The organism is Allobosea sp., assembly GCF_030695125.1.
In the GTDB taxonomy this organism is placed as follows: Bacteria; Pseudomonadota; Alphaproteobacteria; order Rhizobiales; family Beijerinckiaceae; genus Allobosea.
In genome coordinates, this window is sequence record NZ_JAUYTP010000018.1 from 55,491 (window position 1) to 110,455 (window position 54,965).

Genomic DNA, 54,965 nt, shown 5'->3' on the forward strand with positions numbered 1-54,965 from the left:
CCAACACCACCGGCACCACGAGCAATGCCGCCGCCTCATCGGCGAGCAGCAGCACCACCGCCACCGGCGGCGCCGCGATCGCGCAGAACTTCGACCAGTTCCTGAGCCTGCTGACCACGCAGCTCAAGAACCAGTCGCCGCTCGATCCGCTCGACACCAACCAGTTCACGGCGCAGCTCGTCCAGTTCGCCGGAGTCGAGCAGCAGCTCAAGACAAACGAGACGCTGACGTCGCTGCTCAGCCTCAATTCGGCGGGAACGGCGACGAGCGCGGTCGGCTTCATCGGCTCGACCATCACCGCCGACGGCGCCACGACTCGTCTGGAAAAGGGCAAGGCCGAGTGGCAGGTCAACGTGCCGCGCGGCGGCGCCGCGACGATCACGATCAAGGATTCGAAGGGCAGCGTCGTGCAGACGCTGACCAAGACCCTCGTCGCGGGCGACCAGTCCTATAAATGGGACGGCAAGACCTCGACCGCCCAGACGGCGGCCGACGGCGAGTACACGATCACGATCGACGCCAAGGACAACGCCGGGGCCGCGATGACGGCGACGACGAAGATCGCCGGCGTCGTCGACGGCGTCGATTTCACCGGTTCGATCCCGACCCTGAAGATCGGCGCGATCAGCGTTCCGATCGACAAGGTCAAGAGCGTCGTCCGGACGAATTGAGGCGAATCAGCGATGCCGACAGCCAGTTGCTTTGCCTTAGGCAATTCTTAAAGCGGCGGGCCTATGCTCAGCACAAGTAGCTCTGTTGAGTTGTGTGAGTGTACCATGAGCGAGCCTTTGCGACCGCGGGTGAAATACGTGATCGGGCCGGACGGCAGTCCGCTGACGATCGCTGATCTCCCGCCCATGAATACCCGCCGCTGGGTGATCCGGCGCAAGGCAGAGGTCGTCGCCGCCGTGCGCGGGGGCCTTCTGAGTCTTGAAGAGGCCTGCCAGCGCTACACGCTGACAGTCGATGAATTCCTGAGCTGGCAGATGTCGATCGACCAGCATGGCCTCGCCGGCCTGCGAACCACGCGCATCCAGCACTATCGCCAGTAGTCCCGCCTGCACGCTTTTGCAGCCGTTCGAGGCGCCGGTCCCCAGGGTCCGGCGCCTTTTTCGTTGGTAGTTGCGCCCGTCCGAGGGCCCAGAGCGGCGCCCTGGCGAAGGCCGGGGCGGACAATCTTTCGCGGCCGCTCGGCAAAAATTAACCAGACGCTAACCACGCACCGGGAAAAACTTGCCTAGTGACCCGCATCCCGGCGCGGGCGAGGCGACTTTGTGAAACGGATAGCGGTGTGAGCGGCATCGTCCAACAGTTCTCGCGTTTCGGAGCACCGCGCCTTGCGGCGATGCTCGCGGTGACGCTCGCGCTCGTCGGCTTCTTCGGCTTCGTCATGATGCGCATGTCCCAGCCGGCGATGAGCGTGCTGTTTTCTGATCTTTCGCAGCAGGATGTCAGCGCGATCCTCAAGGATCTCGACACGCGCGGCGTCAAATACGAGTTGCGCGCCGACGGCCAGACCATCCTGGTGGACAAGACCGTGGTGCCGCGGCTGCGGCTGGACCTCGCCAGCAAGGGCATCCCGGCCGGCGGCGGCGTCGGCTATGAGATCTTCGACAAGGGCGACGCCTTCTCGTCGACCAGTTTCGTCCAGAACATCAATCATTTGCGTGCGCTCGAGGGCGAGCTTTCGCGCACCATCCGGTCGATCAGCCGGGTCCAGGCCGCGCGCGTCCATCTCGTTATCCCTGAGAAGCGGCTGTTCGAGCGCGACCGGGAGCCGCCGCGCGCCTCGATCGCGCTCAAGCTCGCCGGCGATCTCGACGCGGCTCAGGTGCGCGCGGTGCGCCACCTCGTCTCCTCGGCCGTGGATGGGCTCAAGCCTGAGCGCGTGTCGATCGTCGACGAGCGTGGGCGCCTGCTCGCGGACGGCGCGCAGTCCGACAATGGCGTGGCCGGCCTCGGCATCGAGGAGCGCCAGGTTGGGATCGAAAAGCGGCTCAAACTCCAGATCGAGGACATCGTCGCCAGCATCGTCGGCCATGGCCGGGCTCGCGTGCAGGTTTCCGCTGCCTTGGACAGCAACCGGGTCGAAAGCCGGTCGGAGACGTTCGATCCCGAGAGCCGGGTCGTTCGCTCGAGCCAGAACCGCACGGAAGCCTCGACGACCACGGAAGGCGGCGGCGGCGTGACGGTCGGCAACGAGCTGCCCGGTGCGCAGCCGGGGCAGGGCGGCAATGCCGCGCCCAAGGACGCCACGCAGAAGAACGAGGAGGTCGTCAATTACGAGATCTCCCGCACCACCCGCACCGAGGTGCTCGAAGGCGGCCGGGTCAAGAAGCTCTCGGTCGCCGTGCTCGTCGACGGCACCTACACGCGCACGCCCAATGGCGAGGTGACCTATCAGCCGCGCAGCGCCGAGGAACTCGAGCGGATCGGCCAGCTGGTGCGGACGGCGGTCGGCTTCGACGATGGGCGCGGCGACAAGATCGAGGTCGTCAATCTGCGCTTCGCGGAGGCGCCGCCGGCCGTGACGGAGCTGGTCGAGCAGAGCCTGGTGCAACAGCTCCTGTCCTTCACCAAGGAGGATCTGGTGCGGTTCGCCGAGCTCGGCGTGATCGCACTGCTGACGCTGATCGTCCTGATGGTGGTGGTGCGCCCGCTGCTCAAGCAGGTGCTGGCGCCGGATCCGGGCGTGGCGCGGGCGTTGCCGATGTTCATGCGCAACGGCGTGGCGATCGCCGGGCCCGAGACCACCGGCGATCCGGCGGGAACGCGCACGCTCGCCGCGGTCGGCGACAGCGACGGGGTTCAGGTCGACATGCCGTCCGAGCGGATGCTCGCCGTCGCTCAGATCAAGGGGCAGCTCAAGGCGCAGTCGGTCGAAAAGATCGGCAAGATGGTTTCGCAGAATCCGGCCGACAGCGTCGCCGTGCTGCGGACCTGGATCCACGAAAAAGCTCCGGCATGACGGGGCTCTGAACCATGGCAGAAGCACGTTCCATCGCCACCCGAAACTCCGGCGACTCCATCGAGGGCGGCGGCGGCGGCGTCACCAACATCGACGAGATGACCGGCCCGCAGCGCGCGGCCGTGATCCTGCTCGTGCTTGGCGAGGAGCACGGCAAGACGATCTGGTCGGAGTTCGACGACGAGGAAATCCGCATCATCACCCGGGCGATGGCGGAGCTCGGCACGGTCGATTCCGACGACGTCGAACGGCTGATGCTCGACTTCGTCGGGAAATTGTCGAGCGCCGGCGCCGTTACCGGCTCGTTCGACCGCACGATTTCGCTGCTTGAGAAGATTCTGCCGACCGATCAGGTCGCGATGATCATGGAGGAGATCCGTGGTCCGGCCGGCCGCAACATGTGGCAGAAGCTCGGCAACATCGACGCTGTGGTGCTCGCCAACTTCCTCAAGAACGAATACCCGCAGACGATCGCGGTGATCTTGTCGAAGATCCGGGCCGATCATGCGGCCAATGTCCTGCGCAATCTGCCCAATGATCTCTCGATCGAGGTCGTCGGCCGGATGCTGAGGCTGGAGGGTGTGCAGAAGGAAGCGCTCGACCATATCGAGAACACGCTGCGGACCGAGTTCGTCGCGACCCTTACCCAGACGCGTCGCCGCGATCCCCATGAAATGATGGCGGAAATCTTCAACGGATTCGACCGGCAGACGGAAATGCGCTTCCTGTCGGCGCTGGACGCCTCCAATCAGGAATCGGCCGAGCGCATCCGGGCGCTGATGTTCACCTTCGAGGATCTGGGCAAGCTCGACCCCGCGGGGCTGCAGACGCTGATGCGCCAGATCGACAAGGACACGCTGGCCCGCGCGCTCAAGGGGGCCAGCGAGACGATGCGGGACTTCTTCTTCAGCGCCATGTCGCAGCGCGCCGTCAAGAACATGCAGGACGACATGCAGGGACTCGGCCCCTTGCGCCTCAAGGAGGTCGACGAGGCGCAGACCAAGCTGGTCACGCTGACAAAGGACCTGGCCGACAAGGGCGAGATCGTGCTGTCCAAGGGCAATTCGGAAGACGAACTGGTCTATTGATGATGAGCACCGCCCAGAAATTTACGTTCGGCACCGATTTCCGTGAAGGGGGACGGCGCGCCGCGGGTGAGGCCGACGTCGCGGCCGCACGCGCCGAGGGCGTGGCCGCCGGCCGCGAGCAGGGCCGGCGCGAGGCTGAAATGCAGCTGAACGGGCTTGTGGCGCAACTGGCGCGGGCTGCCGAGCGGCTGGTCACGCAGCAGGCCGTCCATGCCGCCGAGGTCGAGGCACAGGCGGCCTATGTCGCCATCGTCGCCGCCAAGGCGCTGGCCGGAGCGGCCTTGAACGAGCGTCCGGCCGCGGCTCTCGAAAGCGGTCTGCGCGAATGCCTCGGCCATGCGCGCCTGGCGCCCCATCTGGTCATGCGCGTCAACGACGGCGCCGTCGAAGCGGCGGAAGGACTGGTCAAGCGCCTGGTCCAGGAAATGGGCTTCGCCGGTCGCGTCGTGGTGCTGGGCGACCCCGACATCGCGGCCGGCGACGGCCGCATCGAATGGGCCGATGGCGGTTTCGCCATCGAGTCGGAACGTCTGGCGCAACTGGTCGATCAGGCCGTTGCGACGATGTTTCCGGGCTTCCGGCCCCCAGCGAGTGAGGACGACAGATGAGCGCGGACAACGATCTCAAGCTGCCGCCCCTGAACCCGGCGGACCTGTCCTTCGACCACAACGACAGTTCGGTGGCGCGGTCGGGGCCGATCCCGGTCAAGACGGCCGAGGATCTCGAGCAGGTCTTCGACGTGCCGGTCAACGTTTCTGCGGTGCTGGGTTCGTCCAAGATCGCGATCGGCGATCTGCTCCAGATCGTGCCTGGAGCCGTGCTCGAGCTCGACCGGCGCGTCGGCGAGGCCATCGACATCTTCGTCAACGAGCGCCTGGTGGCGCGCGGCGAGGTCGTCGTGGTCGAGGACCGGCTCGGCGTCACCATGACCGAAATCATCAAGGCCGACCGGTGATGCCCGGCCCGCTCGTCACGCATTCACGCAGAAAGGCCTGAGCCATGCGCCTCATCATTGCCGGCGGTCTCAAGGGGCAACTCATCGCGGCCGCCAAGATCGCGATCGCCCATGGCGCCAACGTCACCCATACCGAAAGCCTCGATCAGACCCTGGCCGTTCTGCGCGCCAAGGGCGCCGACCTGCTCATGGTCGAAGTGACGCTGCCGGTGGCGCAGTTCGTCGCGGCGCTCGAGGCCGAGCGCATCCGCACGCCGATCGTCGCCTGCGGCACCTCGACCGATGCGCGCGCCGCTGTCGCCGCGATCCAGGCGGGCGCGCGCGAATATGTGCCGCTGCCGCCCGACCCGGAACTGATCGCGGCCGTGCTGGAAGCCGTCGCGGCCGACCAGTCGAGCCTGATCTGGAAGGATCCGGCGATGGAGCGGGTCGTGCAGCTCGCCGCGCAGATCGCGCGCTCGGATGCGCCGGTGCTGGTGACCGGCGAGAGCGGCACCGGCAAGGAGGTGATCGCGCGTCACCTGCACCAGAAATCGCTGCGCAAGGACAAGCCTTTCGTCGCCGTCAACTGTGCGGCCATCCCCGACAACCTGCTCGAATCCGAGCTGTTCGGGCATGAAAAGGGCGCCTTCACCGGCGCGATCGCGCGTCGGATCGGCAAGTTCGAGGAGGCCAATGGCGGCACGCTGCTGCTGGACGAAGTGTCCGAGATGGATGTCCGCCTCCAGGCGAAGCTGCTGCGCGCCCTGCAGGAGCGGATGATCGACCGCGTCGGCGGCACGACGCCGGTCAAGGTCGATCTGCGCATCATCGCCACGTCGAACCGCAATCTCGGCGATGCGGTCCGCGAGGGCTCGTTCCGCGAGGACCTGTTCTACCGTCTCAACGTCGTGCATCTGCGCCTGCCGGCGCTGCGCGAGCGGCCGGGCGACATCCTGGCGCTTGCCGACCATTTCGCCCGCAAATACGCCGAGCTCAACGGCATGCCGCTGCGACCGATCGCGACCGATGCCCGCAAGCTGCTGTTGACGAACAGCTGGCGCGGCAATGTCCGCGAGCTCGAGAACACGATCCATCGTGCGGTGCTGCTGGCAAAGGGCGCCGAGATCGGCGCCGAGGCCGTGATGACGCCCGAGGGCGAGACGCTGGGACCGGCCTCGGGACGCGACACGGCCGCGCGCGCCGCGCAGACGGCGGAGGCCATGACGCGCTCGCTGGTCGGCCACACCGTCGCCGATGTCGAGCGCGAGCTGATTCTCGACACGCTCGACCATGTGCTGGGCAACCGCACGCATGCGGCCAAGATCCTGGGGATCTCGATCCGCACGTTGCGCAACAAGCTCAGCGAATACACATCCGCTGGCATCGCGGTCGCCGAGCCGGGTCAGGCGCGCGTCAACGCGCTCTGATCCGTCTCCCGCCGCTCAGTAATAGCGCCGACGGTAGCGCGGGCGGGCATAGTAACGCGGCCGGGCGTAATAGCGGGGACGCGCATAGACGCGCGGGCGGGCATAATACCGGGGCCGGGCGTAATAGCGCGGCCGGCTGTAATAGTACTGGCTGAACTCCGCATCGGTCTTGTCCAGCCCCTCGGCGAGTTCGGCGTTAACCGTCTCGTCGTCACGCGTGGGACCGTGTTCCGGCGCCGGGGTCGGCGTTGGCACCGGCTGGGCCGCCTGGGCCGCGGCCATGCCTCCGAGGCTTGCTGCGGCGAGGCCGCCAATCAGTGTCGCGATGAATGAACGTCTGTCCACGGCGTCCTCCGAGTCTGTTGGGTTGCTGAGCTTACCTTACGTTCATAACCTGACAACCGCGCTCCCGGGTAATGCATATGAAGGATGCGCGGTTGCGTCGGCTGCCTTTCCGATCCGGTCGTCGGCGCCGCCAGGGATGGTGGCGCCGACAAGTCGATCAGCGCACGATCACGCGACGGCGCACGACGGGGCCGCGACGGCGGCCGTAATAGGCCCGCGGACGGCGACGGACGATCACGCGCTGGCGGACGACCGGCCGGCCATAGGGGCCGCGGCGGCGAATGACCCGCTCGCGCACCACCACCTGGTTGAAGTCGGCGTCGGCCTTGTCGAGGCCGGCCTTGGTGGCGGCATCGAGGTCGCCCGGCGCGATCGGGGCGGTCACCGGGCCCTGCTCGGCGGCGTGGGACAGGGCGATTCCACCCAGGCTGGCCGCGGCCAGGCCACCGAAAATGCTCATTACGAACGAACGTCTATCCAAAATCATTCTCCAGTATTTCTGGTTCTTGGAACCGATGATCCCCACGCACCCAGGGAGCGTTCCAAATGCGGCCCGAGAGCGGCCATTGGATAACGGTCTGTTCAGGAAAGGGTTCCGACACCGGATTTTTTGCCCGTCTTAACCACTCGTTCACCATAAGCCCGGCAAGAATTGCCGGGTTGCGCATGGTTTTTCGCGCAGGGAGCGGGCTGGTCGATGAGCGATGTAACGGCTGGCCCGGGTGACGGCTTCGACATGAGCCGCGGCGCGATGGGGAAACTCCTCAACCGCCCGGATCTGTTCCTCGCCATCGGCGTCATGGGCATCCTCGTGGTGCTCATCTTCCCGCTGCCCGCGCTGCTGCTGGACATGCTGCTGGCGCTGTCGATCATCCTCTCGGTGCTGGTGCTGATGACGGCGCTGTTCATCGAGGAGCCGCTCGAGTTCTCGGCCTTCCCGACGGTCCTGCTGATCGTCACGATGCTGCGGCTGTCGCTGAACCTCGCCTCGACGCGCCTGATCCTGGCCCATGGCCATGAAGGCAGCGCGGCGGCCGGCCATGTCATCGAAGCCTTCGGCAATTTCGTGATGGGCGGCAATTTCGTGATCGGGGTGATCGTCTTCACCATCCTGATCATCGTCAATTTCGTCGTCATCACGAAGGGCTCGGGCCGTATCGCCGAAGTCGCGGCGCGGTTTGCGCTCGACGCCATGCCCGGCAAGCAGATGGCGATCGACGCCGATCTCGGCGCCGGCCTGATCGACCAGGACACCGCCAAGACCCGCCGCAAGGCGCTGGAGGACGAGGCCAACTTCTTCGGCTCGATGGACGGCGCCTCGAAATTCGTGCGCGGCGACGCCATTGCGGGCCTGCTGATCACCTTCATCAACGTGCTGGGCGGCATCATCATCGGCGTCGCGCAGCAGGGCATGAGCTTCGGCGATGCGGCGCGCGCCTACACGCAGCTGACCGTCGGCGACGGTCTCGTCAGCCAGATCCCGGCGCTGATCGTCTCGACCGCGGCGGGCCTGCTCGTCTCGAAATCGGGCGTGCGCGGCGCCGCCGACAAGGCACTCGGCAAGCAGCTCTCGGGCTATCCGAAGGCACTCGGCATGTCCGCGGCGGTGATGGCGCTGCTCGCGATCCTGCCCGGCATTCCGATGGTGCCCTTCCTGGGGCTGGCGCTCGGCGCAGCCTGGCTCGCCCGGCATTTCGGCCAGCTCGCCAAGGCCAAGGAGGTCGAGGTCGCCGATGCGGCCCAGGCCGCCTCGCCCCTCCAGGCCGATGGCTCGCCCAAGGAGGAGACGCTCAACGACCTGCTCAAGCTCGACGAGCTCAAGATCGAGATCGGCTACGGCCTGCTGCCGCTGGTCAATTCGGCAGGCGGTCAGGACCGCCTGACCGACCAGGTGCGGGCGCTGCGCCGGCAGCTCGCGGCCGAACTCGGCTTCGTCATGCCGGCGGTGCGCATCGTCGACAACGTCCAGCTCGAGGCGAACCACTACTACATCAAGATCAAGGAGATCGATGCCGGCCATGGTGTCGTCTATGCCGGGCAATACATGGCGATGGACCCGATGGGCGGCAGCGTGAACCTGCCCGGCCACAACGTCCTGGAGCCGACCTTCGGCCTGCCCGCGACCTGGATCGACGGCGCCTTGCAGGACGAGGCGCAATTGCGCGGCTTCACCGTCGTCGATGCGGCCACCGTGATCTCGACGCATCTCACCGAGGTGCTGAAATCGCATATGCCGGAGCTGCTCTCGCATGGCGAGGTCCAGAAGCTGCTGCGCGAGCTGCCCAAGGACCATGCCGATCTCGTCAAGGAGATCGTGCCGAGCCAGATTTCGACGACCGGCATCCAGCGCGTGCTGCAACTCCTGCTGTCGGAGCGGATCTCGATCCGCGACCTCGCCACCATCATCGAGGGCATCGCCGAGGCCGCAGGCGGCCTCAAGAACCCCCGCGATATCGCCGAGCATGTTCGGATGCGGCTGTCCCGCCAGATCTGCGCCCAGTTCTCGAACATGCAGGGCAACCTGCCGATCATCACGCTCTCGCCGGCCTGGGAAAGCGTCTTCGCGGAATCGATCATCGGGCAGGGCGAGGACCGCCATCTCGCGATGCAACCCTCCCGCCTGCAGGAATTCGTGCATCAGGTCCGCGAGAAGTTCGAGGATGCCGCCCGCATCGGCGAGATGCCGGCGCTCGTCACCTCGGGCATGGCACGGCCCTTCGTGCGCCAGATCGTCGAGCGCTTCCGGCGCGAGACGCCGGTGCTGTCGCAGGCCGAGATCCACCCGCGCGTCCGGTTGAAGACGGTCGGCACGGTCTGAAGCGGCCCGCTATCGCCCTTTTCCACGGGTGAGGGATGACCGCGGCGCAATGGTCACCCCTCCCGGGTGTCGCTAAGCCGGCCCGATGTCCCGGAATGCGCTTTACTTCGTCGCCATGTGCCTCGTCTGGGGGCTCACCTTCCTGCCGGTGAAGATCGCGGCGGAGCATGTGCCACCGATCTTCTTCGCCGCCGCCCGCTTCGTCATCGCCGGCCCGCTGCTGCTGGCCTGGGCCGGGCGCGACGCCTTGCGCGTGCCGGCCGCCGCCCGCTGGCGCCTCCTGGGCACGGCGATGCTGGTCAACACCGCCTGCTACGCCCTGGTGTTCTGGGGCGCGGCCCATGCCCCGACGGGCCTGGCCGCGATCGTCAACCTCGCCTCGATCCCGATCTGGTCGCTGCTGGCCAGCCGCCTGGTCGAGGGCACGCCCATCACGGGCCGCCAGGTCGCCGCGGTTTGCCTCGGGCTCTTCGGGCTGTGCTTCCTGTTCTGGACGCGGGCAGCCGGGGGGCTGGATGCGGCCGCACGCGACCCGCTGGAACTCTGGGGGCTGGCCTCGGTCGCGCTGGGCACGCTGTCCTACTGCACGGGCGCGGTGCTGACGCGGGCGATCGCGCCGGCGATCCCGACCCTGGCGCTGGCGGGCTGGCAGTCGACCATCGGGGCGGCGGGGCTGGTGGCGCTGTCGCTGGCGATCGAGCCGGTCACGCTGCACCATGTCGCCGCGCTGGCGTCCTGGCCCACGGCGCAGGCGCTCGGCTTCATCATCGTGGCGGGATCGCTGATCGGCTACACGGTCTATCTGCGGCTGCTGCGCGACTGGGGCGCGTTCCGGGCCGGGCTCTACGCCTTCGTCAGCCCGGTGATCGCGGTGGCGGCGGGCGTCGTGGTGCTGGCCGAGCCGTTCGGCTGGGCCGAAGGGTTCGGCGCCGTCTTGATGTTCGGCGCGGCGGCGATCGCGCTCAGGCGCTGAGGCGCGCCGTCAGGGCGGCGGCGGGGTTCGGCTGTTGCGCGTGAGCTGGCTGCGCTCGAAGGCGAGCACGACCGGCAGCGACAGCACCAGCGGGATGATCAGGTAGAACATCCGCCAGACCAAGAGGGCGGCGAATACCGCCGGGGCCGGCATGCCCGGCATCACCGCCAGGAACACCGCCTCCATGACGCCGACGCCGCCGGGCACCTGGCTGAGCAGCCCCGCCGAGAAGGACAAGAGGAAGGCGCCGAGCACGATCATGAAGCCGGGATTGCCCTGTTCGGGCAACGCGAAATAGATGATGCCGGCGGCGCCGGCGAGTTCGATCGGCGCGGCGAGATACTGCCGCGCGACGATCCGCAGGCGCGGATAGACCAGCTCGAACTTGCCGATCCGGACCGCCCGGAAGCCGAGCCAGGAGCCGATGGTGTAGAGCGCCACGAAGGCGAGCATGCCGGCGCCGATCAGCCGCGCCGTGCCGTCGCCGATGGCAAACCAGCTCGACAGCCTGCCGAGCGGGCGCAGGATCTCCGGCTCATAGAGCAGGACGAGGCCCATCAGCAGGATCGTGCCGAAGGCGAAGGTGAAGGAGCACAAAGCCACCAGCACCGCGACCTCGCCGGCGTTGAGGCCCTTGGCGGTGTAGGCGCGGTAGCGCACCATGCCGCCCGAAAACACCGAGGCGCCGATGTTGTGCGACAGCGCATAGGTGACGAAGGAGCAGACCGAGATGTAAATCCAGGAGATGCCCTTCTCCTTGCCGAGATGGAGCAGGGCGATGCGGTCATACCAGGCGAGCGCGGCATAGGCGACGAGCGTCGCCAGGCCGGCATGGAAGAAGGCGTCGCCGGGAATGACGGCGATCTTCTGGCCGATCCGGCTGGCGACGATGCGCAGATTGTCCCAGAGGCTGCCCTGCGCGAGCAGCGCCTCGATGGCGGCGTCGGTGCCGGCCTCGGCCTTGAGCTTTTCCCAGAGCAGGTCGACCGACCAGACGACCGCGACAAGGCCGATGATCGGCCAGAGATAGTCGAGATAGCGTTTCATGGGACCCGCGGGCTGCGTGGAGCTTGGGACAGGACGCGCGAACACCGGGGTGCGATGGCCACCGCTGGCGCCTCTGTGCCAGCGGGGCCAGCGAAGGGCAAGCGGCGTCGACCTCGCCGCGCTCTTTCCGTCGTCGGCACGCATCCCCATACTGCGCCTCCCCAACGGCCCACCCCTTCCGCAGATCGTCCATGACCCAGACCCTGACCATCAGCCTCACCGGCACCACCGACCTGCCGCCCGGCAAGATCGCCGCCATCGTCACCTCGCTGGAGATGCGCGCCCGCCCGCCCGAGCGGCCCGACCCGCCGGGGCTCGAGGGGTTTGCGCTGGAGCGGATCGGCGCGGACGAGCTCGACCGCTATCTCGCCATGTACCGGCGGCTGGGCGAGCGCTGGATGTGGTTCAGCCGGCTGGTCAAGCCCCGCGCCGAGGTCGCGGCGATCCTCGCCGACGCGAACGTCGAAACCTACATGGTCCGCCGCGAGGGCGCCGATTGGGGCCTGCTCGAACTGGATTTCCGGGTGGCGGGTGAGGCGGAGCTCGCCTTCTTCGGCCTCGACGAGGCGGTGGTGGGGAAAGGAGCCGGGCGCTGGCTGATGAACCGGGCGCTCGCGCTGGCCTGGGCGAAGCCGATCGCGCGCTTCTGGGTCCACACCTGCACGCTCGACCACCCGTCCGCGCCGGAGTTCTATCAGCGCTCGGGGTTTTCGGTGTTCAAGCGGGGGGTGGAGGTCGATGACGATCCGCGGCTCGAGGGGCAGATGCCGCGCGATTGCGCGCCGCATCATCCGGTGGTTGGGTAGGTGGATGGAGGCTCGGATGATGGCGATTGGGTCAGCTTTGGACCCGTTGGGGACATCGGCGATCCCATCCTACCGGCTGATGGCAACGGCGGGTTCGCCGCAGGAGTCTGGACGAGGGACAACGGATATCGTCTGCCCCACTGCGACGCTGCCGGTCCCTACGTTGACTTCGGTTCGGCAAGCTACCGAATAACCGTTCTCCATCCGCGCGAACTCGATCCAAGCTCGTGTGCCGCCTTTCATCCGTTGAAATGACAGGATGGTGCCGGGGACATACGGCATCGTTTCAAGGCGATGCCGGTTGCGCTGCTCGCGCCAGATCATACCGCCAAACAGCAAGCCTGCGCCCAAAAGGACAATGATGGTGTAACCGAACGCGGCTTTCGTGTTCAAATTCACGACGCAACCCTCTGCGCTCATCTCATTATGCAAAGGCTAAGGGCGGGACTCTTAAAAACCCTTGCGACCGCTTTCCAATGCCCGCTTCCGACCCGTAGCGGACTTTGGTTTCGTGATGCGCGTTGATCCTTCCACCCGAACAAAAAAGCCCGCCGGACACCCCGGCGGGCCTTTCAAATTCACAACCTCAAACCCCGCTCACGCCCTCGGGCGCAGGCCGATCGAGTCCATCATCGCCTGGTCGCGCGCCGCTTCGGCGGCGCGCTCGGTCGCCTTCTCGCGGTCGTCGAGGATCTCGACCTTCTTCATGTCCTCGAACGCCTCCTGCAATTCGGCCTTGGCCTCGTCGAGCTGGCCTTTGAGGTTGTCGGCCGATTGGCGCAGGTTGTCGCGGCGGCCCAGCGCCGCCTTGGCATAGGTCGGATAGGCGAAATGGGCGGGGTCGGAAATGCCGGCCCGGGCTTCCTCGCTCTGGATCTCGCGGTCCAGATCGGTCGCCATGCGGTGAAAATCCGCGATCATCATCTCGATCTGGCTTACCCGGCGACGCTTTTCGTCCACCTGGAAGCGCTTGAGACGCAGCAATGTGTCTCGCGACTTCATGTCGGTTCCAACTCCTGATTACGCATCGGGCGTGCACCGACCCCTCAGTGCGCGCCCGCAACTCCATCCCGCGAGACAAAAAGCACAATGGCGCAAGGAGGTTGACCGTTCCTTACCGAAAACCGCCGCATTCGATGCATGGCGCGGTCGCGCCGATGCTGCTGACGCAGGGCGGCGGGGCGGTCTAGTAACGGGCGGCCGGGGAGCGGGCTCGCCGCTCGCGCCCGACCGTGGAACGCCTGCCTTGCCTGCCATTCTGCCCGTCTTCTCGCGCCTTCCGCCGCATGGGCTGCTGATCTGCGGCCTCGTCGTCACCCGCATCATCGGCTGGGGCACGACCTTCTATGCGCTGTCGGTGCTGGCGCGCGACATCCAGCGCGATCTCTCGCTCGACGTCACCCTGGTCTATGGCGGCATCACGCTCCTGCTGCTGACCGGGGCGGCGCTCGGCCCCGCCATCGGCAAGAGGCTCGACGTCGAGGGCACGCGCGGCGCGATGTGCATCGGCGCGGTCGCCTGCGCCGTCGGGCTCGGTCTGCTGGCGCTGGCGCAGGGGCCGGTGAGCTATCTCGCGGCCTGGGTCGTCATCGGCATCGGGCACGCCTTCTCGCTGGCCAATGTCGGCAGCGTCACGGTCGCGCAGCTGATGGGCGAGCGGACGCGGCGCGTCATCGGGCTGATGATGCTGGCCACGGGCCTGTCCTCGACGGTGTTCTGGCCGCTGACGGCGGTGCTGGCGGAGGCCTATGGCTGGCGGGCGACCTGGGTCGTCTTCGCGGCGCTGCAGATCGTCATCGTGCTGCCGATCTATGCGATGATCCCGCGTCTGGCGCCCGTGGCTGGGCCGAGCGCGACGCCTGCGGCGTCGTCAGACAGCGCGGCTGACGGCGGTCGGGTTGCGGTGGCGCAGCGCCGGGGGGCGTTCTGGCTGGTGGCCTTGGTGTTCTCGGCGAGCGGGCTGGTCTCCTGGGGGCTGCCGCTGCATCTGATCGACCTGATGCGCCAGGCCGGCATCGGCGCGACCGAGGCCGTCGGCATCGCCGCGCTGAGCGGGCCCGCGACGCTGCTGGCGCGGCTCGTCGATGCGACGGTCGGGGACCGGTTCCCGGTCGAGCAGACGGCTCTGGCCGGTTTGCTGCTGGGGCCCTTGTCGCTGATGCTTCTGGTCTGGGCGCCTGGGGTGCCGCTGGCGGCGGCGGCTTTCGTGATCTGCTTCAGCGCGGCGATGGGCGTGATCTCGGTGGCGCGCGCGACCTTGCCGCTGGCGCTGTTCGGCCGCGGCGGGATCGGCGCCCTGCTGGGTCGACTGACCGTGCCGCAGAATATCGCCTTCGCCGCCTCGCCCCTGCTGTTTGCGGCGATGATCGCGCATGTCGGGCGGGATTGGGCGCTGATCGCCTCGGCCGCCATCCAGATCGTCGCGGTCGTGGCGATGCTGGCGCTGCTGCGCCTGCTGGCGCGGGGCTGAGGCCTCAGCCGTTCATGATGGTCGCGAGCCTGGTGTAGCACTCCGCCAGCGGGGTCGCGTCGTCCTTGGCCTGCTTGAGGAAGCCCTCGAGTGCGGGGTTCAGCCTGATCGCCTCGTCGACCTCGGCCGAGGCGCCCTGGCGATAGGCGCCGAGCCGAATCAGCTCCTCCATGTCGGCATAGGTCGCCAGCGTTGCGCGGGCCTTCTGGACGACCGGATAGAAGGAGGGGTCGCAGGAGCGCGGCATGGTGCGCGAGACGGATTTAAGGATGTTGATCGCCGGATAGCGGCCGCGCTCGGCAATCGAGCGCTCCATCACGATATGGCCGTCGAGAATGCCGCGCACGGCGTCGGCCACCGGCTCGTCATGGTCGCCGCCATCGACCAGCACGGTGAAGAGCCCGGTGATCGCGCCGTCGCCGATGCCGGGGCCGGCGCGCTCGAGCAGGCGCGGCAATTCGGCGAAGACGGTCGGCGTATAGCCCTTGGTGGTCGGCGGTTCGCCGGCGGCCAGGCCGATCTCGCGCATCGCCATGGCAAAGCGCGTCACCGAATCCATCAGGCACATCACCTGCAGACCCTGGTCACGGAAATATTCGGCGATGGTCAGCGTCGTCATGGCGGCCTGCTTGCGCATCAGCGCCGGCTCGTCGGAGGTCGCGACGACGACGACCGAGCGCGCCAGGCCCTCGGGGCCGAGATCGTCCTGCAGGAACTCCTGGACCTCGCGGCCACGCTCGCCAACGAGGCCGATGACGTTGACGTCGGCGCGGGCATAACGCGCGAGCATCGAGAGCAGCACCGATTTGCCGACGCCCGAACCGGCGAAGATGCCCATGCGCTGGCCGAGGCAGCAAGTCAGGAAGGCGTTGAGCGCGCGCACGCCGAGATCGAGCGGCTTGCCGACGCGGCGGCGCGAATGGGCGGGCGGCGGGTCGTTGCGGAAGGTGTAGAGCGCCTCGCCCTGGGGCAAAGGCGGGCCGCCATCGACGGGGCGGCCGAGCGCATCGACGACGCGGCCGAGCCAGGCGGAGGTCGGCTTGAGGCCCGGCGCCGCCTTGTCGATATAGGCCGGGCAGCCGCGGCGCACGCCGTCGAGCCCGCCATAGGGCATCACCAGCGCCCGGTCGCCCGAAAAGCCGATGACCTCGCAGGGCACGCGGGTTCCCGGCGCGATCTCGATGCCGATGCGGCCGCCCAGGCTCATGGCGCCGATCGGCCCGGCGATTTCGACCAGCAGCCCGCGCACCGCGATGACACGACCGTAGACGGTGACGGGGTCGAGCCCCGCAATCGTCGCGGCGAGGGCGGAGAGGCGATCCTGACCATGGGCGGGGCTGTTCATGACCGCCTCCGTAAACCTTTCAGGCGCCGCTGCGCCAGTGCGGAGCCGCGCGCCGCGCCGCTATCGTCTCACCGATTTGAGCGGTGGCTGCAAGGTTGGCAGCCGCCGGCTCTGGCTCAGGGGGCGATCGGGCGGGCTGTCCGGTCGCTGCGCCGGGGACCTTCGCGAGGGGTGCAAAACCCGTCGCATTTGAGTCGGATTGTCTGTGGACAGAGAAGAGAGCCGAAAGGAGCCCAACCCTAGGCCGGTGCGGTCACATAATGGAACCGCTCGATGATCCTGGCGCTGGCGCTATTCACCCTGGGGGCCTGTGCCGGCCTCATGTATGACGGCGTCTCGCGGGCGATCATGCTGATCATGGCGATCCTGCTGCTGTTCGTCTCCTGGGTGCTGTTCAGCGAGGTCGACATCTTCAGCTTCTTCATCTTCGCTGGCCATCTGCTCGCCCTGAGCTCGGGCTATCTGACCGGCCTCTACATCCAGCGCCGGTCGCCCTGACCGGCGGCTCGCGGCGGACGATCGGTGGATGGGGACATCGCCGACGAAACCGCGCAAGCGACGCAGTCCGTTTACCCTTCATTAAGCCGAGTGATTAACACTGTGTTTCGAGACCGCCATGCAGCGCGGGGTCATTTCGACCCGGTTCCGCACGGCAGTCTTCGCGAAAGGCAATTTCGCGGGCGAATGGCGAAGCGATCCGTGTCAAATTCGACTCACCCCGGCAAGGATCGTCGTCTTTCTCCCAGGAAGCGCTTGCGCACGGGAATCACGGTTTGTTAACCACTTCCCCGTAGCGTGTCGCGTGGCGTTTCATCAGGCAAGTACGTCGTCGTCCAGGACCGTGGGGGTTCGGACGAGATGAGCGGTCAGCTTGCCTGCGGGCGAAATTGGGGACGTGAACATGCGGGTTCTGCTGATCGAGGACGATAGCGCAACCGCTCAGAGCATCGAACTCATGCTCAAATCGGAAAGCTTCAACGTCTACACCACCGATCTCGGTGAGGAAGGCGTGGATCTCGGCAAGCTCTACGATTACGACATCATTCTGCTCGACTTGAACCTGCCCGACATGTCCGGCTACGAGGTCCTGCGCAGCTTGCGCGTCGCCAAGGTCAAGACGCCGATCCTGATCCTGTCGGGGCTTGCCGGCATCGAGGACAAGGTCAAGGGCCTGGGCTTTGGCGCCGACGACTACCTGACCAAGCCGTTTCACAAGGACGAGTTGGTCGCCCGCATCCACGCGATCGTGCGCCGCTCCAAGGGCCATGCCCAGTCGGTCATCACGACGGGCGATCTCGTCGTCAATCTCGACACCAAGACCGTCGAGGTCGATGCCGCCCGCGTCCACCTCACCGGCAAGGAATACCAGATGCTGGAGCTGCTCTCGCTCCGCAAGGGTACGACGCTGACCAAGGAAATGTTCCTGAACCACCTCTATGGCGGCATGGACGAGCCCGAGCTGAAGATCATCGACGTGTTCATCTGCAAGCTGCGCAAGAAGCTCGCGAATGCGTCCGACGGCAAGAACTACATCGAGACGGTCTGGGGCCGCGGCTATGTGCTGCGCGAGCCGTCAGAAGTCGAGGAACGCATCCCGGCCTAAATCCGGCCCGCGACCGTCACGCGGCGGTCACGTTTCGATGCGAGACAGAATGCGGCCTGATCGTCGGATGTACACGACAGGTTGACGGGGACCCCGCCGAGAGGCGGGGTTTTTGTTTGGCGACTGCCTTGATGCAACGTTGGCGGGCAGGGTGTCTGGAGGCTGATTGCGCCGCGGGAATGGCCGGCTGGCCTCAGAAGCGGCTGCCGCCGGCGGCCCGGACCGGCTCGACCGGCAGGCTGATCGCCGCCGGCTGGGCCTGGATGCAGTCCCTGCTGCGAAAAATGCCGCGATGCTGCCGGTCGGGGACGATGACCGTGGAAATCCCGACGACCGTTTCAGCCGCGCCGAGCAGGACGGCGCCCTGAGGCGCCAGGCGCGGGGCAATGGCCTCGAACGCCTTGGCCTTGGTCGGGAGGTCGAAATAGATCAGCACATTGCGGCAGAAGATCACGTCGAACTGGCCGAGATGGCCGCTGGGTTCGAGCAGATTATGCCGTTTCAGCTCGACCATGGCGCGCAGCCGTTCGGACACCTGCCACTTGTCGCCATTCTGCTGGAAGTGCTTCAGGAGCATCTGGATCGGCAAGCCGCGCTGGATCTCGAACTGGCTGTAGATGCCGTCGCGGGCCCGCTCGAGCACCTCGCCCGAGATGTCGGTGCCGACGATCTGGACTTTCCAGCCGGCCAGGCGGGGCGCCATCTCGTCCAGGATCATGGCCACCGAATAGGCTTCCTGCCCGGTCGAGACGGCGGCGCACCAGATCCGGAGGGAGCGGGTCGCCGCATTCAGGGCAAGCCGCTCGGGCAGGATGACATTGCGAAACAGCTCGAACGGCGTCTGGTCGCGGAAGAACAGTGTCTCGTTGGTCGTCATCGCCTCGATGACGGCGTTTTCCAGCGCCGCGTCGGTGCCCGGCCGCAGCATCTGGACGAGGGTGGCGAGCCCGTCGATCCCGCGCCGACGGCACAGGATGCCGAGCCGGCTTTCGGCGAGGTAGCGTTTTTCAGGGCTGAGCGAGAGGCCCGAGCGCAGGTGCAGCAGCAGCCGCAGGAAGTTGAAATCGGCCTCGGTCATGAGGGCTGCCCCGTGCGTACGAGGCTGCGGATCGCGCTGCCGATGTCATCCAGTGGAATGACGGTGCTGGCGTGCTGGGCGCGGACGACCGAACCGGGCATCCCCCAGATCGTGCTGCTCTGTTCGTCCTGCGCGATGACGGCCGCGCCCGCCCGGCGCAGCGCGCCGGCGCCCTCCGTCCCGTCCGCGCCCATGCCCGTCAGGACGAGGCCGAGCGCGGCGGGGCCGAGATGGCGCGCGGCATCGTTGAACAGGACGTCGACCGCGGGGCGGCAGAAGCGCACCGGCGGGCCATCGCCGATGCTCGCAGTGATATGGCCGAGCCGGCGGTCGATGCCGAGATGGCGGCCGCCCGGCGCGATATAGATCGTGCCGCGGACGAGCCGCTCGCCATCGAAGGGCTCGCGCGCCGGGATGCCGATATAGCTCGCGATCTGCTCGGCGAAGGACGCCGTGAAGAGCGGCGGCATATGCTGGACGATGATGGTCGTCAGGTCCTGCAGGCCGTCGCCGATGTCGAACAGCACCTTGGCGACCGCACGCGGGCCACCCGTAGAGGCGCCGATGACGAGATAGCGCGGCACGGCCGAAACGAGCTGGCGCAGGCTCGCGGGGCCGACCGGCGTGAAATCGACATCGATGTCGAGTGGCAGGCTGCCGGATCGGCCTCTGGCCTGGGCGATGTTGCCGAGCTTGAGCAGGAACTCGCTGCGGAAATCCAGCGACAGCGTCAGGCCGCTGCGGCTGTCGGGCTTGGAGACCACATCCATCGCGCCCTTCGTCATGCATTCGAGCGCGATGCGGGTGTTGCGTTCGGTCAGCGTGGTCGCGATCAGGACGCCGGTGTGAGGGCTTTCCCTGAGGATCTGGGGCAAAGCGGTCGCGCCATCGACGCCGGGCATGTCGAGGTCGAGGACCATCACGTCGGGCTTGAAGCGTCCGGCATGGGCGACGGCGGTTTCGCCGTCACCGGCCACGGCCACCAGGTGAAACTGTCCGCTCTCCCCGAGCCACCGGGCAAACAGGCCGCGCACGACAACCGAATCATCGGCGATCACCACGGTCCTGTGCCTCTGGGCGCCCGCCGGGGAGGAGATGTTCATGCGTCACACATACGGCGCGACGCGCGGGCAGGCGCATCGCCGGCCGATGCCGAGCGACCCGGCTGTTCGAAGAGCGGCCGTGTCGCTGAGGGGCTCAAAGCAAGCCGACCTGATGAAACTTCGACGCGACGATCTCCTTGTCGAAGGGCTTCATGATGTACTCGTCGGCTCCGGCGTGCATGGCGCGCGCAATGTGGGCGATGTCGTTCTCGGTGGTGCAGAACACCACCTTGGGCCGCTTGCCGCCCGGCATCTGCCGCAGCGTGCGCAGGAAATCGTAGCCGTCCATGATCGGCATGTTCCAGTCGAGCAGGACGGCATCGGGCATCTCGCCCTTGCAGGCGTCGATGGCGCGCGCGCCGTCCTCGGCTTCTGCGATGCGGAACTGGAGGCCTTCGAGAATACGCCGCGCGACCTTGCGGATCACGGCCGAGTCATCGACGACGAGACAATATTTCATAATCGGTCTCCAGATCGGTGCTGCGGCGGGTCAGGCTGCGGCAGCCAGGTCAATTGCGAGGATGGCGTCGACGTCGAGAACGACGAGCAGGCGGTTGTCGAGGCGGTGGACGCCGGCGGCGAGGGCCGCCCAGGCGCGGTCGAGATGGACGGGCATGGGCTCCAGCGTGGATTGATCCAGGCGCATGACCTCGCCAACGGCATCGACGATCAGAGCATAGGCCTCGCCCTGGTGATCGATGCCGACGGCGACCAGTTCTGTCTTGCCCTCGCGATCTTGCTTGAGGGTGACGGGTCGTCCGAGGCGGCGGCGCAGGCAGATGGCGGTGACGATGCGTCCGCGCAGGTTGAGCAGGCCGACGATCTCGGACGGCGCGCGCGGCACGAGCGTGATGCGGTTGGTGATGAACACGTCATGCACGCGGCCGATCGGCAGGCCGAGAATCTGGTCGCCGATCATCACGGTGACGTAGTCGAGCGAATCGAAGGTGCCCGGCGCCGGCTCGGCCACCGGACGGGCCTCAGCCGGGTTACGCGTCTCTGTCTGGTGAAGGGTCATGCCGCCTCCCTGAGACCGGGGCGCCGTTCCGACAATTCGCCCAGCAGCGAGCGGCGGTCGAACTTGGCGACGACCTCGTCGAGCCGGGCCTGGCCGGCGCGCATGTGGAGATCGGGCGTCACCAGAGCCGTGAGGCCGATCAAGCGCAGGCGCTCGCCATCCGCGCCGTTCCGCATTGTGGCGACGAAGGAGAACGCGCTGTCGATGTCGCCGTCGAGGTCGATCAGGACGGTGCTGATGACGCCTGCCGCAAGCTTCTGCTGGGCGGCCTGGAAGTCGCCGGCCACGGCGATGCGGTGCCCGGAAGCCTTGAGGACCGGTGTCAGCATGTCGCACAGGAAACGCGAGGGTTCGATCAGCAGGATCTGCGGGGGCGCGGCCGGATCGCCCGGGGCGGCGCCGGCCTGGCGCCAACCGCGCTCGTGCATCGGCAGGTAGTGGGCGAGGTCGATGATGTCCGTGGCGCGGCCGCGGATCATCGCCGAGCCGACGACGCCTCGGTCGTGGGCATTCGCCATTTCGATGTCGAGGACCTCGTCGACGATGTCGACGATCGCGTCGACCGCGAGCGCCACCGTCATGTCGCCCTCGGAGATGATCACGAGCGGCTGCAGGCCCTGCTCGCGCAGGCGGGTGTCGCCCACCGGCACGACCGGCACCAGCCGGTTGCGGTAATGCAGGAGCGTGCGGCCGCTGCCATGCTCGAACTGCGCGGCATCGACCTCCTCGAGCCGGGTGACGAGCGAGAGAGGCACAGCCCTGAAGCCCTCGGATCCCGTCTTGAAGACGAGCATGGTCGTCCTGTCGTTGGTCGGCGCGATGGCCGAGGGCGCCTCGACGTGAAAGGCATCGCCGCCACCGGCCGCGCCAACCAGCCGGGCCACGCCATTGGGGTCGACGATCAGCACGACGGCGCCATCGCCGAGGATCGTGTTGCCCGAGAAAAGCGGGATGTGCCGCAGCTTGCTCGACATCGGCTTGACGACGATTTCCTCGGTGTGGAAGACGCCGTCGACCAGGATCCCGAATTGCCGCTCGCCGATCTGGGTGACGACGATAAAGCCGTCCTCGAAGGTCGGCTCGGCCGTGCCCATCAGCGCCGAGAGCGCGATCACCGGCAGGAGGCGCCCCCGCAGCCGCAGGATCGGCGCCCCGTTGATGTCTTCGACGCGATGATCGGCCCCGGCTTTGACCCGGACGAGCTCGCGCACGACGATCTGGGGAATGGCGAAACGCTGGTCGCCAGCAACGACGATCAGCGCGGCGACGATGGCCAGCGTCAGGGGAATCTTGATCGTGATCGTGGTGCCGAGCCCCGGCTTGGTGACGACGTCGATCAGCCCGCCGATGGCGTCGACATTGACCTTGACCACGTCCATGCCGACGCCCCGCCCCGAAATGGCGGTGACGCTGTCGGCGGTGGTGAAGCCGGGATGGAAAATGAAGCGGCTGACCTGAGCGTCGGTCATGCGCTCGATCTCGACATCCGTCGCCAGACCGTGCTGCAGGGCCTTGCGCCGGATGCGGTCGATATCGAGGCCGCGCCCGTCATCGGCGATCGCGATCGTCACCGATCCGCCTTCGTGATAGGCGGCGAGGCGGATCGTGCCATGGTCGGGCTTGCCGGCGGCGCGACGCTCTTGCGGCAATTCGATCGCATGGTCGGCGCAGTTGCGCACCATGTGCATCAGCGGATCCTTGATCAGGTCGAGGATCTGCCGGTCGAGTTCGGTGTCTGCCCCCTCGGTGACCAGTTCGATGCGCTTGCCAAGTTCGGCGCCGAGGTCGCGCACGATCCGCGGCAGCTTCGACCAGGCGTTGCCGATCGGCTGCATGCGCGTCTTCATGACGCCGTCCTGCAGCTCCGCCGTGATCAGGGAAAGACGCTGCAAAGGCCCCTTCAGGCCGTTGTCGTCCTGCTTGCGTGAAATCTCGAGAAGCTGGTTTCGCGTCAGCACCAGCTCGGACACCATCGTCATCAGGTGTTCGATGGTGTCGACATTGACGCGCAGCGTCGCGGGGCCGATCGGGCGGTTGTCGCGGGCGGACGTGTCCTCCCCCGGCGCGCCGGCCTCGACCTTGGCGATTCGGCCGTCGCGGCCGCGCTGCGGACCCGGAGCACTCCTGAAGACGAGGTCGAGGCCATCCTCGCTCGGCGCTTCCGGGGCCAGTCCGGAATGTCGGGCCAGATAAGCGGCGACGGGGTCGGCGGCGCCTGCGGCTGCGGGCTGCTTTTTGTACAGCTCCGCCTTGGCGTGCTCGGCCAGGATACCGAGTTCCCTGATCAGGTTCTCGTCGTTGCCGAGCGGTTCCTCGCCCTTCTCCGCCAGTTCGGTGAGGATGTCCTTGACGCGGTCGATCGTCTCGAGAACCGCCGTCACGGCGATGGCGCTGACGCTCGCGCCGTCGCGGAACTGGCCGATCAGCGATTCCGCCGCGTGGGTCAGAGCCTCGAGCCGGGGGAGCCCGATGAAGCCGCAGGTGCCTTTGACCGTGTGGACCAGTCTGAAGATGTTGCGCAGGATGTCGCGGTTGTTGGGCTCCTGTTCGAAGCGCACGAGTTCCCGATCGACGGTGTCGAGGTTTTCGCCGGTCTCGGTCAGGAACTCTTGTAGCAAGTCGTCCATGCAGGGGACCACCACTCAACGCGACAACACACTGCCTCAGCTAAGCAGCAGAAGGGTTTATGATCAGTTGAGATCGGCGCCAAAACTTCGCGATTTGGCGCTGGCCTCGCTTCACGCCGCCTTGTTGGCGGTGATGGTGACCGTGTCGCCCTCGATCGCGAAGGTGATGGCCATGCCGGCGGCGCGCGCGACCATCCCGGTGTAGAGCGGCTGGACGGCATGGGCGTCGATCGTGCCGGTCTCGGAATGCCCCGCGATCAGCTCCTCGACATGGGCGGGGATGCGCGCATGGGACCCCGTCGCGGTGATCGTGTAGCTGCCCTGTTCGCCCTCGACGGTGGCGCGCGAGACCAGCTTGCCGCCGCGCGGAACCGCCTGGGCCGCCAGCACCAGAAGGTTCAGCAGCAGCTTGACCTGGTTCTTCGGCAGCAGGGCGCGCGGCGCCTCCCAGTCGAGCGAGAGTTTCTCGTCGTTGAGGAAGCCGTTGGCGACATTGCCGGCGTCGCCGAGATCGATCATCGCGCCCGCGGAGCCGGCTGCGCCGAAGGCGAGCCGCGCGAATTGCAGCCGGGCCGAGGCGTTGCGGGCGCTCTTCTTGATCAGTTCGAGCGCGAAGTCGCGCATCGAGGGGTCGTCTTCCTCCAGAACCTCGAGCGCGTTGACAATGGCCCCGACCGGGCTGATCACGTCGTGGCAGACGCGGCTGCAGAGGAGCGCTGCCAGATCGAGCGGCTCGAGCGAGATGGCGGTCATGGGACTTGTCCTGGGGTCATTGCTGCGCGGCGCACGGGGCAGACGGTCCGCCGTTTGACCAGATATGGTGCTATCCTGGTTTTCATGTGGTTAAGCCCCGATAATCTGCCGGGATCAGCAAAGGGCGAGCAGCGGTGACGATGGCCGAGCAAGGCTTGCGACAAGACGATCCGCGCCTGGCCGACCGCAACGGTCTGGCACGCTGCCTGTCGGAAGCGGCGCGGCTCAGCGGTGCCGTGCTGCTGGCGATGCGCGCGGCGCGCGATGTCAAGATCAAGGCCGACGGCTCTCCGGTCTGCTCGGCCGATCTCGCCGCCGATCATACGGCCAAACGTGCGCTGGCGCGTCTCCTGCCGGGCATTCCGGTGATCAGCGAGGAAAGCGTGGGCGAGGTTGCGCCGGCCGCGCTGTTCATCCTGCTCGATCCGCTCGACGGCACGCGTGAATTCCTCGCCGGCGGCGACAGCTATTGCGTCGCCATCGCCCTGATCCACGGGGATCGACCGGTGGCGGGCGCGATCGCCGCGCCGGCCAGCGGGCGGTCATGGTTTGCGGGGGAACAGGCTTTCGCCCAGCCGATGGCCGCGGACGGGACGACGACGGGCGCAGCCTGCGAGCTGCACGTTCGCGCCCTGCCGGCGCTGGGGCCGACCACGCTGGTCAGCCGCTTCCATGGCGATGCGTTGAGCGAGCGCGTTTCGGCGGCGATGGGGTCGACGGCGACGATGCCGATGTCGTCGGCGGTGAAGTTCGGCCTGATCGCGTCGGGCGAGGCCGATCTGCATGTGCGCGGCGGCCGGACGATGGAGTGGGACATCGCCGCGGGCGACGCGATCCTCTGCGCGGCCGGCGGCATCATCCTGACGCTCGAAGGCGGCATCCCGCGTTATGGCTGCGTGGATCGCGGCTTCTGCAACCCGTCCTTCGTCGCGGCGTCGAGCGAGGCTCTGGCGCGCCGGGCTCTGCAGGCCGCGCAGATCTGAACCACTGCGTAGACCGCTCCGGTTCAGCGCGCGATGGTTTGCGCGACGCTGCTCCAGTTGTTGTCGGCCATCCGCAGCAGGGCGGCATCGGCGACGAAGCTCTGGCGGTTTTCCTGCGTGCGGAACAGGAACAGCCGCGAGCCGATGATGGCGAACTGGCGGGGATCGGTATCGACGGCGCGTCCGTGCGCCACCGCGGCCGCGTCGAAGCCTCCGTAAGCGGGAGCATAGATCGACGGTGCGTCGCGGAACGCCGCCCGGTTGGCGGCCGAGACGAAGCGCCAGACGACACCCTGATGAAGGACCTCGTAGGCGCGGTCGCCGGCGACGGCGCGGCCATCGATCCGGTAGGCGACCGGGTCGTAGCCGTCGAGAGCGAGACCTGAAGCGCTGTCGTGTTGCGTCGTCTCGGTCAAGGACGGCAATTCCGGCAGCCCTTCCGGCAGGCCGGCCGTGGCGGCGTCGGCGGTTGCCTGCAGCGTGAGCGCCAGAACCGCGAACACACAGACCTGCCGGACGAGCCGGCCGAACGGGCTCATGGCCATGGAAATCCAACGCTGCCTTGTTCCAGCCTTCATCGCGGTCAAATCCTGATCGTGGATGTTGCCGCGGGTTTTCGGACCCAGGCAGCAATCTTCACGGCTTGGATACGCTTTCGAGGGTATCAAACGGGTTACGGAATTGGTTCGCATTGCTCCCAATCGTGTCTGACCTTCGGATTTGATCGAAATCCCGCGGCTTCGGTCCCGCCTTTTCCACCGGTCGGGCCCCGCCCGGCGGTCACCCGTCCCCCTCGCGGCCGCGGTGCGCATGCGGATCGACAGCGCGATGAACCCCCTACCCGGAGATCGCATCTCATGACCCAGACCCGACGCAACCTGATCAAAGGTGGCCTCGCATTCGCCGGCGCCAGTCTGGCGACCCTGGCGGCAGCGCCGGCCATCGCCCAGCAGTCTTATGGACAGAGCCGGTCCTTCTCGCAGAACGAACTCGTCTCGTCCGGTCATCAGTTTTTCGGCAATGTCTCGCGCGGGCTCGCCCTCGCCGTGGAGGAGGCCGTGCGGCGTTGGGGCGAGCCCAACGGCTATGTGCTCGGCCAGGAGGCAGCAGGCGCCTTCGTCGGCGGGCTTCGCTATGGCGAAGGCACGCTGTTCACCCGCAATGCCGGGGATCGCAAGGTTTTCTGGCAAGGCCCGTCCGTGGGCTTCGACTTCGGCGGCGAAGGCTCGCGCACGATGATGCTGGTCTATGGGCTTCCGGCGGTCGATTCGCTCTACCAGCGCTTCGTCGGGGTCGATGGCTCGGCCTATTTCATCGGCGGCTTCGGCTTCACGGCGCTGGCGGCGGAAGGCGTGACGGTGGTGCCGATCCGTACCGGCGTCGGCTGGCGGCTGGGCGTTAATCTCGGCTACCTCAAGTTCACGCCGCAGGCGACGTGGAACCCCTTCTGACCATCGGATCGATCGCCAAGCAGACGATCGATCCGTCGGTTTCCTGCCGCAAGGCAAGACGTGGAATGCTGCAGCATCCGAACAGATTTCCGCTTTCCGCCGACTTGTCCTAACCTGTCGCTTCCCTCGATGTGGAGCCGCCTGTCTTGATCGAAGCCGTCATGCTCGTCGCGCTCGGCTTCCTGTGCGCCAGCCTGCTGGGGCTGGCGGTGGTGCCGGCGCTGAACCGCAGGGCCGACAGGCTCGCGCGTCGCCGCGCGGAGGCCGCCTTTCCGCTGTCGCTCGCCGAGATCGCCGCCGATCGCGACCATTTGCGGGCGGAGCTGGCGCTGCGGGCGCGGACCCTGGAACAGGAGGCCGAGCGTGGCTTCGCAGCCAAGGCGGCCGCGATGCAGGAACTCGGCCGGCGCGACATGAAGATCGGCGAACTCGATGGCGTCGTGCGCGACTGCGAGGCGCGGATCGCGCAGCTGGATGGCGACCTCGACGCGACGCGCGGCACATTGGCCGACACGCGCGCGGCGCTCGCCCGTGAAAGCGCAGCCCTCGTCGAGACGAGCGCGACGCTCGACAGGCGCATCGCCGACCTCGCCAGCCTGGAGCGCGATCTGGCGGACACGCGGACCTCGTTGACCGGCACCAGCGCCGATCTCTCGGCGCGCGAGGTGGAGCTTGCCGGGGAGCGCGAGACGCTCGGCCGCAGCCAGGCGCTGCTGGCCGAACGCGAGGCCGAGTTGCTGCGGCTTCGCCAGGATTATGACCAGATGCGGGTGGCGCAGGTCGAGGACCGCACCAGGATCCTGGTGCTGGACGCCAAGGCCGGCGACCTCGCCAACCGGCTGACGGCGCGGGAGCAGAGCCTCGCCGACAGCGAGGCCGCGCTTTCGGCGATGACCGTCGACCGCGACAGCGAGCGGCTGCTGGCCGATGCGCTGGCCGCCCGGGCCGAGCAGGCCGAGGCCGGGCTCGCCGCAGCCGATGCGCGCGCGATGGCTGCGGGCGCCGAGGCCTTGCGCATTCAGGCGTTGCTGGCGCAGGACGTGCAGGCGCATCAGGCCGACAGCGAGGCGAGGCAGGCTTTGGAGCAGGAACTGACCCGGGCAAAGGCGGCGCTCGATGCCGAGCGGGAGCATTCCGCGCTGGCGCTCGCCGGCCTGCGCGAGGAGCTGCGCGCCCGCGAGGCGCAGATCGAGACGGTGCATGCGGAGGTCCAGACGCTGAAGGGCGCGCTGGAGCAGTCGCGCGCCGAACGTGCCAGGCTCAAGGCCGAGGCCACCCGTGCCCTCAAGGCGGGGGCGAATGCCGCGGTTGCCGCCCCCGAGGCCAATGCCGCGCTGCGGCGCGAGATCATGGCGGTCGCCGAGCGGCTGATGAACCTGCCGCCGCAGCAGGAAGCGGCCGAGTAGCACGCTTTCCCTTGCAAACGCCGTTCCCCCTGCCGCGGTGATGCTCTAGGAAGGCGCGCCTGCGCTTCGGTCGCCCTGCTTCCAACGAGATGGTCTTCGCCCCGTGACCCAAACCCGCTACGATCTCCTCTGCATCGGCGAGCCGCTGGGCGAGTTCAACGCCACCCGCGCCGAAAGCGGCGCCTTCCAGTTCGGCCATGGCGGCGACACCTCGAACTGCGCCATCGCCGCCGCGCGCCAGGGCGCGAAGACGGCCTATCTCGGTGCGCTCGGCGACGACATGGCAGGCCGCTCGATCCGTGATCTCTGGCGCTGCGAAGGCGTCGACGATGCCCATGTCACGACGCATCCGAGCGCGCCGACCGGGCTCTACTTCGTCGATCACGGCCCGTCGGGGCATGTCTTCTCCTATCTGCGGGCCGGCTCCGCCGCGAGCCTGATGGGGCCGCGCGACGTGCCGCGGGATCTCGTCACCTCCGCCCGGATCGTGCAGGCGTCGGGCATCAGCCAGGCGATCTCGGCCTCCGCCTGCGACGCGGTGTTCGAGGCCTTTGCGATCGCGCGCGAGGCCGGCGTGACCACCGCCTACGACACCAATCTGCGCCTGAAGCTCTGGCCGCTGACGCGGGCTAAGGCGATCATCAATGCCGCCTGCGGCATGGCCGACATCGTGCTGCCGGGCTATGACGACGCCACCCAGCTCACCGGCCTGAGCGATGCCGACGCCATCGCCGATTTCTATCTGCGGCTGGGCGCGAAGATCGTGGCGCTGACGCTCGGCCATGAGGGCTCGCTGGTCGCGACGCCGGAGCGGCGCGAGCGGCTGGTGCCGATCAAGGTGGACGCGATCGACGCCACCGGCGCCGGCGACTGCTATGACGGCGCGTTCCTCGCCGAATACATCCGCACCGGCGACGCTTTTGCCGCCGGAGCCTACGCCAATGTCGCTGCGGCCCTGTCCACCCAGGGGTTCAGTGCGGTGGCACCCCTGCCGCGCCGCGCCGATGTCGAGGCGCGGATGGCTCTCGAGGCGAAGAAAGCAAACTGATGGCCGTTCCGGTTCTCGATGAGGCGGGCGCGCTGCTCGCCCGCTACGACGTGCTGATCAGCGATGTCTGGGGTGTGGTGCATGACGGCGTCTGGGCGCTGCCGCCGGCCTGCGCGGCGCTGACGCGTTACCGCGAGCAGGGCGGGGCGGTGGTGCTGCTCTCCAACGCGCCGAGCCCGTCCGAACAGGTCGCCGACCTCCTCGACAAGAAGCGCGTGCCGCGCAGCGCCTGGGACCGGCTGATCACCTCGGGCGACGTCACGCGCTCGCTGATCGCCGAGAGCCACCACCGCAAGATCTTCCATATCGGCTGGCAGAGCGACCGGGCCGTCTTCGACCATGCCGATGTCGAGCTGGTCTCCGAGGACGAGGCCGATCTCGTCGTCGCGACCGAGCTCAACGATTACCGCACCGAGCAGCCGGAGCAGTATCGCCCGCTGCTGGAGCGCTTCGCGGCGCGGGGGCTGCCCTTCATCTGCGGCAATCCCGATCTCGTCGTCCATGTCGGGCACGATCTGCTGCCCTGTGCCGGTTCGCTCGCCTTAATCTATGAGGAGCTCGGCGGCCGCGTCGCCTATGCTGGCAAGCCCTATCGCCCGGCCTATGACCTGGCCCTAGAGGCGGCCCGCTCGGCGCGCGGCGGCCATCCGGTCGATCCGGCGAAGGTGCTGGTGATCGGCGATGCGGTCCGCACCGATCTCGCCGGCGCGCGGCTGATGGGCTTCGACAGCCTGTTCATTGCCGGCGGCATCCACCGCGACGAGACGATGCGGGATGGGGTCCTCGATCCGGCGGGGCTCGAGGCCGTGCTGGCGGGGAGCCCGGTGAAGCCGGTCGCGGCGATGGCGGCTCTGGGGTAGGGGCAGCGGCCACGGGTGTCGATGCCGGCACCGAGCAACTTCGATCTCGACAGAATGTATCGAGATCGATACATTCTGTCCGATGAAGCCGATCCAGTGGCTTGGAAGCAGCAGAGCCGATGTCCGCGCTTTCCCTGATGACGCGAGGATCGACGCTGGCTGGCAGCTCGAACTGGTTCAGCGCGGAGAGGATCCTGACGACTGGAAGCCCATGCAGAGCGTGGGGCCCGGCGTCAGGGAAATCCGGATTCGGGAGGCATCGGGCGCATTCCGCGTCATCTATCTGGCGACGATCGAGGACCGCGTTTTGGTGCTTCACGCGTTCCAGAAGAAGACGCAGGCCACGTCCAAGAAAGACCTCGACCTCGCGGCTCAACGGCTGAAACGATGGAAGGCAGAGCGATGAATGCGGACATCTCCGAGAGCGTCTGGGACGCCCTGGCCGATACCCAGCAGGAAGCGGCCAACCTCAAGGCCCGTTCGGCGCTGCTCTACGCGATCCGCCAGGCGGTCCAGCGTTGGGATTTGCCTCAGGAGGAAGCCGCCAAGCGGCTCGGGCTGACGCGGCCTCGTACCAGTGACCTATTGCGCGGGAAGCTCGCCAAATTCTCGCTCGACGCGCTCGTCAACATTGCCGCGTCGGCGCAATTGGAGATCGAAATCCGGGTCAAGGACGCGGCTTAGCGTCTGAAAGCCAGCAACCCTCAGCCCCGCCCCGCCCGCAGCCGCTTCCCGACATCCTGGAACAGCCCCCGGAACGGCCGGAATACGAATTTCACCGTCGAACGGCCCGGCGGCACGGCGACGGCCCGGAACAGGACGTTGGCGCGCAGGATTTCGGCGGGGGCGCCGTCGATCTCGACCTGCCACCAGGGGTGCCAGACGTCGTTCAGCACGACATAGCCGCCCTGGGGCGCCTCGACCCGAAGCGTCACCTCGGTGGTGCCGTAATCGGTGATGCGGACGCTGCCGGCCGGGTTCTGGCCGGGTGGGTTGGCCCCCGCGGGTGCCGCCGTGCCTGCGGGCCGGCCGGTCGCCAGCGGGTCGCGCGGCAGGGGCGGGAGCGCGCGGTCGAGCAGCACGGTCCGGCGCGGGTCGAAGCCTGAGGGCCACTGGCCGGTGGCGAGGATCGCGTCGAAATCGGCGGTCTCCGCCCTGGGTACGAGCAGCACGCGGGGTAGGGCGCGCGGGTTCTCGTAGACATAGGCGTCGGGCGTGCGGGCAATCTGGGTGAGGTCGCCGGGCTTGAGCGCCTTGTCGATCTGCTCGACGGGAACGCCGGTGGCGATGAAGCGCAGGCCGAGCATGTCGGCCAGCAACGAGCGGTAGCCCGGCATCAGCGGCGAGAAGGTGCGCTGGTCGGGCAGGGCGACATGGTCGCCGGCGCCGGTCGCCTTGCTGTAGATCCCGAGCCGCAGCGGGTTGTAGCCGAGCGTGTTGTCGAGGCGGTGGACGAGGCTGGCATTGGGCCAGTGGAAGCCGATGCCGGCGAGTTCGATGCGGTCGCGCCGGTCGGGGCCGGCGGTGCGGGCGGTCTCGCGCTTGAGGACAGCGATGGTCTCATTGTCGCTGTCGGCGCGCAGCACGTCGTAATCCTGCGCGGGCAGGGCGGTGGATTCGCTGGGACCATTGTTGACCGACAGATCGATGGTCAGCGTCGCGGCCAGCACGATCGTCGCCGCGAGCCCCGCCCCTCGTAGCGCAAAGCCGCGCGCGGCGACGAGTGCGCCAATGGCGAGCACGCCGCAGAGCAGCGCGGTGACCAGCGGAACAGTCGCGACCGCGAGACGCCCCACCGTCCAGGCCAGCCAGAGCGCGAGTGCGAGCGCACCCGTGAAGATCGCGACCTCGAGGAGGCGCTGCCAGGGCTTCGCGCGCGGCGCGGCATCGGTCATGACGAGATGGGTCAGATAGCCGCCGAGCAGGGCCAGGAGCGCGCCGAGGATGAAGAGCGCGTCGGCCGGGCGGCGGTAGAAGGACACGCCGGGAAGCTCGAACAGCAGGCGGAAGCCCGGGGTGAAGCGGCCGAGCGCGAAGATCAGAACGAGCAGGGCCGCGACGCTGAGCGCGACGATCTCGCGGCGCAGCAGCGCGCCGCGGACGACGCCGATGGTCAGGATCAGCCCCGTCGGGATCAGCCCGAGATAGAGCTGGCTCATGTTGCGGGCGAGGTAGAGGTCCTGGGGCCCGAAGCGCGCCTCGAAGGCGGGGCTCGGCGCGCCCCAGAAATTCTCCAGCGGGCCGGCCGCGCCGAAGAGATTGGCGAAGAGCCCCGTCAGTAGGGCGGCCGGGTGCAGCGAGCCCTTGCCGGCGCCGGTCAGGTCGATCGCCGGGCGGTTCGAGCCCTCCGCCAGCACGGCCGTGAGCAGGATCGGCACGGTCGCGACCAGCACCGCGCCGAGCCCGCCTGCCAATAGAGGCAGCAGGCTCGTCTTCAGCGCCCGCCAGGGCTGGCGCGCCATGGCGATGGCGGCGATCACCAGCCCGGCCAGGACATAGACGCCGAGCAGCGCGACCTGGTCGCGGCCGAGCACCATGAAGCCGGCGACGATGCCCGCGGCAAAGCCATAGGCCAGCGAGCCGCGCTCCAGCGCGCGTGCGATCAGCGCGAGCGTGATCGCGAAATAGCCGAGGCTGAGCACCTGGCCGATATGCTGGATGCGCCAGGCGGCCGCCGCCCCGAAGGCGAAAGCGAGGGCCGCGACGACCGCGCCCGCCGGGTGCCAGTCGCGGTCGCGGAAGATGACGACGAAGGCGAGCGCGCCGGCCAGCAGGGTGCCGAGCACCGCCCCGTCTCCGAGCCGGAAGCCGGGAGCAGGTTCGAGCGCGGCGATCAGCGCGAAGGGCGGCGAGAAGATCAGCGATTGCGGATCGGCGATCTGCGGCGAGCCGGCGAAGACGTAAGGAGTCCAGAAGGGCGAGCGGCCGCTGTGCCAGGCTTCCGCCAGAAACTGGAGCTGGGGCTGGAAATGCGCCTTGGCGTCCCAGGGAATGGTGACGACGCCGGAAAGCCAGGGCCAGGACAGCGCGATCCAGGCGAGGACGACGATGGCGACGACCCGGGCGAGGGGCCAGGGCGCGGCCGGGACGGCGGATGGCGGGCTCGGCATGGGCGACATCAGGCTGCGGTGCCCGAAGTCGTCATCGCGTTCAAGTCCTTCTCGCAAGCCCGCGTCGGCGCCATGGCGCGCGCCCTGGCGCGGCTCAATCCTTCGGCGCGGCCCGCGCCATCAGCGCGTCCATGTCGATCGAATGGCCGGCGCGGTCCCGCTTGGAGGCGAGATAGCGGACATTGTGGACATTGGGCCGTCCCAGGACGCGCTGGGTGCCCACGACCTCGACGCCCGCCGCCTTGATCGCGCCGACCTTGAGCGGGTTGTTGGTCAGCGCGGTGACGCGGGTGACGCCGAGCTGCTTGAGCATCGTCGCGGCGAAGTCGAACTGGCGCTGGTCGAGATCGAAGCCCAGCACCTCGTCGGCATCATAGGTGTCCCAGCCCTGGCTCTGCAGCTTGTAGGCGCGCATCTTGTTGGAGATGCCGTTTCCACGGCCCTCCTGGTCGAGATAGAGCAGGATCCCGCCCTCGTTCTCGGCCATCCACTGCACGGTCTCGCGCAGCTGGTCACCGCAGTCACATTTCAGCGAGCCGAACAGGTCGCCCGTCAGGCAGGCCGAGTGCAGGCGAACCGGCACGGCGGCGGTCAGATCGGGATTGCCGACGATGATCGCGACCTGGTCGCGCAGGCCCTCGCCGCCGCGGAAGACGACGAACTCGGTCTCGGCCGCCCCTTCGAGCGGCACCGGCGCGCGGCCGACGATGGTCAGCGTCGCGGCCTGGGCAGCGCGATAGCCATTGACCGCCTCGATCGCGACCTCGATCAGAGGCTCGCCGGCGATCTGGGCAGCCGTCACAGGAACGATGATCGTGGCCGGTAGCACGAGCGAGAGCCGCGCCAGTTCGAGCGCCGCGTCGTCGAGGTCGGATGCAGGGGCCACGGGGGCGTCGACCTTGCCGTCGATCTTGAGAGCCAGCATCTCGATGCGCGCGAGGTCGAGCGTGGGCATCGCCAGGATGCCGATTTCGGCGCGGCTCTTCGCGCCGAGCCGTCGCAGCCGGGCCGGGCTCAGCACCAGATGCGCCTTGCCCAGGGCCAATGCGTCCAGCCGGCCGACGAGATCGCTATCTGCGAGCTCTGCCGACAGCGCCAGCACCAGCCGCTCGCCAGCCCGCAGCAGCACCGGGCGACCGGCGCGAAATTCGGAAATGGCCCGGTCCACCGCCACGAGGCTCGTCTCGAGCGGGCGTCCGAACAGCGTACGCGACTGAAGCATCGGATTGTCCGTCAGATAGGGCTGGCGCTCAGGAAGACCTGTGCCTGCCGGGGGGAGTAGGCTTGTACGGGCGCAGCGCCGGTATAGATCAACGCTGCACCCTTTTCCATCAACGTGCCTGAGGCGAGAGCAGTTCCACGACAGGCGCATTCTCGATGGCAGCGCCTGCGGCCTTGGGCGACATGCATTCCGTTAATCTTCCGTATAGTCTTGCGACCTTGAACGTTGGATGAATGCGCAGACCGGCGCTTCAAGCCGGCAAAGCCACCGGACGGGCAGGGAGGTCGAGATGACGCAGGTTCGGGACACTGCCAGCCGGGGCGCGGTCTACAGCGCCGCGGCGCGCCATATGCACTGGGTCACTGCCGCTGCGGTGCTGGCGATGATCCCCGCGGGCCTCGTCATGACCTATCGCGGCAACACGCTGAACATCTGGGACGGGCTGACCAATGCGATGTACAGCTCGCACAAGCTGCTGGGCTTTCTCGTGCTCTGGCTGGTCGCGGGCCGTCTGGCCTATCGGCTGCTGAAAGGCGCGCCGCCCGACGAGCCGACGCTTCTGTGGTGGCAGAAGGCCGGCTCGCATCTGGTGCATTGGCTGCTCTACGGGCTGCTGCTCGTCGTGCCCCTGCTGGGCTGGATCGGGGTTTCGCTCTACCCCTCGCTGAAGCTGTTCGGGCTTTTCAGCCTGCCCGCCATCGCCACGCCGAACCAGGATCTCGCGGGCCAGGTGCTGGAGATCCATGGCACGCTCGCCATCGTGATGGGGCTTCTCGCCTGCGCCCATATCGGCGCGGCGCTCTACCATCACCTGATCCGCAAGGACGGCGTGCTGCGCCGGATGCTGCCCGGGCTGAAATAGACCCGGCGTGTTGTCAGACCGGACGGGCCCAGAGATCGTGATGGCCGACGAGGGCTGAAGCCGACTGCGTCTTGGTCGCCAACCAGCCGGCCATGGTGTCGGGATCGACCTTGGCGGTTTCGAGGACCGCATCGGCAATGCCCCTCGCCAGCGCCTGCGTGAGTTCGCCGCTGTGCCCGTCGAGCCGCCAGGCGCTGTCGCCGATCGAGACCGCGAAACCCGATTTGCGGAACGCCTCCGCCATGACATCGGTGGCGTCCGGGCCGGCGGCGGGGCCGAAGCCCTTGTCGGTGTGCTGATGCTGCTTGAACGCCGCCAGAACGCTGGCATCGGCGGGGTGGGGCGGCTGCCAGATCTCGCGGCCATCATAGGTCAGCACGGTGTAGAGCGGCAGGCGCAGGCTGGTCAGCGCGGCGACGAAGCGCTCGATCCAGCGCTTCGAGGTCAGGTCGAACAGGGCGGCTGCGGTAACCAGATCGGGCTGCCAGCCGAGGACCCATTCGAGGTCCTTGTTGAGGTCGGCCTGGCGGGTATCGACGGTGATCATGTGATCGCCCTTGGTCAGGACGAGTTCCTCGCCCTGCTCGCGCGCCTCGTCGGCCCAGCCGGCCAGTGTCTGGCGAGTGGCGGCGAGCAGGCGCTCGTCGAGGTCGACCAGCGTCCAGTGCTGGCGCGAGGGCAGGGCCGCATAGGTGCCGCGCAGGTTGGAGCCTGCGCCACAGCCGAGATCGACGACCGTCACCGAGGCCTTGGCGGCGAAATGCGCACCGACGGCGGCCAGAACCTGGGGATTGCGCGCCGCGTGATCGGCCGGCTCGCGAAGCGCCAGCCATTCGGGAGAGAAACCGGCCATCAGAAACCCTTTCGCCCGCTCTCGGGCAGACAGACTCCGGCGACGATCGCCGCCGTTTCGCGCCAGCGCGGCAGGCTGGTCGCAGCCATCCACGCTGCATCGGCCATGGCCGAGCGTCTTTGCGGCGCATCAATCAGGCTTGCCAGGGCCTTGGCAAGTGCAGGGGCATCGCCGGGCGGGACTTTTACAGCAGTGGCGTCGGGCGCCGTCTCGGCGGCGGCGCCGCCCGTCGTGCAGAGGATCGGCAGGCCGCGGGCCAGCGCTTCGGTCAGAACCATGCCGTAGCCCTCGAACAGCGAGGGCATCACGAAGAGATCGGCCGTATCATAGGCCGCAGCCAGGGCAGCCTCATCGACGGCACCGGCGAGGGTGATGTGCTCGGCGAGCCCCGCCGCGGCGATCCGGGTGGTCAGGTCGCGCGTCGTCTCGGGCGAACGGTCGGGCGCGCCGACAAGGGTCAGGCGCCAATCCCTGTCGCTCAGTCCGGCCAGCGCCTCGACCAGAACGCCATAGCCCTTGCGCGGCACGATCGAGCCTACAGCCAGAATATTGAGCGGCCCGCCGACCGGCCCCCCCCTGGCCCGCGGGGCCGGATCGACCCCGGGGACCGCCACCGTGATGCGCGCTTCGTCGACGCCGAAATCGGCGATCAGCCGCTGCTTCGTCGCCGGGCTCGTCGCCACCACGGCGCGGGCATAGCGCAGCGCGGCGGTCTCGCGGGCGAGCAACGCCCTGGCCGTCTCGGGCTCGAGCCCGGTCTCCAGCCCCAGCGGATGATGGACCAGCGCGACGACGCGCCCGGCCAACCCGGCGGCGATGCCTTCGGGAAAGGCGCCATAGGCCAGCCCGTCGATCAGCAGGACATCGTCATAGGGTTGCGACAGGATCGCGCGGCCGGTCTGCGCCAGATCGTCCTGCGTCGGAAACGGAAAGGAGCCGGGCAGCGCCACATGCCGGGCCTCGATACCCGTCTCCCGCCACTCCGCCAACAGCCTGCGATCATAGCCATAGCCGCCGGTCGGCAGGTCGATGTCGCCAGGGATCGCGAAGGCGATCGCGCTCACGCGAGCGCGCCCTCATAGGTGGCCCGCGCCAGATCGGTCTCGTGCAGCGTTACGCGGATGCGGGCGAGGCCGGCGCCATCTTCGCCGAGCGCACCCGACTTGGCCGCGCCCGCCATCGCATCGAAGATGTATTTGCAGAGGAATTCGGTGGTCGTCAGCACGCCGGCAAACTGCGGCAGCACATCGAGATTCTGGTAGTTCAGCGGCTTCAGCGTCTTGTTGAGGACATCCAGCGCCGCGCCGATGTCGACGACGACGTTCTGCCTGGTCAGCGTCGGCCGGAAGAAGGCGACGTCGACGACGAAGGTCGCGCCATGCATGTTCTGGGCGGGGCCGAAAAACGGATCGGGCAAGGAGTGGCCGATCATGATGCGGTCACGGACTTCGACGGAGAACATGGGCGTTCCTTGGGGTTGGCTTCGGTGAAGGCTAGGCGGAGAGCAGCCTGCGGCCGCGCGATTGCGAGAAACGCAGCAGATAGCCATCCGGATCCTGAACCAGAAATTGATGAACGCCGGTCTCTTCGGTGTCGCTGATCCTGTACCAACGTTCTTCCGGACCGAAGAAAAGCGGCCATGCCGCCCGGCGGAGCGCCGCCAGCAGCACGTCCGTATCCGAGACCATGATCTCGAAATTGATGCCGCGGCCATAAGGTTTTTCGCGGGGGCCGGTATCCCAGCAGCGCTCGGAGGGGCCTGTCTCGTATTCCTCCAGCATGAACTCGACGCCGTCGCGCTCGATGGCGGCGAAGCCCTGCTCGGGGCGGTCGTAGAGCACCCTGAATCCGAGCAGATCGCGCCAGAAGGCGAGGCTCGTGGGCAATGCCGTGATGTAAAGCTCGGGTACGAGCGCGGGGCGGGGATGCGAGCGAGGCGTCATGGCGCGCTTAGTAGCAGATGGCGGCCGTCAGGCCACGCCAGGAGGGATCGAGGATCGCGGGCAGCCGCTCGGGTACCTGCGCGAAAGGGACGTCCTGCGTGATCAGCACGTCGAGCCTGTCGTCCGCGAGCAGCGCCATGGCGGCAGCCGAGCGGCGGGCGTAGTCCCAGCGCGGCCGGCGCGAGGGCGAGATGCCGCCGACCTGCGTGGAGACGAGTTGCAGCCGCTTGGCATGGAACGCGCCGCCGAGCGGGGCTGGAACCGTGCCGTCGCCATACCAGCTCAGTTCGACGATGCGGGCCTCGAGGCCGGCGGCGGCGATGGCGGTGGCGAGGCCCGGCGCCGAGGCGCTGGCGTGGAAGACGAGATCGGCCTCGGCGGGGGCATCGGCGGGCAGGGCGAAGCTGAAACCGAGCGCCTGCGCCACAATGGCGCGGGCCGGCTCGACATCGACCAGCGTGACCTGCGCACCCGGAAGCCTCGCCGCCAGCCATGCGACAAGCAGTCCCAGCACGCCGCCACCGACGACGACGATACGGTCGGCCGGGCCGGAGCCGGCGTCCCAATGGGCATTGAGAGCCGTCTCCATATTGGCGGCGAGGATGGCGCGCCGCGCCGGCACGTCTGCGGGCACGCGTGTGAGCCGATCGACCGGGGCGATGAAGCGGTCCTGATGCGGATGCAAGCAGAAAACCGTCTCGCCGAGCATGGCCTGCGGCCCTGCCTCCACGACGCCGACCGCGCAGTAGCCGTACTTCACGGGGAAGGGGAAATCGCCCTGCTGGAAGGGGGCCCGCATGCGCTCGTATTCACCCACAGGCACCCGGCCCTCGCAGACCAGGCGCTCGGTGCCGCGGCTGACACCGCTCCAGAGCGTGCGGACGAGACAGTCCCCGGCGGTGAGGGCGGGAAGCGCTTGCGCGTTCAGGGCGCATTCACGCGGCGCGACATACCAGAGCGCCGTCACGGATGCGCTTGCGCTGGACGAAAATGACGGCTTTAGCTCCTGCGCCGTATCGTTGAGCGCCATGTCTGCGTCCCTCGTCCGTTCTGCCTCGCCTGCCTTGCCCTGATGGATCGCATGACAGAGACCGCCATGAACCCGCGCCCCGCTCCGACCACGTTCCAGCCGGCAGCGCAAGGGCTCGCCACGCCGCAGGAGGCGGTCGCGCTGCCGGGCCTGACACCGGCCGGACTCCAGTCCGAAGCGGTGCTCGCCAGGCGGCGGCGCCTCGTGCTGGCGGTCAATCTGGCGACGCTGGCGGCGCTGCTCTACGGGCTCTCGCATGTGCTGGGCGCGGGCGGCTGGACGATTGCCGATGGCGCTATCTTCGTCGCCTTCCTGTTCGGAGCGCCCTGGACCGTGCTTGGGTTCTGGAACGCCGTGCTCGGCTTCTGGCTGCTGCATGGCGTGAAGGACGGGCTGGAACGCGTCGCCCCCTTCGCGGCCGCCGGCGATCTGCCGACGCCGGTTGCGGTCCGCACCGCCATCCTCATGACGCTGCGCAATGAGGATCCTGCCCGCGCCTTCGCTCGGCTGCATGTGGTCAAGCAGAGCGTCAACGCCACGGGCGAGGGCGGCTGGTACGACTATTTCGTGCTGTCCGACACCAACGATCCCGAGGTCGCCGCAGCCGAGGAAAGGCTGGCCGCCGCGTGGCAGGCCGAGGCAGGCGAGGATTGCCGCATCATCTATCGCCGCCGCAGCGACAATGCCGGCTTCAAGGCCGGCAATGTCCGCGATTTCTGCGAGCGCTGGGGCGACGATTACGAGATCATGCTGCCGCTCGACGCCGACAGCGTCATGTCGGGCGAGGCGATCGTGAAGCTGACGCGGATGATGCAGGCCTATCCGAAGCTCGGCATCCTGCAGAGCCTCGTGGTGGGCATGCCGAGTCAGTCGGCCTTTGCCCGCGTGTTCCAGTTCGGCATGCGCCAGGGCATGCGGCCCTACACCATGGGCTCGGCCTGGTGGATCGGCGATTGCGGCCCGTTCTGGGGGCATAACGCCATGGTCCGCATCGCGCCGTTTCGCGACGGCTGCCATCTGCCGGTGCTGCCGGGCGGCCCGCCTCTCGGCGGAGCCGTGATGAGCCATGACCAGGTCGAGGCGACGCTGATGCGCCGCGCCGGCTACGAGGTGCGCGTGCTGCCCGTTGAGATGGGCAGCTGGGAAGAAAACCCGCCGACCATGTTGGATTTCGCCAAGCGCGACCTGCGCTGGTGCCTGGGTAACCTGCAATATCTGAAGCTGCTCCACCTCCCGGACCTGCGACCGATGAGCCGCTTCCAGCTGTTCTGGGCGATCCTGATGTTCCTCGGGCTGCCGGCCTGGACGCTGATGATCGCGCTTTTGCCGCTGAAGGTGATCGAGGATCGCGCCCTGGCGGATTACCCTGCGGGGCTCGCCGCCGGCCTTTATCTCCTGTTCCTGGCCATGTATCTGTCGCCCAAGCTCGCGGGCTTCGCCGACATCCTGCTGCGCAAGGGCGGCGCCCGGGAGTATGGCGGAGCCCCGCGTTTCATCATCTCGGCTGCCATTGAGGTGGTGTTCGCCTTCCTCCAGGGCGCGGTCTCCAGTTTCCGGACCACGCTGTTCATGATCGGGCTGCTGTTCGGGCGTTCCCGTATCGGCTGGGGCGGGCAGGCGCGCGATGCCCATGCGCTGTCCCTGGCGACGGCGTTTGCAGGGCTGTGGCCGCATCTGCTGCTGGCGCTTTATCTGTTCACGACGCTGATCGTGATCTCGCCCGCCATGCTGCTCTGGTCGCTGCCGCTGACGGCGGGCTATCTCCTGGCCATCCCCTTCGCCATGGTGACCGCGCTGCCGGCGCTGGGCACCTGGTTTGCGCGCCACGGGCTCTGCGGCATCCCCGAGGACTTCGACCCTCCCGCCGAACTGATCTCGATTCGCCAGGGCCACAGCGCATGAACGCCTCGATCTACCGGCCGGGCACGGCCAAGGCGCTGAGCCGGTCGTTGCGCGTCTATCATGGCGATCCTGCCCGCAACGCCGTGATGGATGCGCTATATGGCCGCTTCCTCAAGCCGGGCGATCTCGCCTTCGACATCGGCTCGCATGTCGGCGACCGGGTCTCGTCCTTTCGCCGGCTCGGCGCGCGCGTGGTCGCGCTGGAGCCGCAGCCGGGGCCTGCCCGCGTCCTGCGGCTTATCCATGGCCGCGACCCGCAGGTGACGCTGGTCGAGGCCGCCTGCGGCGACAAGGAAGGGCCGGTGACACTGCGGATCAACAGCGCCAATCCGACCGTCTCGACCGCCTCCACCGCCTTCATCGGCGCGGCGAAAGGCTCGCAGGGCTGGCAGGAACAGGTCTGGGACCATGAGATCGAGGTTCCCGGCACCACGCTCGACGCGCTGATCGCGCTCCACGGCGTCCCGGCCCTGCTCAAGATCGATGTCGAGGGTTTCGAGGCGCATGTGCTGGCGGGGCTGACCCGTCCCGTGCCGGCGATCTCCTTCGAGTTCACCACAATCCAACGGGACGTCGCCGAAGCCTGCCTCGCCTTGCTGGAGACGCTGGGGCCCTATCGCTTCAATGTCGCACTGGGCGAGAGCCAGCAGCTGGAGCTAGACGAGCCCGCCAGCGCCGAGGCGATGGGCGGCTATTTGCGCGCGCTGCCGCATGAGGCGAATTCGGGCGATGTCTATGCGGTGCTCACGCCGTGACTGCGGTCAATGTGGAAAGGCCTGCGATGGGCGCCGCGCGGTATGCCTGACTGCAATGACGATAATGGCGTCGGTCGTTGCACGATAAAAGATTGCATAGGGGTAAGGGGGCACGACGAGCCGTCTTGTGCCTGGGCGCGTCGTGGGAGTTCCCGCGAATGGAAATTGAAGAAGGCGTTCCAGCGCCGCCTTGAGGACTATCTCTAGCATTTGGCGCGCTTGAGGCGATTGGCCATCGAGATAATCGAAAATCCGAGTGATGTCGGACCGGGCGGCGCTTCTGTAGCGCAGCTTCACGGGCCGGCTTTCGTCCACAACGCAGCCACCTCGTCGTCCGATGCAAAACCGCCACGGTCGGCTTCGTCCAGCGCGGCAAGTTCCTCCTCCGACAGCTGATATACCTCGCTCTCGCGGGCTGTGAAGGCGAGAATCTGACGAGCGAGTTCGTCCTGCATGTCCGGAGACAATGCTTCCGTTGCGGCCAACGCCTGTTGGAGCAGTTTGGTCATGCCCAACCATACCTAAAATCAGCAGTCCTTGCTATGGCGTGTGTGATCGTTCCCGCCGCCGGCATGTCGGCCACATCATCAGGATCCATCATGCACGCTGTTTTGCGCCCCCTCATCTTCGCCCTCGCTCTCTCCGCTGCGCCCGCGCTGGCCGCCAGCGACGTCGCCGTCGAGGTCAGGAACGAGTCCGAGCCGGTGCTCTGCGCCGAGAAGGACAACGTCACGATCAAGGCCATCTCGCCCGAGGTGCGGCGCTTCCAGATCGAGGCCGCGCATCCCGCCTATATCGCCGGCCTGATCCGCGACAACTGGGAGGCCGACTGGACCGCCTGCGACATGACGGGCGACCCCGTCTTCGCCGCCGCCACCCCGCCACGCCGCGTCACCTTCTATGAGAGCATCGAGTACTGGCTCGTGGGCTACACCTTCCCGACCTTCTGGCGCCCGTCCGATACGACCTTCAAGGTGGGCGACCGGGTCGAGAAGGGCCTGCATCTCGTCCAGCTCTGGAAGCTTGGCAAGGACCGCTCGCACGAGCTGCTCGTGGTCTATCCGCAGGATGGCTACTGGCGCGCCAGGCCGATGCCGCCCTCGCAGCTCGCCGCCACGGCCTATGGCTCGTCCTTTCTGGTCGGCCCGATCGTTCAGGATGGCGCGCGACCCGTCGTCAACATCAGGGAGATCGAGTTCGACCCCAAGACGACCTCGTTCAAGCTGAGCTTCAAGGACGGTTCCAACGGCACGCTGAAGCTCGAGGGCGTCGATGAGAACCGCATGGTGCTGGATGTCGTGCTCGACAGGCCGGTGACCGGCGGCAACGCCTTCGTGGCGCTGCGCTCGATGTATGTCACAGAGGGCAACAACGATGTCGCGCACATCGCCCTTCGCGAGCCCGGCGCCAAGGGCTGGCGCGAAGAGAAGCTGATGCCGTTCACGGGCGGCAAGGCGACCGACATCTGGATGGGCCGCACCACCCATTCGCGTCACAACACCTCCTCGCCCGACATGGTCTTCCGGAACTTCTCGAAGGACCCGAACCCGCCGGCGAAGAAGTAGGACGTTCGGTCATTGCGAGCGCAGCGAAGCAGTCCAGGACGGCCGCGCTCTGCGCCGATCCGGATCGCTTCGCTGCGCTGGCAATCACGCGGTTCCGGAACGCTTCACGTCGTTGACGCGTTGCCGCATGACGCGGGGCGCGCATCGCGCTAGCCTTGCGGGACCGTCACCAGCTTCGAGACCGCCATGCCGCGCTTTGCCGCCAATCTGTCGATGATGTTCACCGAATGGGCGTTCCTGGACCGCTTCAAGGCGGCGTCGGATGCCGGCTTTGCGGCGGTGGAGTTCCTGTTCCCCTATGAGCACGCGGCCGAGCAGGTCGGTTTGGCGCTTGCCGGTGGAGAGCTTCAGCAGGCGCTGTTCAACCTGCCACCGGGCGATTTTTCCAAGGGCGAGCGTGGCATCGCGGCGCTCGCCGGCCGCGAGGACGAATTCAGGGCAGGTGTCGAGACTGCGCTCGCCTATGCCCATGCAACGGGCGTGAAGCGTCTGCACATGATGGCGGGTCTCGCCGACCCCGACGACGCCAACGCGCAGGCGGCCTATCGCGCCTCGCTCGCCTTCGCCGCCGATGCGCTGGCGCCCCACGGCATCGACCTTTTGCTCGAGCCGATCAACGGCCGGGACATGCCGGGCTATTTCCTCAATGATTTCGACCGGGCTGCGGCCTATGTCCGCGAGGCCGGGCGGCAGAACGTCAAGCTGCAGTTCGACATGTATCATTGCGAGCTGATCCATGGCGACGTGGCCGGCAAACTGAGGGCGCTTTATCCCCTCGTCGGCCATGTCCAGATCGCCAGCGCGGCGGGACGCCACGAGCCCGACGGACTCGGCCCCGATTATCCGGCGCTCTTCGGGCTGCTGGACGAGCTCGGCTATGATGGCTTCGTCGGCTGCGAGTACCGGCCGCGCGCCGGCACGCTGGAAGGGCTTGGCTGGTTTGCGCCCTATCGGCGCCATGATTTCCCCCGCCCCGACCCGCTGGACATCGCCTGATGGTGGGCTTCTCCTATCCGCTGCTGGTCGCCGATGTCGGCGGGACGAATTGTCGTCTGTCGCTGGTCGCGCAGGCCGGCTCGGCGCCGGCTCATCTCGCGCGCGTCCCAACCGGCAACCACGCGACGCCGGAAGCGGCGCTGGAGGCCGTCCTGACGACGCTGTCGCAAAGGCCGCGCTCGGCGGTTCTGGCTGTCGCCGGGCCGCTCGAGGGGCGCGCCGCCCAGCTGACCAACGCCCGCTGGCATTTCGACGGCCCCGAACTCGGTCGCGCGCTGGGGCTGGAGCAGGGGCTGCTGGTCAATGATTTCGAGGCCCAGGCGGCGTCGCTCGCCGTCCTGGGCGAAGCCGATGTGACGACGCTGGTCGCCGGCGATCCGGACCCGCAGGGCGCCCGTCTCGTGCTTGGGCCGGGCACGGGCTTCGGGGCGGCGGCGCTGGTGACCCGGGCCGGGCGCGGCGTCATCGTGCCCACGGAAAGCGGCCATATCGGCATCGGCCCGGAGGATCCGACTGAACACAAGATCTGGTCGGCGCTGACGGTGGGTCTGCCGCGCGTCACCGTGGAAGGCCTGCTCAGCGGCGACGGCCTGGTGCGCTTCCACCGGGCGGTCGCCAGCGAGTCAGGCATGCTCGAGCTCGATGTCAGCGCCGCCGACGTGACGACGCTGGCGCTCGACGGCGATCCGACCGCGCTGATGGCGGTGGTCTGCTTCTGGCGGCTTTTGGCGCGGGTGGCAGGCGATCTCGCGCTCGCCTTCAAGGCGACGGGCGGTGTCTACATCTCCGGCGGCATCGTGCCGCGCCTGCTGCCCCTGGCCGAGCGCGGCGCGATCGGCGCGGTGTTCGCCGGCAAGCCGCCGATGGAGGATCTGGCGGCGCGCTTTGCCCTGCATGTCATCACGGCGGGCGACGGCGCCGAGCGGGGCCTGGCTGCGATCGCCGCTGCGCCGGAGCGTTTCGGCCTCGACGATCCCGCGCGGTTGTGGTTTGCCTGAGCCAAGCGCGCCGGCCGGCGGGCTGCTAACCGACCGTCGCGCGCCGCCTTGTTCGCCATCCTCCCCATACAGGCGCTCCGCGCGCTCGCGGCCTTCATGGTCGCCGTGCATCATGTCCAGCCCGACGCCATGGTGCTCGCCCGGCAGGCCGGACTGAGCTTCGAACGCAACGACTGGCTGCCCTGGATGGCGGGCGTCGACATCTTCTTCGTCGTCTCCGGCTTCATCATGGTCCACGCCTCGGATGCGCTGTTCGGGCGTCCCGGCGCGCCGACGCTGTTCCTGCAACGCCGACTGGTGCGGATCGTGCCGCTCTACTGGGTGGCGACGTCACTGTTCCTGATAATGGGCCTGCTCGTCCCGGCACTGCTCAACTCCGGCGCGCCCAGCCTGGGGCAGATCGCCGCCTCCTATCTGTTCTGGCCCGCTGCATCGACCCAAGGCGTCGTCCAGCCAGTTTACTCGCTCGGCTGGACGCTGAACTACGAGATGCTGTTTTACGGGCTGTTTGCCGCGGCGCTACTGCTGCCGCGGCGCTTCGTGGTTCCGGCGGTCACTCTGGCGCTGATGACGCTGGTCGGGAGCGAGGCGCTGGTCGGGCCGCTGCCGCTGCCCTTCGGTTTCTGGGGCCAGCCGATCGTGCTCGAGTTCGCAGCCGGCATGGGCCTGGCACTGCTGCGGCAACGCGGCCTGCGGCTGAACGCGGCCCTGCGTGGGGCGCTGGTGGCGGGCGCCCTCTTGCTTCTGCTGCTGGGCCAGCATCTGCCGCTGCAGGCCGGCCCCTGGCGCGATCTCGCCCTGCACGGCACCGCGGCGACGCTTCTGGTGCTGGCTGCGGTGTCGGGCCGACAGGAGGGCGCGCCGTCGCCGCTGTTGACGGCCCTGGCACGGGTGGGCGACGCGTCCTACGCACTCTACCTCATTCATCCTTTCGCGATCCGCGGCTTGCGCGAGGTCTTCATGCGCATCGGTCTGCATGAGCCCGGCTTGTTCGTCGCGGTTGCGCTGGCTGGGGCGGTCGTCGCGGCGCTGGTCGTCCACCGGTTGTTCGAGGTTCCCGTGACGCGCGGGCTGAGGCGGTGGTCGGGCGCCTGAGGCGGCCTGCCTATCGCAGGCGCCGGCCCTTCAGCGACTGGCCGACGACGCCACCGCTGCGGCGGCGCTCGGCGCGCCGGGCCTTGATCGCCTCGACATGCTCGGGCTGCGGATAATAGCCGCGCTCCATGATTTCGAGGGCATATTCCTCGTAGGTCAGGCCGAGCGCCTGCGCGTTGTCCTCGCGGCGCAAGGCAATGTCGCGCGGCTTCCGCCAGGCCTTGCGATGCGCAAAGCGCCAGTCGAAGGTGCTGCCGATGGCGCCGGAGCCCGTCGCCGCGCGGCGCTTGCGCGGCTTCAGCGGCGGGCCGCCATTATGGCCGATCCCGATCGTGCGTCGACGCGGCATGGTCTTTGAACTCCGGAGCCTGTGACCCCATGTCAGGGGTCACAGCGGCACACGCAAGCCTCGCGCCAGAAGCTGCGGGCGTGACATCTCGGGCCTGCCGGTCTATCCCGCCTGCATTCCCCCTCACGGACACCACCATGGCTCCCTTGCTCCATCTGCGCGACGTCGCGCTCACCTTCGGCGGACAACCGCTGCTGGAAGCGGCCGAAATCGCGGTCTCGGCCGGGGAGCGCGTCTGTCTTGTCGGCCGCAACGGCTCGGGCAAGTCGACCCTGCTCAAGATCGCCGCCGGGCTGGTCGAGCCCGACAAGGCGGTCCGCTTCGTCCAGCCGGGCTGCACCGTGCGCTATCTGCCGCAGGAGCCGGACTTCACCGGCTACAAGACGTCGCTGGCCTATGTCGAGGCGGGGCTGGGACCGGGCGACGACGCGTATCGCGCGCAGTATCTGATCGACGAGCTCGGCCTTACCGGCGACGAGGACCCCGCGACGATGTCGGGCGGCGAATCACGCCGTGCCGCGCTGGCGCGGGTGCTGGCGCCGGAACCCGACATCCTGCTGCTCGACGAGCCGACCAACCATCTCGACCTGCCGGTGATCGAATGGCTCGAACAGGAGTTGAAGTCGCTGCGCTCGGCGATGGTGCTGATCAGCCATGATCGGCGCTTCCTGACGACGTTGTCACGCGCCACGATCTGGCTCGACCGCGGCCTGACGCGGCGCATGGACAAGGGCTTCGGCGAGTTCGAGACCTGGCGCGACGAGGTTCTCGCCCAGGAGGAAATCGACCGGCACAAGCTCGACCGCAAGATCGCCCGCGAGGAGGACTGGCTGCGCTACGGCGTCAGCGCGCGCCGCACCCGCAACCAGCGCCGGTTGGGCGAACTCCACGGCCTACGCGAGCAGCGCCGCACCGCGCGCTTCGCCGTCGGCAGCGTCAAGCTCGAGGCCAGCGAGGCGCAGACCTCGGGCAAGCTGGTGATCGAGGCGGTCAATGTCGCCAAGGCCTTCGGCTCGAATGTGGTGATCAAGGATCTGTCGCTGCGCGTCGCTCGCGGTGACCGGATCGGCATCGTCGGCCCCAATGGCGCTGGCAAGACGACGCTGATCAACCTTTTGACCGGGCAGCTCGCGCCCGATTCCGGCACGGTGAAGCTCGGCGTCTCGCTGGAGATGGTGACGCTCGACCAGCGCCGCGAGAGCCTCGATCCCGCGACGCCGCTGGGAGATGCGCTCACCGGCGGTGGCTCGGACCAGGTCATGGTCGGCGACACGCCGCGCCATGTCATCGCCTATATGAAGGATTTCCTGTTCCAGCCGCTGCAGCGGCGCACGCCGGTCGGGGCGCTGTCAGGCGGCGAGCGCGGCCGGCTGATGCTGGCGCGCGCCCTGGCGAAGCCCTCCAACATGCTGGTGCTGGACGAGCCGACCAACGATCTCGACCTCGAGACGCTCGACCTGCTGCAGGAGCTGCTGGCCGACTACAAGGGCACGGTTCTGCTGGTCAGCCATGACCGCGACTTCATCGACCGCGTCGTCTCGGCGACGCTGATCTCGGATGGCGACGGCGTCTGGACCGAGTTTGCCGGCGGCTACACCGACATGCTGGCGCAGCGCGGCCGCGGCGTCGGGGCGAAGGTGCGGGCCGTCTCGGGCAAGTCGCCGGCCGGCGAGGTTGCGCCGGTCGCGACCGCACCGGCTCTCGTCAACAAGCGCAAGCTCTCCTTCAACGAGAAGCATGCGCTGGAGACGCTGCCCAAGCGCATCGAAGTCCTTCAGGCGGAGGCGGCGAAGCTGACGACGGCGATGGCCGGCGACCTCTACACCCGCGACCCCAAGCTCTTCGCCAAGGCGACGGCGCGGCTGGAAGAGGTCACCCGCGAGATCGCCCAGTCGGAGGAACGCTGGCTGGCGCTGGAAATGCTGCAGGAGGAGATCGGGGCCTGACGCCCATCCGCCATACATTTCCCGTCTCGGCCCAATCGCGAAAACGCATTTGTTGACGGCGCGGAATCTGCCCAAAGATCGCGCCACATCACAAGGCGAGGATACGCGATGAGACTCAACGGCAAGACGGCGCTGATCACCGGCGCGGCACAGGGATTCGGGTTCGGCATCGCCGAGACCTTCGTCAGGGAAGGCGCGCGCGTCGCGGTGCTCGACCTCAACGGCGAGAAGGCGAAGGAAGCCGCCGGCGCGATCGGCGGCGGGGCTTTCGCCGTGACCTGCGACGTCGCCAAGGCCGCCAGCGTCAATGAGGCGGTGGCAGGGATCATCGCCGCGTTCGGCCGGCTCGACATCGTCGTCAACAATGCCGGCACGAGCCATCGCAACATGCCGATGACCGACGTCTCCGAGGAGGAGTTCGACCGGGTCTTCGCCGTCAACGTCAAGTCGATCTATCTGATGGCGAAGGCGACGGTGCCGCATTTCCGCGAACAGGGCGGCGGCGTGATCCTCAATATCGGCTCGACGGCGGGCGTCCGGCCGCGGCCCGGCCTGACCTGGTACAACGGCTCCAAGGGCGCGGTGAACCTGCTCTCGAAGTCGATGGCGGTGGAGCTGGCGCCGGATCGGATCCGCGTCAACGCGATTGCGCCGGTGGCGGGCGAAACGCCGCTGCTGGCGACCTTCATGGGCGAGGATACGCCGGAGAAGCGCGCGCAGTTCCGCGCCACGATTCCCTGGGGCCGGCTCTCGACGCCGCAGGACATGGCCAATGCGGCGCTGTTCCTGTGCTCGGACGAGGCGGAGATGGTTACCGGTTCAGTGCTGGCCGTCGACGGCGGCCGCTGCATCTGAGAGCGCTGCCAATCCGCCATCGCGGCCGTCTGACGCGGCGTTCTGCGCTTCCGGTGCTCACGGACCCATGTCCGCTCCGCTCCGGTTCTCGAACGCCGCGCCAGCCGACTCACGCTGACGAATTGTCAGCTGCTCTCAGGCGGTGCGCCGAGCTTCATACCGGCTTGGTGTGAAGCGCGATCTCCTGGCGTCGCATGACCGTGCCGTCGAGCTCGAAGCCGCGCTGCTCGAGCGTGATGTGCGGGGCTTTTCCGTCGCCCTCGATACGGAACAGGTGCCAGCTCGCCATCTCGCCATGGCCGAGCGGGCCGATCGAGGCCGAGGGCACGCCGACGATCGGCACGTCGCGGCCGGGGCCGGGCCGCCAGGCAAGCGAGAATTTGTGATTATGGCCGTGCAGCACGAGGTCGGCGCCCTTGCGCGCCAGCATCGCCTCGAACGCAGCCGCATCGACCAGTTCGCGTGACCGCCTCGCACCGCCGACATAGGGCGGGTGATGGATCAGCACGACGCGGATCAGGCCCTCCTCGCGCGCGCGATCGAGCAGGATCTCGGTTTTCGCGATCTGATCGCGGCCGACCTTGCCGGTCGCCATCAGCGGCAGGGTTGGAACGCCGGTGTTCATGCCGATCAGCGCGATGTCGCCGCGCCGCCGATACCAGGGATAGCCGGCGCGCCCGTCGTCGCTGGCCACCCAGGGACCCAGAATTCCCGCCAGCGCCTTCAGGGAGGAGCGCGCATAGGCGTCGTGATTGCCGGGCACGAAGCTCACCGCCTCATGCGGCCCCAGCGTGTCCAGGAAGGTCGCGGCCGTCCTGAATTCCTGCGGCAGCCCGATATGGGAGACGTCGCCGGTGCAGGCGACATGATCGGGCGTCTGCGCGCGGATATCGGCGACGATCAGCGCCAGGATGTCCATGTCATGCGCATGCCGGCGCTTCCGGCGCCAATTGACGTAACCCGTCGCCCGCTTGCCGAGAAGCTGATGCAGTGAAAACCCGGCGAGCGGGGCGAGATGCGGGTCGGACAGATGCGCGAGCGTGAACACAGTCTCAGCGCTTGCCTTGCGGCCCACCCGTCGTCAAGCGTGAGGTCGCATGCCGGCTGGCAGCCTCCGTCACGAGGCGCGGTCTCAGTTCGCGGCGCCGGTCAGTTCGGAGACGATACGCGAATCGGTGAGGGTCAAAGCCGGCTGCCAGACGAAGGCGCGCTTGGCGCGGAAGCGAGCAATAATGAACGAGAGCAGCATAACGGAACTTTCCAAGTCGTGAGGCAGCGATATCGTCCTTGTTTGCGGCGCGTTTGTGACGCAGCGGCACGTGGAACGACGGTCCGCCATGCGCCAATTGCATATACAATTGATTAACCAGAGGGCTTCGAGCGTGCCGGACATGTCACAGGCGTCAGATCCGCCCGGGCCGCAGCCGGGGCGGGAGAGGGGGCTGACGGGGCCGCAGCGCCTGATGATCCGCCTGCTGCATCTTTATTTTCGCTTTGCTCGCGGCATGACGCTGGGCGTGCGGGCCGCTGTTCTGAGCCAGACAGGCGAGGTCTTCCTGGTCCGCCACACCTACACGCCGGGCTGGCAATTGCCGGGCGGCGGGGTCGAGGCCGGCGAGCCGATGATCGAGGCGCTGGCGCGCGAACTTGAGGAGGAGGCCAGGATCAGCCTGAGCGGGCCTGCGCAGCTGTTCGGCGTCTACTTCAACCGCAAGGTCTCGCGCCGCGATCACGTGGCGCTGTATGTCGTGCGCGACTTCGTAGTGGAGGAGGTCAAGAGGCCGGATCGGGAGATCGCCGAGGCGGGGTGGTTCGGGCTCGACGCCCTGCCGAAGGGGCTGACACCGGCGACGCGGCGGCGGCTCGAGGAGATCGCTGCAGGACAAGCTCCGGCGACGGATTGGTGAAGGCGCCTGCCGGATGGACGCCCGCCCGGCGCTCTGCTACAGCGCCGCCATCATGACGAATGGGCTCCCGACCTCCCTGCTGCGACGACCGGCGCGCTGAACGCGCATCCCGGCATGGACGCGCCTTGCGCGGACCCTGCGCTCGCCCGCCAGCCTCTCTGCCCGCCTGCAGGTCTTCCTCGTCATGACATCGCTGCCCCTGACCATTCGCCACGAGCTTCCCGTCGATGGCCCCGCCATCGAGCGGCTGCATGAACGCGCCTTCGGGCCGGGGCGCTTCGCCCGCACCGCCTTTCGCCTGCGCGAGGGCGTGCCGCCGGACGCCGATCTGACCTTCGCGGCCCATGTCGGCACCTTCCTCGTCGGTTCGATCCGGGTGACGCCGGTGGCGGCCGGTGGCCACACCGCGCTGATGCTGGGCCCGCTGACGGTCGATCCCGCCTTCGAGGGACGTGGCATCGGGGCGGCTCTGATGAACCGGTCGATCGATGCGGCGCGCGCCGCGGGCCATGACCTGATCATGCTGGTGGGGGACGCGCCCTATTATGCCCGCTTCGGCTTCACGGGGATCCCGCCCGGGCAGCTTGTCCTGCCGGGGCCGGCCGATCCGGCGCGGTTCCTGGCGCTGGAACTGGTCACGGGCGTGCTCGCGCAGCGGCGCGGCGCGGTCACGGCGATCAGGTGAGGCGCGCTTGTCTTTCCGGGGCTTCGCGACGCGAAGAACCCGGAACCCACGACCGGGCGCTTCCCTGGCCGTCAGCTCGAGACAACGCTCACCCGGTCATGGGTTGCGGGTTCACTGCTGCGCAGCGCCCCGGAATGACAGGGTTAGGCCGGGTCGGGCTTCCGGTTGAACCTGCGACCGCTCTCGCCGATCCAGCCGGCGACGAGCGCGCCGAAGAGCAGCGCCAGCCCGATCAGGCCGATGAAGAGCGGCGAAATCTGGACGCCGCGCACGATGCCGGAATCGCTGATGCGCAGGCCGATCCAGTCCGAGCCGGAAAACTGGCTGCCCGACCGCACCGGGACGATGCGGGGCACGCTCACCCCGGAGCCGGTCTCCTGGCCGATGCGACGCGCGGAGCCGCCGCTCGCCTCGGCCAGGGCCTGAAGCGCCGTCGGATTGCTGACGACCTCCATCAGCTCGCGCGGATTCTCGGGCCCGACGCTGGCGAAGGCGGTGAGGTTGTCGCCGGAGATGCGATGCAGGCCGAATTCGCTGCTGGGAATGCGGGCGGTGAACAGGCCGGGACGGCCGGGTTCGAGCGGAACCGAGCGCGACTGGCCGTCGGGCCCGGTGACGGTCAGGGGCGCCGGATTTTCGCCCAGCGTCTGGCGCTCGACCTCGATGACGCCGCCGCGCGCGACGGCACGCAGCGCCTCCTCCTCGAGATCAGGCTCCTTCATCAGCCAGTGGCCGAGGCGGCGCAGCAGGTCGAGATGGGGGCCGCCATCGCGGAAGCCGCGCGCCCAGAGCCAGGCGTGGTCGGAGAGAAACAGCGCGACGCGGCCCTTCTGTTCGCGCGCGAGAACCAGGAGAGGCCGCTCGCCGGGGCCGGTCATGACCGAGGAGCCGGTGCGGGCGCGGGCGCCGACCATGCGCAGCCATTCGCCCCATTGCGGCGGCTCGACCTCGGAGCCCGGTAGATCGCGCGTCACCGGATGGCGCTTGCCGGGATCGCTGACGCGGGCGCGATAGGCCTCGTCGATGACCGAGCCGTCCGGGATCGCCGGCAGGATCTGGTTGAGCGGCGTGCGCGCCAGCGACTGGGCGCCGGCATATTCCGGACCCGCCGCGATCAGGAGCGCGCCGCCCTCGCGGACATAACGGACGATGTTGTCGAAATAGACCAGCGGCAGGATCGACTGGTTGGCATAGCGGTCGAATATGATCAGGTCGAATTCCTTGATCTTGACCTGGAACAGCTCGCGCGTCGGGAAGGCGATCAGCGAGAGCTCGTTGATCGGCGTGCCGTCCTGCTTCTCGGGCGGGCGCAGGATGGTGAAGTGCACGAGGTCGATATTGGCGTCGGCCTTGAGCAGGTTGCGCCAGGTGCGCTCGCCCGGGTGCGGCTCGCCCGAGACCAGCAGCACGCGCAGCTTGTCGCGGACGCCGTCGATGGTGATGACGGCGCGGTTGTTGGCGAGCGTCAGCTCGTTGTCGAGAGGGGCAGCCTCGATCTCGACGACATTGGGGCCGCCGCGGTCGATCCGCACCGGCACCGAGACGGTCTCACCGACGATCACCTCGCGGCGCGCAATGATCTCGCCGTCGCGGCGCACGATCAGGCCGGCGCGGCCGGGGCCGCCCTTTTCGAGCACGCGCAGGCGCACCGTCTGGTCCTTGCCGACGATGCCGAAGCGGGGCGAATCGACCAGCACGATGCGGCGGTCGATCTCGCGCTCGCGGCCGGTCGTCAGCACATGCAGTGGCGCGCGCAGGCCCAGCGCCTCGGCTGTGGGCGGCGCGTCATGGGCGAGACCGTCGGTGATGACGATGGCGCCGGCCACGCGCTCGGAAGGCACGTCGGCGAGGCTGGCGGCCAGAGCCTCGAACAGGCGGGTCCCGTCGCCGGAGCCCTGGGCATCGCGGACCTCGACGATGCGGGGTTCGACATTGGTCAGGCCGCGCAGCTGGCGCTCGACCTCGGCCTCGGCCGCCTGCGTTTGGGCCGTGCGGTCGCCCAGACGGTTGGACGCCGAGCGGTCGATGACGACGGAGACGACGTCCTTGACCGGCTCGCGATCCTCGAAGACGAGGGAGGGATCGGCCAATGTCACTGTCAGCACAGCGAGCGCCAGCGCCCGCAGGATGGCGCTCCTGCCTGCCAGCACGATCGCCGCGCCCGCCGCCAGCGCCGCCAGGACGGAGAGCCCGATCAGCAGTGGCAGCGGGACGAGGGGGGCGAAGGAGAGGCTCCACATCAGATCGGGTTCCTGTTGGCGCGCCCCGCGCGCCGTTCGAGCATCCCCTCAGCCGTCACTGGCCCAACCTTTCGAGCAGGGCCGGGACATGGACCTGGTCGGCCTTGTAGTTGCCGGTGAGCGCATACATCACGAGGTTGACGCCGGCCCGCAGCGCCATTTCGCGCTGACGCGGGTCGGAGCCCGACAGCGGCACCAGCGGCTCGCCGCGCCGGTTGATCGCCCAGGCCGCGGCGAGGTCGTTGGAGGTGATGACGATCGGCGAGACATTGTCGCCGGCTCGGGCCGGGCGGCGGCCATCGGCGCCGGCGGGCGGCAGGATCTCGACCCAGGTCGTGCCGGTGTCATAGCGGCCGGCGAAGCCGTCGAGGATGTAGAAGGTCTTGGTCAGGACATGGTCGCGCGGCAGCGGCTCGAGCTCGGGGATGTCGAGCGTCTGCAGCATGCGGCGCAATTGCTCGCCCTCGGGCGTGGTGCCGCCGCCGGGCCGCGCGCTCA

At 68.1% G+C, this 54,965-nt stretch carries 57 protein-coding genes (2 of these 57 cut by a window edge); 31 read left to right on the forward strand and 26 right to left on the reverse strand.

What is annotated here, in order from left to right; translation table 11 throughout:
• The 7 genes from Q8S38_RS05545 to flbD form a co-directional block, all read left to right on the forward strand.
• On the forward strand, positions 1-671 hold the 3' portion of the coding sequence (locus Q8S38_RS05545) for a flagellar hook assembly protein FlgD (protein ID WP_305679433.1). Its footprint begins 10 nt before the window's first position; 671 of the gene's 681 nt are visible here — the last part of the coding sequence; its start codon lies off the left edge, out of view; its stop codon occupies positions 669-671.
• Between the two features lie 105 nt (positions 672-776).
• Positions 777-1,052 carry a CtrA inhibitor SciP gene (gene sciP, locus Q8S38_RS05550; protein ID WP_054144637.1) on the forward strand — a complete coding sequence of 92 codons (276 nt, stop codon included), beginning with the start codon at positions 777-779 and terminating at the stop codon, positions 1,050-1,052.
• A gap of 239 nt (positions 1,053-1,291) precedes the next feature.
• The gene (gene fliF, locus Q8S38_RS05555; RefSeq protein WP_371125836.1) at positions 1,292-2,968 is read left to right on the forward strand and encodes a flagellar basal-body MS-ring/collar protein FliF; all 1,677 of its coding nucleotides are present in this window, start codon (positions 1,292-1,294) and stop codon (positions 2,966-2,968) included.
• 14 nt (positions 2,969-2,982) lie between these two features.
• Positions 2,983-4,056, forward strand: a complete 1,074-nt coding sequence (fliG, locus tag Q8S38_RS05560; RefSeq protein WP_371125837.1) for a flagellar motor switch protein FliG — start codon at positions 2,983-2,985, stop codon at positions 4,054-4,056.
• A complete protein-coding gene (locus Q8S38_RS05565; protein WP_305679434.1) occupies positions 4,056-4,664 on the forward strand; it encodes a FliH/SctL family protein in 609 nt (202 codons plus the stop codon). The genes fliG and Q8S38_RS05565 overlap by 1 nt, the downstream gene beginning before the upstream one ends.
• Positions 4,661-5,011, forward strand: a complete 351-nt coding sequence (gene fliN / locus Q8S38_RS05570; protein ID WP_305679435.1) for a flagellar motor switch protein FliN — start codon at positions 4,661-4,663, stop codon at positions 5,009-5,011. The genes Q8S38_RS05565 and fliN overlap by 4 nt, the downstream gene beginning before the upstream one ends.
• Positions 5,012-5,055: 44 nt before the next feature.
• On the forward strand, positions 5,056-6,420 hold the full coding sequence (flbD, locus tag Q8S38_RS05575) for a sigma-54-dependent transcriptional regulator FlbD (RefSeq protein WP_305679436.1): 1,365 nt from the start codon (positions 5,056-5,058) through the stop codon (positions 6,418-6,420).
• Positions 6,421-6,435: 15 nt separating this feature from the next.
• Here the strand turns inward: flbD and Q8S38_RS05580 are convergent, their stop codons facing one another.
• Both Q8S38_RS05580 and Q8S38_RS05585 read right to left on the reverse strand, forming a co-directional pair.
• Positions 6,436-6,765: a hypothetical protein gene (locus Q8S38_RS05580; RefSeq protein ID WP_305679437.1), complete on the reverse strand. Its 330-nt coding sequence runs from the start codon at positions 6,763-6,765 to the stop codon at positions 6,436-6,438.
• A 157-nt stretch (positions 6,766-6,922) separates the two neighbouring features.
• Positions 6,923-7,225 carry a hypothetical protein gene (locus Q8S38_RS05585; RefSeq protein WP_305679438.1) on the reverse strand — a complete coding sequence of 101 codons (303 nt, stop codon included), beginning with the start codon at positions 7,223-7,225 and terminating at the stop codon, positions 6,923-6,925.
• Between the two features lie 276 nt (positions 7,226-7,501).
• Here Q8S38_RS05585 and flhA point away from each other — a divergent pair, with 276 nt between their 5' ends.
• Together flhA and Q8S38_RS05595 are read left to right on the forward strand one after the other, a co-directional pair.
• Positions 7,502-9,583 carry a flagellar biosynthesis protein FlhA gene (gene flhA, locus Q8S38_RS05590; RefSeq protein WP_305679528.1) on the forward strand — a complete coding sequence of 694 codons (2,082 nt, stop codon included), beginning with the start codon at positions 7,502-7,504 and terminating at the stop codon, positions 9,581-9,583.
• 85 nt (positions 9,584-9,668) lie between these two features.
• Positions 9,669-10,556 carry a DMT family transporter gene (locus tag Q8S38_RS05595; protein ID WP_305679439.1) on the forward strand — a complete coding sequence of 296 codons (888 nt, stop codon included), beginning with the start codon at positions 9,669-9,671 and terminating at the stop codon, positions 10,554-10,556.
• Positions 10,557-10,565: 9 nt separating this feature from the next.
• On the opposite strand, the gene Q8S38_RS05600 is transcribed toward Q8S38_RS05595, so the two are convergent.
• On the reverse strand, positions 10,566-11,603 hold the full coding sequence (locus Q8S38_RS05600) for a lysylphosphatidylglycerol synthase transmembrane domain-containing protein (protein ID WP_305679440.1): 1,038 nt from the start codon (positions 11,601-11,603) through the stop codon (positions 10,566-10,568).
• A gap of 191 nt (positions 11,604-11,794) precedes the next feature.
• Between Q8S38_RS05600 and Q8S38_RS05605 the strand changes: the two genes are divergently transcribed.
• Entirely contained in the window at positions 11,795-12,409 is a 615-nt protein-coding gene (locus Q8S38_RS05605) for a GNAT family N-acetyltransferase (RefSeq protein ID WP_305679441.1), read from the forward strand.
• 69 nt (positions 12,410-12,478) lie between these two features.
• On the opposite strand, the gene Q8S38_RS05610 is transcribed toward Q8S38_RS05605, so the two are convergent.
• Both Q8S38_RS05610 and fliJ read right to left on the reverse strand, forming a co-directional pair.
• On the reverse strand, positions 12,479-12,808 hold the full coding sequence (locus Q8S38_RS05610) for a hypothetical protein (RefSeq protein WP_305679442.1): 330 nt from the start codon (positions 12,806-12,808) through the stop codon (positions 12,479-12,481).
• Positions 12,809-13,006: 198 nt separating this feature from the next.
• Positions 13,007-13,411 carry a flagellar export protein FliJ gene (fliJ, locus tag Q8S38_RS05615; protein ID WP_054144646.1) on the reverse strand — a complete coding sequence of 135 codons (405 nt, stop codon included), beginning with the start codon at positions 13,409-13,411 and terminating at the stop codon, positions 13,007-13,009.
• 244 nt (positions 13,412-13,655) lie between these two features.
• Between fliJ and Q8S38_RS05620 the strand changes: the two genes are divergently transcribed.
• Positions 13,656-14,879, forward strand: a complete 1,224-nt coding sequence (locus Q8S38_RS05620) for an MFS transporter (RefSeq protein WP_305679443.1) — start codon at positions 13,656-13,658, stop codon at positions 14,877-14,879.
• Positions 14,880-14,883: 4 nt separating this feature from the next.
• Here the strand turns inward: Q8S38_RS05620 and fliI are convergent, their stop codons facing one another.
• The gene (fliI, locus tag Q8S38_RS05625; RefSeq protein WP_305679444.1) at positions 14,884-16,224 is read right to left on the reverse strand and encodes a flagellar protein export ATPase FliI; all 1,341 of its coding nucleotides are present in this window, start codon (positions 16,222-16,224) and stop codon (positions 14,884-14,886) included.
• Positions 16,225-16,497: 273 nt separating this feature from the next.
• Here fliI and Q8S38_RS05630 point away from each other — a divergent pair, with 273 nt between their 5' ends.
• Together Q8S38_RS05630 and ctrA are read left to right on the forward strand one after the other, a co-directional pair.
• A complete protein-coding gene (locus Q8S38_RS05630) occupies positions 16,498-16,722 on the forward strand; it encodes a hypothetical protein (protein ID WP_305679445.1) in 225 nt (74 codons plus the stop codon).
• 403 nt (positions 16,723-17,125) lie between these two features.
• Positions 17,126-17,827 (forward strand): response regulator transcription factor CtrA, encoded by a 702-nt coding sequence (ctrA, locus tag Q8S38_RS05635; RefSeq protein ID WP_103873732.1) that lies wholly within the window; start codon positions 17,126-17,128, stop codon positions 17,825-17,827.
• A gap of 193 nt (positions 17,828-18,020) precedes the next feature.
• Here the strand turns inward: ctrA and Q8S38_RS05640 are convergent, their stop codons facing one another.
• The 6 genes from Q8S38_RS05640 to chpT all read right to left on the reverse strand — a co-directional run bounded on the left by Q8S38_RS05640 (position 18,021) and on the right by chpT (position 24,406).
• A complete protein-coding gene (locus tag Q8S38_RS05640; RefSeq protein ID WP_305679446.1) occupies positions 18,021-18,905 on the reverse strand; it encodes a CheR family methyltransferase in 885 nt (294 codons plus the stop codon).
• The gene (gene cheB, locus Q8S38_RS05645) at positions 18,902-20,008 is read right to left on the reverse strand and encodes a chemotaxis-specific protein-glutamate methyltransferase CheB (protein ID WP_305679447.1); all 1,107 of its coding nucleotides are present in this window, start codon (positions 20,006-20,008) and stop codon (positions 18,902-18,904) included. Before cheB ends, Q8S38_RS05640 begins: the two co-directional genes overlap by 4 nt.
• 94 nt (positions 20,009-20,102) lie before the next feature.
• On the reverse strand, positions 20,103-20,468 hold the full coding sequence (locus Q8S38_RS05650; RefSeq protein ID WP_043237911.1) for a response regulator: 366 nt from the start codon (positions 20,466-20,468) through the stop codon (positions 20,103-20,105).
• Between the two features lie 30 nt (positions 20,469-20,498).
• The gene (locus Q8S38_RS05655) at positions 20,499-20,927 is read right to left on the reverse strand and encodes a chemotaxis protein CheW (protein ID WP_305679529.1); all 429 of its coding nucleotides are present in this window, start codon (positions 20,925-20,927) and stop codon (positions 20,499-20,501) included.
• 95 nt (positions 20,928-21,022) lie between these two features.
• The gene (locus tag Q8S38_RS05660; protein ID WP_305679448.1) at positions 21,023-23,653 is read right to left on the reverse strand and encodes a hybrid sensor histidine kinase/response regulator; all 2,631 of its coding nucleotides are present in this window, start codon (positions 23,651-23,653) and stop codon (positions 21,023-21,025) included.
• A 111-nt stretch (positions 23,654-23,764) separates the two neighbouring features.
• Complete coding sequence (gene chpT, locus Q8S38_RS05665) at positions 23,765-24,406, reverse strand: histidine phosphotransferase ChpT (RefSeq protein WP_305679449.1); 642 nt, start codon at positions 24,404-24,406, stop codon at positions 23,765-23,767.
• A 140-nt stretch (positions 24,407-24,546) separates the two neighbouring features.
• On the opposite strand from chpT, the gene Q8S38_RS05670 reads away from it, so the two are divergent.
• Entirely contained in the window at positions 24,547-25,389 is an 843-nt protein-coding gene (locus tag Q8S38_RS05670; RefSeq protein WP_305679450.1) for a 3'(2'),5'-bisphosphate nucleotidase CysQ family protein, read from the forward strand.
• A gap of 23 nt (positions 25,390-25,412) precedes the next feature.
• Here Q8S38_RS05670 and Q8S38_RS05675 read toward each other — a convergent pair whose 3' ends face one another.
• The gene (locus Q8S38_RS05675; protein WP_305679451.1) at positions 25,413-26,081 is read right to left on the reverse strand and encodes a YHS domain-containing (seleno)protein; all 669 of its coding nucleotides are present in this window, start codon (positions 26,079-26,081) and stop codon (positions 25,413-25,415) included.
• A gap of 165 nt (positions 26,082-26,246) precedes the next feature.
• Between Q8S38_RS05675 and Q8S38_RS05680 the strand changes: the two genes are divergently transcribed.
• From Q8S38_RS05680 to Q8S38_RS05705, 6 genes are all read left to right on the forward strand, one after another.
• A complete protein-coding gene (locus Q8S38_RS05680; protein WP_305679452.1) occupies positions 26,247-26,840 on the forward strand; it encodes a DUF1134 domain-containing protein in 594 nt (197 codons plus the stop codon).
• A gap of 146 nt (positions 26,841-26,986) precedes the next feature.
• Positions 26,987-28,246, forward strand: coding sequence for a coiled-coil domain-containing protein (locus Q8S38_RS05685; RefSeq protein WP_305679453.1), 1,260 nt, complete (start codon positions 26,987-26,989; stop codon positions 28,244-28,246).
• Between the two features lie 103 nt (positions 28,247-28,349).
• Positions 28,350-29,294 (forward strand): sugar kinase, encoded by a 945-nt coding sequence (locus tag Q8S38_RS05690; protein ID WP_305679454.1) that lies wholly within the window; start codon positions 28,350-28,352, stop codon positions 29,292-29,294.
• Positions 29,294-30,154 carry a TIGR01459 family HAD-type hydrolase gene (locus Q8S38_RS05695; RefSeq protein ID WP_305679455.1) on the forward strand — a complete coding sequence of 287 codons (861 nt, stop codon included), beginning with the start codon at positions 29,294-29,296 and terminating at the stop codon, positions 30,152-30,154. The genes Q8S38_RS05690 and Q8S38_RS05695 overlap by 1 nt, the downstream gene beginning before the upstream one ends.
• Before the next feature lie 82 nt (positions 30,155-30,236).
• Positions 30,237-30,560: a type II toxin-antitoxin system RelE/ParE family toxin gene (locus Q8S38_RS05700; protein ID WP_305679456.1), complete on the forward strand. Its 324-nt coding sequence runs from the start codon at positions 30,237-30,239 to the stop codon at positions 30,558-30,560.
• Positions 30,557-30,838, forward strand: a complete 282-nt coding sequence (locus Q8S38_RS05705) for a helix-turn-helix domain-containing protein (protein WP_305679457.1) — start codon at positions 30,557-30,559, stop codon at positions 30,836-30,838. The genes Q8S38_RS05700 and Q8S38_RS05705 overlap by 4 nt, the downstream gene beginning before the upstream one ends.
• 20 nt (positions 30,839-30,858) lie before the next feature.
• Here Q8S38_RS05705 and Q8S38_RS05710 read toward each other — a convergent pair whose 3' ends face one another.
• Together Q8S38_RS05710 and ribA are read right to left on the reverse strand one after the other, a co-directional pair.
• Entirely contained in the window at positions 30,859-33,264 is a 2,406-nt protein-coding gene (locus Q8S38_RS05710; protein WP_305679458.1) for a hypothetical protein, read from the reverse strand.
• Between the two features lie 94 nt (positions 33,265-33,358).
• Positions 33,359-34,486 carry a GTP cyclohydrolase II RibA gene (gene ribA, locus Q8S38_RS05715; RefSeq protein WP_305679459.1) on the reverse strand — a complete coding sequence of 376 codons (1,128 nt, stop codon included), beginning with the start codon at positions 34,484-34,486 and terminating at the stop codon, positions 33,359-33,361.
• Positions 34,487-34,775: 289 nt separating this feature from the next.
• Between ribA and Q8S38_RS05720 the strand changes: the two genes are divergently transcribed.
• A complete protein-coding gene (locus Q8S38_RS05720) occupies positions 34,776-35,348 on the forward strand; it encodes a cytochrome b (RefSeq protein WP_305679460.1) in 573 nt (190 codons plus the stop codon).
• A 13-nt stretch (positions 35,349-35,361) separates the two neighbouring features.
• Here the strand turns inward: Q8S38_RS05720 and Q8S38_RS05725 are convergent, their stop codons facing one another.
• The 5 genes from Q8S38_RS05725 to Q8S38_RS05745 are packed head-to-tail and all read right to left on the reverse strand — an operon-like array spanning position 35,362 to position 39,174.
• The gene (locus tag Q8S38_RS05725) at positions 35,362-36,201 is read right to left on the reverse strand and encodes a class I SAM-dependent methyltransferase (protein ID WP_305679461.1); all 840 of its coding nucleotides are present in this window, start codon (positions 36,199-36,201) and stop codon (positions 35,362-35,364) included.
• Entirely contained in the window at positions 36,201-37,265 is a 1,065-nt protein-coding gene (locus Q8S38_RS05730) for a glycosyltransferase family 4 protein (protein WP_305679462.1), read from the reverse strand. The genes Q8S38_RS05725 and Q8S38_RS05730 overlap by 1 nt, the downstream gene beginning before the upstream one ends.
• Positions 37,262-37,663 carry a 6-pyruvoyl trahydropterin synthase family protein gene (locus Q8S38_RS05735; protein WP_305679463.1) on the reverse strand — a complete coding sequence of 134 codons (402 nt, stop codon included), beginning with the start codon at positions 37,661-37,663 and terminating at the stop codon, positions 37,262-37,264. The genes Q8S38_RS05730 and Q8S38_RS05735 overlap by 4 nt, the downstream gene beginning before the upstream one ends.
• A gap of 31 nt (positions 37,664-37,694) precedes the next feature.
• Positions 37,695-38,144, reverse strand: a complete 450-nt coding sequence (locus Q8S38_RS05740) for a bleomycin resistance protein (RefSeq protein ID WP_371125838.1) — start codon at positions 38,142-38,144, stop codon at positions 37,695-37,697.
• A gap of 7 nt (positions 38,145-38,151) precedes the next feature.
• Entirely contained in the window at positions 38,152-39,174 is a 1,023-nt protein-coding gene (locus Q8S38_RS05745; RefSeq protein ID WP_305679465.1) for a zinc-dependent alcohol dehydrogenase, read from the reverse strand.
• 51 nt (positions 39,175-39,225) lie between these two features.
• Here Q8S38_RS05745 and mdoH point away from each other — a divergent pair, with 51 nt between their 5' ends.
• Together mdoH and Q8S38_RS05755 are read left to right on the forward strand one after the other, a co-directional pair.
• The gene (gene mdoH / locus Q8S38_RS05750) at positions 39,226-41,076 is read left to right on the forward strand and encodes a glucans biosynthesis glucosyltransferase MdoH (protein WP_305679466.1); all 1,851 of its coding nucleotides are present in this window, start codon (positions 39,226-39,228) and stop codon (positions 41,074-41,076) included.
• Complete coding sequence (locus Q8S38_RS05755; RefSeq protein WP_305679467.1) at positions 41,073-41,831, forward strand: FkbM family methyltransferase; 759 nt, start codon at positions 41,073-41,075, stop codon at positions 41,829-41,831. Before mdoH ends, Q8S38_RS05755 begins: the two co-directional genes overlap by 4 nt.
• A 6-nt stretch (positions 41,832-41,837) precedes the next feature.
• Here the strand turns inward: Q8S38_RS05755 and Q8S38_RS05760 are convergent, their stop codons facing one another.
• On the reverse strand, positions 41,838-42,128 hold the full coding sequence (locus tag Q8S38_RS05760; RefSeq protein ID WP_305679468.1) for a type II toxin-antitoxin system RelE/ParE family toxin: 291 nt from the start codon (positions 42,126-42,128) through the stop codon (positions 41,838-41,840).
• Entirely contained in the window at positions 42,125-42,340 is a 216-nt protein-coding gene (locus tag Q8S38_RS05765; RefSeq protein WP_305679469.1) for a hypothetical protein, read from the reverse strand. Before Q8S38_RS05765 ends, Q8S38_RS05760 begins: the two co-directional genes overlap by 4 nt.
• 90 nt (positions 42,341-42,430) lie before the next feature.
• Between Q8S38_RS05765 and Q8S38_RS05770 the strand changes: the two genes are divergently transcribed.
• The 4 genes from Q8S38_RS05770 to Q8S38_RS05785 all read left to right on the forward strand — a co-directional run bounded on the left by Q8S38_RS05770 (position 42,431) and on the right by Q8S38_RS05785 (position 46,485).
• Positions 42,431-43,396, forward strand: coding sequence for a hypothetical protein (locus tag Q8S38_RS05770; RefSeq protein WP_305679470.1), 966 nt, complete (start codon positions 42,431-42,433; stop codon positions 43,394-43,396).
• Between the two features lie 186 nt (positions 43,397-43,582).
• Positions 43,583-44,392: a 2-oxo-tetronate isomerase gene (otnI, locus tag Q8S38_RS05775; RefSeq protein WP_305679471.1), complete on the forward strand. Its 810-nt coding sequence runs from the start codon at positions 43,583-43,585 to the stop codon at positions 44,390-44,392.
• The gene (locus Q8S38_RS05780; protein ID WP_305679472.1) at positions 44,392-45,390 is read left to right on the forward strand and encodes a glucokinase; all 999 of its coding nucleotides are present in this window, start codon (positions 44,392-44,394) and stop codon (positions 45,388-45,390) included. Before otnI ends, Q8S38_RS05780 begins: the two co-directional genes overlap by 1 nt.
• A 48-nt stretch (positions 45,391-45,438) precedes the next feature.
• Positions 45,439-46,485, forward strand: a complete 1,047-nt coding sequence (locus Q8S38_RS05785; RefSeq protein ID WP_305679473.1) for an acyltransferase family protein — start codon at positions 45,439-45,441, stop codon at positions 46,483-46,485.
• A 10-nt stretch (positions 46,486-46,495) separates the two neighbouring features.
• Here the strand turns inward: Q8S38_RS05785 and Q8S38_RS05790 are convergent, their stop codons facing one another.
• Positions 46,496-46,834, reverse strand: a complete 339-nt coding sequence (locus Q8S38_RS05790) for a hypothetical protein (RefSeq protein ID WP_305679474.1) — start codon at positions 46,832-46,834, stop codon at positions 46,496-46,498.
• A 137-nt stretch (positions 46,835-46,971) separates the two neighbouring features.
• Between Q8S38_RS05790 and Q8S38_RS05795 the strand changes: the two genes are divergently transcribed.
• A complete protein-coding gene (locus tag Q8S38_RS05795; protein WP_305679475.1) occupies positions 46,972-48,780 on the forward strand; it encodes an ABC-F family ATP-binding cassette domain-containing protein in 1,809 nt (602 codons plus the stop codon).
• A 108-nt stretch (positions 48,781-48,888) separates the two neighbouring features.
• Complete coding sequence (locus Q8S38_RS05800) at positions 48,889-49,635, forward strand: glucose 1-dehydrogenase (RefSeq protein WP_305679476.1); 747 nt, start codon at positions 48,889-48,891, stop codon at positions 49,633-49,635.
• A 154-nt stretch (positions 49,636-49,789) separates the two neighbouring features.
• Here Q8S38_RS05800 and Q8S38_RS05805 read toward each other — a convergent pair whose 3' ends face one another.
• Positions 49,790-50,683, reverse strand: a complete 894-nt coding sequence (locus tag Q8S38_RS05805) for a metallophosphoesterase family protein (RefSeq protein WP_305679477.1) — start codon at positions 50,681-50,683, stop codon at positions 49,790-49,792.
• 415 nt (positions 50,684-51,098) lie between these two features.
• On the opposite strand from Q8S38_RS05805, the gene Q8S38_RS05810 reads away from it, so the two are divergent.
• A complete protein-coding gene (locus tag Q8S38_RS05810) occupies positions 51,099-51,542 on the forward strand; it encodes an NUDIX domain-containing protein (RefSeq protein ID WP_305679478.1) in 444 nt (147 codons plus the stop codon).
• Between the two features lie 184 nt (positions 51,543-51,726).
• Positions 51,727-52,227 (forward strand): GNAT family N-acetyltransferase, encoded by a 501-nt coding sequence (locus Q8S38_RS05815; protein WP_305679479.1) that lies wholly within the window; start codon positions 51,727-51,729, stop codon positions 52,225-52,227.
• A gap of 143 nt (positions 52,228-52,370) precedes the next feature.
• Here the strand turns inward: Q8S38_RS05815 and Q8S38_RS05820 are convergent, their stop codons facing one another.
• A complete protein-coding gene (locus tag Q8S38_RS05820) occupies positions 52,371-54,467 on the reverse strand; it encodes a hypothetical protein (protein ID WP_305679480.1) in 2,097 nt (698 codons plus the stop codon).
• Between the two features lie 55 nt (positions 54,468-54,522).
• Positions 54,523-54,965, reverse strand: the end of a protein-coding gene (locus Q8S38_RS05825) for a DUF4159 domain-containing protein (protein ID WP_305679530.1). The gene runs 2,392 nt beyond the window's last position; only the last 443 of its 2,835 coding nucleotides appear in the window; its start codon lies beyond the right edge, outside the window; it ends in the stop codon at positions 54,523-54,525.

Bases quoted from the DNA above. Each gene is read 5' to 3' on its own strand.
- sciP (WP_054144637.1), top strand. From the start codon at position 777: ATGAGCGAGCCTTTGCGACCGCGGGTGAAATACGTGATCGGGCCGGAC.
- fliG (WP_371125837.1), top strand. From the start codon at position 2,983: ATGGCAGAAGCACGTTCCATCGCCACCCGAAACTCCGGCGACTCCATC.
- Q8S38_RS05565 (WP_305679434.1), top strand. From the start codon at position 4,056: ATGATGAGCACCGCCCAGAAATTTACGTTCGGCACCGATTTCCGTGAA.
- fliN (WP_305679435.1), top strand. From the start codon at position 4,661: ATGAGCGCGGACAACGATCTCAAGCTGCCGCCCCTGAACCCGGCGGAC.
- flbD (WP_305679436.1), top strand. From the start codon at position 5,056: ATGCGCCTCATCATTGCCGGCGGTCTCAAGGGGCAACTCATCGCGGCC.
- Q8S38_RS05585 (WP_305679438.1), bottom strand. From the start codon at position 7,225: ATGAGCATTTTCGGTGGCCTGGCCGCGGCCAGCCTGGGTGGAATCGCC.
- flhA (WP_305679528.1), top strand. From the start codon at position 7,502: ATGAGCCGCGGCGCGATGGGGAAACTCCTCAACCGCCCGGATCTGTTC.
- Q8S38_RS05595 (WP_305679439.1), top strand. From the start codon at position 9,669: ATGTCCCGGAATGCGCTTTACTTCGTCGCCATGTGCCTCGTCTGGGGG.
- Q8S38_RS05600 (WP_305679440.1), bottom strand. From the start codon at position 11,603: ATGAAACGCTATCTCGACTATCTCTGGCCGATCATCGGCCTTGTCGCG.
- Q8S38_RS05605 (WP_305679441.1), top strand. From the start codon at position 11,795: ATGACCCAGACCCTGACCATCAGCCTCACCGGCACCACCGACCTGCCG.
- fliJ (WP_054144646.1), bottom strand. From the start codon at position 13,411: ATGAAGTCGCGAGACACATTGCTGCGTCTCAAGCGCTTCCAGGTGGAC.
- fliI (WP_305679444.1), bottom strand. From the start codon at position 16,224: ATGAACAGCCCCGCCCATGGTCAGGATCGCCTCTCCGCCCTCGCCGCG.
- Q8S38_RS05630 (WP_305679445.1), top strand. From the start codon at position 16,498: ATGATCCTGGCGCTGGCGCTATTCACCCTGGGGGCCTGTGCCGGCCTC.
- ctrA (WP_103873732.1), top strand. From the start codon at position 17,126: ATGCGGGTTCTGCTGATCGAGGACGATAGCGCAACCGCTCAGAGCATC.
- Q8S38_RS05640 (WP_305679446.1), bottom strand. From the start codon at position 18,905: ATGACCGAGGCCGATTTCAACTTCCTGCGGCTGCTGCTGCACCTGCGC.
- cheB (WP_305679447.1), bottom strand. From the start codon at position 20,008: ATGAACATCTCCTCCCCGGCGGGCGCCCAGAGGCACAGGACCGTGGTG.
- Q8S38_RS05650 (WP_043237911.1), bottom strand. From the start codon at position 20,468: ATGAAATATTGTCTCGTCGTCGATGACTCGGCCGTGATCCGCAAGGTC.
- Q8S38_RS05655 (WP_305679529.1), bottom strand. From the start codon at position 20,927: ATGATCGGCGACCAGATTCTCGGCCTGCCGATCGGCCGCGTGCATGAC.
- Q8S38_RS05660 (WP_305679448.1), bottom strand. From the start codon at position 23,653: ATGGACGACTTGCTACAAGAGTTCCTGACCGAGACCGGCGAAAACCTC.
- chpT (WP_305679449.1), bottom strand. From the start codon at position 24,406: ATGACCGCCATCTCGCTCGAGCCGCTCGATCTGGCAGCGCTCCTCTGC.
- Q8S38_RS05670 (WP_305679450.1), top strand. From the start codon at position 24,547: ATGGCCGAGCAAGGCTTGCGACAAGACGATCCGCGCCTGGCCGACCGC.
- Q8S38_RS05675 (WP_305679451.1), bottom strand. From the start codon at position 26,081: ATGCGAACCAATTCCGTAACCCGTTTGATACCCTCGAAAGCGTATCCA.
- Q8S38_RS05680 (WP_305679452.1), top strand. From the start codon at position 26,247: ATGACCCAGACCCGACGCAACCTGATCAAAGGTGGCCTCGCATTCGCC.
- Q8S38_RS05695 (WP_305679455.1), top strand. From the start codon at position 29,294: ATGGCCGTTCCGGTTCTCGATGAGGCGGGCGCGCTGCTCGCCCGCTAC.
- Q8S38_RS05700 (WP_305679456.1), top strand. From the start codon at position 30,237: ATGAAGCCGATCCAGTGGCTTGGAAGCAGCAGAGCCGATGTCCGCGCT.
- Q8S38_RS05705 (WP_305679457.1), top strand. From the start codon at position 30,557: ATGAATGCGGACATCTCCGAGAGCGTCTGGGACGCCCTGGCCGATACC.
- Q8S38_RS05710 (WP_305679458.1), bottom strand. From the start codon at position 33,264: ATGCCGAGCCCGCCATCCGCCGTCCCGGCCGCGCCCTGGCCCCTCGCC.
- ribA (WP_305679459.1), bottom strand. From the start codon at position 34,486: ATGCTTCAGTCGCGTACGCTGTTCGGACGCCCGCTCGAGACGAGCCTC.
- Q8S38_RS05720 (WP_305679460.1), top strand. From the start codon at position 34,776: ATGACGCAGGTTCGGGACACTGCCAGCCGGGGCGCGGTCTACAGCGCC.
- Q8S38_RS05725 (WP_305679461.1), bottom strand. From the start codon at position 36,201: ATGGCCGGTTTCTCTCCCGAATGGCTGGCGCTTCGCGAGCCGGCCGAT.
- Q8S38_RS05735 (WP_305679463.1), bottom strand. From the start codon at position 37,663: ATGTTCTCCGTCGAAGTCCGTGACCGCATCATGATCGGCCACTCCTTG.
- Q8S38_RS05740 (WP_371125838.1), bottom strand. From the start codon at position 38,144: ATGACGCCTCGCTCGCATCCCCGCCCCGCGCTCGTACCCGAGCTTTAC.
- Q8S38_RS05745 (WP_305679465.1), bottom strand. From the start codon at position 39,174: ATGGCGCTCAACGATACGGCGCAGGAGCTAAAGCCGTCATTTTCGTCC.
- mdoH (WP_305679466.1), top strand. From the start codon at position 39,226: ATGACAGAGACCGCCATGAACCCGCGCCCCGCTCCGACCACGTTCCAG.
- Q8S38_RS05755 (WP_305679467.1), top strand. From the start codon at position 41,073: ATGAACGCCTCGATCTACCGGCCGGGCACGGCCAAGGCGCTGAGCCGG.
- Q8S38_RS05765 (WP_305679469.1), bottom strand. From the start codon at position 42,340: ATGACCAAACTGCTCCAACAGGCGTTGGCCGCAACGGAAGCATTGTCT.
- Q8S38_RS05770 (WP_305679470.1), top strand. From the start codon at position 42,431: ATGCACGCTGTTTTGCGCCCCCTCATCTTCGCCCTCGCTCTCTCCGCT.
- otnI (WP_305679471.1), top strand. From the start codon at position 43,583: ATGCCGCGCTTTGCCGCCAATCTGTCGATGATGTTCACCGAATGGGCG.
- Q8S38_RS05780 (WP_305679472.1), top strand. From the start codon at position 44,392: ATGGTGGGCTTCTCCTATCCGCTGCTGGTCGCCGATGTCGGCGGGACG.
- Q8S38_RS05790 (WP_305679474.1), bottom strand. From the start codon at position 46,834: ATGCCGCGTCGACGCACGATCGGGATCGGCCATAATGGCGGCCCGCCG.
- Q8S38_RS05795 (WP_305679475.1), top strand. From the start codon at position 46,972: ATGGCTCCCTTGCTCCATCTGCGCGACGTCGCGCTCACCTTCGGCGGA.
- Q8S38_RS05800 (WP_305679476.1), top strand. From the start codon at position 48,889: ATGAGACTCAACGGCAAGACGGCGCTGATCACCGGCGCGGCACAGGGA.
- Q8S38_RS05810 (WP_305679478.1), top strand. From the start codon at position 51,099: ATGATCCGCCTGCTGCATCTTTATTTTCGCTTTGCTCGCGGCATGACG.
- Q8S38_RS05815 (WP_305679479.1), top strand. From the start codon at position 51,727: ATGACATCGCTGCCCCTGACCATTCGCCACGAGCTTCCCGTCGATGGC.
- Q8S38_RS05820 (WP_305679480.1), bottom strand. From the start codon at position 54,467: ATGTGGAGCCTCTCCTTCGCCCCCCTCGTCCCGCTGCCACTGCTGATC.